This is a genomic window from Deinococcus sp. YIM 134068 (assembly GCF_036543075.1).
GTDB lineage: Bacteria > Deinococcota > Deinococci > Deinococcales > Deinococcaceae > Deinococcus > Deinococcus lichenicola.
In genome coordinates, this window is record NZ_JAZHPF010000007.1 from 115,344 (window position 1) to 173,014 (window position 57,671).

Annotated in this window: 35 protein-coding genes (2 of these 35 cut by a window edge); 17 read left to right on the forward strand and 18 right to left on the reverse strand. The window is 71.9% G+C overall.

What is annotated here, in order from left to right; genetic code table 11:
- From V3W47_RS09370 to V3W47_RS09395, 6 genes are all read right to left on the reverse strand, one after another.
- On the reverse strand, positions 1-101 hold the start of the coding sequence (locus V3W47_RS09370) for a glycosyltransferase (RefSeq protein WP_331824945.1). Its footprint begins 1,108 nt before the window's first position; only the first 101 of its 1,209 coding nucleotides appear in the window; its start codon is at positions 99-101; its stop codon lies beyond the left edge, outside the window.
- Between the two features lie 48 nt (positions 102-149).
- Positions 150-1,127, reverse strand: coding sequence for a UDP-glucuronic acid decarboxylase family protein (locus V3W47_RS09375; RefSeq protein WP_331824946.1), 978 nt, complete (start codon positions 1,125-1,127; stop codon positions 150-152).
- Positions 1,124-2,551, reverse strand: a complete 1,428-nt coding sequence (locus V3W47_RS09380; RefSeq protein ID WP_331824947.1) for a UDP-glucose dehydrogenase family protein — start codon at positions 2,549-2,551, stop codon at positions 1,124-1,126. The genes V3W47_RS09375 and V3W47_RS09380 overlap by 4 nt, the downstream gene beginning before the upstream one ends.
- Positions 2,552-2,706: 155 nt before the next feature.
- A complete protein-coding gene (locus tag V3W47_RS09385) occupies positions 2,707-3,657 on the reverse strand; it encodes an NAD-dependent epimerase/dehydratase family protein (RefSeq protein ID WP_331824948.1) in 951 nt (316 codons plus the stop codon).
- Between the two features lie 87 nt (positions 3,658-3,744).
- Positions 3,745-4,551, reverse strand: a complete 807-nt coding sequence (locus V3W47_RS09390; protein WP_331824949.1) for a WecB/TagA/CpsF family glycosyltransferase — start codon at positions 4,549-4,551, stop codon at positions 3,745-3,747.
- Complete coding sequence (locus tag V3W47_RS09395; protein ID WP_331824950.1) at positions 4,548-5,615, reverse strand: NAD-dependent epimerase/dehydratase family protein; 1,068 nt, start codon at positions 5,613-5,615, stop codon at positions 4,548-4,550. Before V3W47_RS09395 ends, V3W47_RS09390 begins: the two co-directional genes overlap by 4 nt.
- Positions 5,616-5,906: 291 nt before the next feature.
- Between V3W47_RS09395 and V3W47_RS09400 the strand changes: the two genes are divergently transcribed.
- On the forward strand, positions 5,907-7,166 hold the full coding sequence (locus V3W47_RS09400) for a hypothetical protein (protein ID WP_331824951.1): 1,260 nt from the start codon (positions 5,907-5,909) through the stop codon (positions 7,164-7,166).
- Positions 7,167-7,508: 342 nt separating this feature from the next.
- Positions 7,509-7,670, forward strand: coding sequence for an NPCBM/NEW2 domain-containing protein (locus V3W47_RS09405; RefSeq protein WP_331824952.1), 162 nt, complete (start codon positions 7,509-7,511; stop codon positions 7,668-7,670).
- Positions 7,671-7,709: 39 nt separating this feature from the next.
- On the opposite strand, the gene V3W47_RS09410 is transcribed toward V3W47_RS09405, so the two are convergent.
- The 3 genes from V3W47_RS09410 to V3W47_RS09420 all read right to left on the reverse strand — a co-directional run bounded on the left by V3W47_RS09410 (position 7,710) and on the right by V3W47_RS09420 (position 14,092).
- Positions 7,710-8,798, reverse strand: a complete 1,089-nt coding sequence (locus V3W47_RS09410; RefSeq protein WP_331824953.1) for a glycosyltransferase family 2 protein — start codon at positions 8,796-8,798, stop codon at positions 7,710-7,712.
- On the reverse strand, positions 8,785-11,118 hold the full coding sequence (locus tag V3W47_RS09415; protein WP_331824954.1) for an NPCBM/NEW2 domain-containing protein: 2,334 nt from the start codon (positions 11,116-11,118) through the stop codon (positions 8,785-8,787). Before V3W47_RS09415 ends, V3W47_RS09410 begins: the two co-directional genes overlap by 14 nt.
- A 109-nt stretch (positions 11,119-11,227) precedes the next feature.
- Positions 11,228-14,092: an NPCBM/NEW2 domain-containing protein gene (locus tag V3W47_RS09420; RefSeq protein ID WP_331824955.1), complete on the reverse strand. Its 2,865-nt coding sequence runs from the start codon at positions 14,090-14,092 to the stop codon at positions 11,228-11,230.
- 310 nt (positions 14,093-14,402) lie between these two features.
- Here V3W47_RS09420 and V3W47_RS09425 point away from each other — a divergent pair, with 310 nt between their 5' ends.
- The 11 genes from V3W47_RS09425 to V3W47_RS09475 all read left to right on the forward strand — a co-directional run bounded on the left by V3W47_RS09425 (position 14,403) and on the right by V3W47_RS09475 (position 35,986).
- Positions 14,403-15,968: an O-antigen ligase family protein gene (locus tag V3W47_RS09425; protein ID WP_331824956.1), complete on the forward strand. Its 1,566-nt coding sequence runs from the start codon at positions 14,403-14,405 to the stop codon at positions 15,966-15,968.
- Positions 15,965-17,158, forward strand: a complete 1,194-nt coding sequence (locus tag V3W47_RS09430) for a glycosyltransferase family 4 protein (protein ID WP_331824957.1) — start codon at positions 15,965-15,967, stop codon at positions 17,156-17,158. The genes V3W47_RS09425 and V3W47_RS09430 overlap by 4 nt, the downstream gene beginning before the upstream one ends.
- Positions 17,155-18,375 carry a glycosyltransferase family 4 protein gene (locus V3W47_RS09435; protein ID WP_331824958.1) on the forward strand — a complete coding sequence of 407 codons (1,221 nt, stop codon included), beginning with the start codon at positions 17,155-17,157 and terminating at the stop codon, positions 18,373-18,375. Before V3W47_RS09430 ends, V3W47_RS09435 begins: the two co-directional genes overlap by 4 nt.
- A 2-nt stretch (positions 18,376-18,377) precedes the next feature.
- Positions 18,378-21,335 carry an NPCBM/NEW2 domain-containing protein gene (locus V3W47_RS09440; protein WP_331824959.1) on the forward strand — a complete coding sequence of 986 codons (2,958 nt, stop codon included), beginning with the start codon at positions 18,378-18,380 and terminating at the stop codon, positions 21,333-21,335.
- A complete protein-coding gene (locus V3W47_RS09445; RefSeq protein WP_331824960.1) occupies positions 21,332-22,501 on the forward strand; it encodes a glycosyltransferase in 1,170 nt (389 codons plus the stop codon). The genes V3W47_RS09440 and V3W47_RS09445 overlap by 4 nt, the downstream gene beginning before the upstream one ends.
- 109 nt (positions 22,502-22,610) lie before the next feature.
- Positions 22,611-24,032 carry an exopolysaccharide biosynthesis polyprenyl glycosylphosphotransferase gene (locus V3W47_RS09450; protein ID WP_331824961.1) on the forward strand — a complete coding sequence of 474 codons (1,422 nt, stop codon included), beginning with the start codon at positions 22,611-22,613 and terminating at the stop codon, positions 24,030-24,032.
- A gap of 395 nt (positions 24,033-24,427) precedes the next feature.
- Positions 24,428-27,961: an NPCBM/NEW2 domain-containing protein gene (locus V3W47_RS09455; RefSeq protein WP_331824962.1), complete on the forward strand. Its 3,534-nt coding sequence runs from the start codon at positions 24,428-24,430 to the stop codon at positions 27,959-27,961.
- A gap of 103 nt (positions 27,962-28,064) precedes the next feature.
- Positions 28,065-29,066: a WD40 repeat domain-containing protein gene (locus V3W47_RS09460; protein ID WP_331824963.1), complete on the forward strand. Its 1,002-nt coding sequence runs from the start codon at positions 28,065-28,067 to the stop codon at positions 29,064-29,066.
- A 900-nt stretch (positions 29,067-29,966) separates the two neighbouring features.
- Entirely contained in the window at positions 29,967-32,483 is a 2,517-nt protein-coding gene (locus tag V3W47_RS09465; protein WP_331824964.1) for an AAA family ATPase, read from the forward strand.
- A 629-nt stretch (positions 32,484-33,112) separates the two neighbouring features.
- On the forward strand, positions 33,113-34,177 hold the full coding sequence (locus tag V3W47_RS09470; RefSeq protein WP_331824965.1) for a glucose-1-phosphate thymidylyltransferase: 1,065 nt from the start codon (positions 33,113-33,115) through the stop codon (positions 34,175-34,177).
- 144 nt (positions 34,178-34,321) lie between these two features.
- Positions 34,322-35,986 (forward strand): P-loop NTPase, encoded by a 1,665-nt coding sequence (locus tag V3W47_RS09475; RefSeq protein WP_331824966.1) that lies wholly within the window; start codon positions 34,322-34,324, stop codon positions 35,984-35,986.
- A 153-nt stretch (positions 35,987-36,139) separates the two neighbouring features.
- On the opposite strand, the gene V3W47_RS09480 is transcribed toward V3W47_RS09475, so the two are convergent.
- Positions 36,140-38,092, reverse strand: a complete 1,953-nt coding sequence (locus tag V3W47_RS09480) for a pectate lyase-like domain-containing protein (RefSeq protein ID WP_331824967.1) — start codon at positions 38,090-38,092, stop codon at positions 36,140-36,142.
- Between the two features lie 513 nt (positions 38,093-38,605).
- Between V3W47_RS09480 and V3W47_RS09485 the strand changes: the two genes are divergently transcribed.
- The 3 genes from V3W47_RS09485 (at position 38,606) to V3W47_RS09495 (ending at position 42,820) form a co-directional block, all read left to right on the forward strand.
- Complete coding sequence (locus V3W47_RS09485; protein ID WP_331824968.1) at positions 38,606-39,913, forward strand: deoxyguanosinetriphosphate triphosphohydrolase family protein; 1,308 nt, start codon at positions 38,606-38,608, stop codon at positions 39,911-39,913.
- A gap of 517 nt (positions 39,914-40,430) precedes the next feature.
- The gene (locus V3W47_RS09490; protein WP_331824969.1) at positions 40,431-41,627 is read left to right on the forward strand and encodes a DNA cytosine methyltransferase; all 1,197 of its coding nucleotides are present in this window, start codon (positions 40,431-40,433) and stop codon (positions 41,625-41,627) included.
- A 422-nt stretch (positions 41,628-42,049) separates the two neighbouring features.
- Complete coding sequence (locus V3W47_RS09495; protein WP_331824970.1) at positions 42,050-42,820, forward strand: hypothetical protein; 771 nt, start codon at positions 42,050-42,052, stop codon at positions 42,818-42,820.
- An 843-nt stretch (positions 42,821-43,663) separates the two neighbouring features.
- Here V3W47_RS09495 and V3W47_RS09500 read toward each other — a convergent pair.
- The 8 genes from V3W47_RS09500 to V3W47_RS09535 form a co-directional block, all read right to left on the reverse strand.
- On the reverse strand, positions 43,664-44,164 hold the full coding sequence (locus V3W47_RS09500) for a hypothetical protein (protein WP_331824971.1): 501 nt from the start codon (positions 44,162-44,164) through the stop codon (positions 43,664-43,666).
- Between the two features lie 466 nt (positions 44,165-44,630).
- The gene (locus tag V3W47_RS09505; protein ID WP_331824972.1) at positions 44,631-45,695 is read right to left on the reverse strand and encodes a helix-turn-helix transcriptional regulator; all 1,065 of its coding nucleotides are present in this window, start codon (positions 45,693-45,695) and stop codon (positions 44,631-44,633) included.
- A 45-nt stretch (positions 45,696-45,740) separates the two neighbouring features.
- Complete coding sequence (locus V3W47_RS09510; protein ID WP_331824973.1) at positions 45,741-47,474, reverse strand: tetratricopeptide repeat protein; 1,734 nt, start codon at positions 47,472-47,474, stop codon at positions 45,741-45,743.
- 190 nt (positions 47,475-47,664) lie between these two features.
- The gene (locus V3W47_RS09515; protein ID WP_331824974.1) at positions 47,665-47,826 is read right to left on the reverse strand and encodes a hypothetical protein; all 162 of its coding nucleotides are present in this window, start codon (positions 47,824-47,826) and stop codon (positions 47,665-47,667) included.
- Positions 47,827-48,452: 626 nt separating this feature from the next.
- On the reverse strand, positions 48,453-49,796 hold the full coding sequence (locus V3W47_RS09520; protein WP_331824975.1) for a S8 family peptidase: 1,344 nt from the start codon (positions 49,794-49,796) through the stop codon (positions 48,453-48,455).
- Positions 49,797-50,373: 577 nt separating this feature from the next.
- Complete coding sequence (locus tag V3W47_RS09525) at positions 50,374-53,946, reverse strand: diguanylate cyclase (protein WP_331824976.1); 3,573 nt, start codon at positions 53,944-53,946, stop codon at positions 50,374-50,376.
- Positions 53,927-55,624 carry a winged helix-turn-helix domain-containing protein gene (locus V3W47_RS09530; RefSeq protein WP_331824977.1) on the reverse strand — a complete coding sequence of 566 codons (1,698 nt, stop codon included), beginning with the start codon at positions 55,622-55,624 and terminating at the stop codon, positions 53,927-53,929. Before V3W47_RS09530 ends, V3W47_RS09525 begins: the two co-directional genes overlap by 20 nt.
- A gap of 444 nt (positions 55,625-56,068) precedes the next feature.
- On the reverse strand, positions 56,069-57,238 hold the full coding sequence (locus tag V3W47_RS09535; protein ID WP_331824978.1) for a M28 family peptidase: 1,170 nt from the start codon (positions 57,236-57,238) through the stop codon (positions 56,069-56,071).
- Positions 57,239-57,351: 113 nt separating this feature from the next.
- Between V3W47_RS09535 and V3W47_RS09540 the strand changes: the two genes are divergently transcribed.
- Positions 57,352-57,671: the 5' end (the start) of a putative bifunctional diguanylate cyclase/phosphodiesterase gene (locus tag V3W47_RS09540; protein ID WP_331824979.1), read on the forward strand. Its footprint extends 1,666 nt past the window's final position; 320 of the gene's 1,986 nt are visible here — the first part of the coding sequence; it begins with the start codon at positions 57,352-57,354; its stop codon lies off the right edge, out of view.

The window sequence follows — 57,671 nt, forward strand, 5'->3', positions numbered from 1 at the left end:
TAGTAGGGCCTGAACTGCCGCAATGCCTCGCCCTGGTTGAGGATGAAGGTCTCGGAGTAGGCGAGGAGGTCCTCGTGGTAGATCACGATGTTGCGCGTCATGTCTTGGTCCTTATCCGCCGTCCCGCCGTCTCACAGGCACCCTTCCTCTCAGGTCGCGGCCCAGACGCCGTCCGCCCGGGGGCCACGCGGCGGCCCCGCCTCCCGGAAGGCGGCGACCGTCGCCTCCAGTCCCTCCCGGAGCGGCACGCGCGGTGCCCAGCCCAGCAGCTCGCGCGCCAGCGTGATGTCGGGCCGCCGCTGCTGCGGGTCGTCCTGCGCCGCCTCCAGGTGGACGATCTCCAGCCCCGGACCAACGCGGTCGCGGACCAGCCGGGCGAACTCCAGCACCGTGAACTCGTCGGGGTTGCCCAGGTTCACCGGCCCGTGGTACGTCACCCCCATCAGCCGCACGATGCCCTCCACGAGGTCGTCCACGTACTGGAAGGAGCGCGTCTGCGAGCCGTCCCCGTACACCGTCAGCGCCTCGCCCCGCAGCGCCTGATGCACGAAGTTCGTCACCACCCGTCCGTCGTCGGCGCGCATCCGGGGGCCGTAGGTGTTGAAGATGCGGATGATCCGCGTGTCCAGCCCGTGGTGGCGGTGGTACGCCATCGTCACGGCCTCGGCGTAGCGCTTGGCCTCGTCGTAGCAGCTCCGCACCCCGTTAGGGTTAACGTGGCCCCAGTAGTCCTCGGGCTGGGGGTGGACCTGGGGGTCGCCGTACACCTCCGAGGTGGAGGCGACCATGAAGCGCGCGCCGTGCCCCAGGGCGAGGTCCAGCGCGTTCTGCGTCCCCTGCGCGCCGACCATCAGCGTCTCGACCGGGAACTGCTGGTAGTGCGGCGGGCTGGCGGGCGAGGCGAAGTGCAGCACCCAGTCCAGGCGCTCGCCCGCGTAGGGGAGTCCCAGGCTGACGTCGGCCTCGATGAACGTGAAGCGGGGATGCCCGAGAAACAGCTCCGTGTTGCCCCGCTGGCCGCTGAGGTAGTTGTCCACGCCGACGACGTGGTGCCCGTCCCCGAGGAGGCGCTCGACGAGGTGTGAGCCGACGAAGCCCGCGCTGCCCGTGACGAGCACGCGCGTCATGCGGGCACTCCACCCGCGAGGCGCACGCGGCGCCCGATCTGCTCGACGGTGCTGTGCTCGGGCCAGCGCCGCAGGACGTTGCGGGTGTCGATCACCAGCCGATTGCGCATCCCGCGCAGGGCCGTCTCCCAGTCGAGGTCCCGGTACTCGTCCCACTCGGTCATCACGAGTACGGCGTCCGCGCCGCGCAGGGCCGCCTCCACACTGTCCGCCTCCTCGTACTGGAGGTGGGTCCACTCGCGCCGGGCGGCGGGCAGCGCCACCGGATCGTGGGCGACCACCTTCGCGCCCAGGGCCGTCAGACGCTCGATGCAGTCGTGGGCGGGCGCGTCGCGCAGGTCGTCGGTGTTGGGCTTGAAGGCCAGCCCCAGCACGGCGACCCGTTTGCCCTGAAGGCGGTGCAGGTGGCGCTGGAGCTTCGTGATGACGAGGTGGCGCTGGCGGCGGTTGACCCGCACGGCGGCGTCCAGGATGGGCATGTCGTAGCCGTACTCGCTTCCGGTGCTGATCAGGGCCGAGGTGTCCTTGCCGAAGCAGCTTCCGCCCCACCCGGCCCCGGCGGCGAGGAAGCGGTGGCCGATCCGGCGGTCGAAGCCGATGCCGTGCGTGACCTCCGCGATGTCGGCGTCCACGTGCTCGCACAGGCCCGCGATCTCGTTGGCGAAGCTGATCTTGAGGGCGAGGAAGGCGTTCGCCGCGTACTTGATCATCTCGGCGCTGCTCAGGCTGGTCGTCACGAGTTCGGGCCGGGTGTAGCCCGCCGGGCGCGGCGCGCACAGGGGCGGCGCGAAGCTCTGCTCCAGCAGCGGCGCGTAGAGCTGCGCGAGGCGGGCGATGCCCTCCGCGTGCCCGCTTCCCAGCACGATGCGGTCGGGGTAGAGGCTGTCGTGCAGGGCCGTGCCCTCGCGCAGGAACTCGGGATTGCTGACCACCGCGTAGCGGTTGGTGTGGTAGCCGACGGCGTGTTCCTCCAGCAGGCGCGAGACCCAATCGCCGGTGCCCACGGGCACGGTGCTCTTGTTCACCACGACCTGCAACTTGCCGTTGAGGTGCCGCGCCACGCTCTGCGCCGCGTCCGCCACGTAGCGCAGGTTGGGCTGCCCGCCGGGCAGGGGGGGCGTCCCCACGCAGATGAAGATCACGTCCGCGTCGGGGATCGCCGAGGCGTAGTCGCTCGTCCAGCGCAAGCGGGGCTGGCTGGCGACGAGCAGCGCGTCGAGGCCCGGCTCGTAGATGGGCAGTTCGCCCCGGCCCAGCATCTCGACCTTGCGCTCGTCGATGTCCACGCCCACCACGTCGTGGCCGAGGTACGCCAGCATGACGGCGGTGCCCATCCCCACGTACCCGGTGCCCACCACCGCCACCCGCAATCCGTCCTGCAACCTCTCCGGCAACGCTTCCGGCATCGTCTGTGTGCTTCGCATAGTCTGTCCCCCTCCGAATCTCTTCGGGAGCCTGGTGCCCTGTCTCGGTGCCCTGTCTCCCGTCCCCCGGTGACGGCGTGAGGTGCCGCGTAGGTCCGACGTGGGCAGGCTAGGCAGTCGGGCGCTAACGAAAAATAAACGGCCCCCACACGCCCTCAGGGCGCGGCGGTCTGCCCCGCGTACCAGCGCCAGGTCTCGCGCAGCCCGTCCGGGAGCGGCACGGTGGCCCGCCAGCCCGCCCGGTGCAGCGGCCCCTCGCCGAGGGGGGGACGCCCCGCCCCCGGCAGGGTCTGGCCGCCGGACGTCACGCCCCCGAACGTCACCGCGCCCCCGTACCCGGCGTCGGCCCGCACGAGGTCGGCCACCTCGGCGAGGGTGGGGGGGAGACCCGGACCCGCCCCCACGGCGACCGGCCCCGACTCCGAGACCTGCTCCATCAGGAACAGGCAGGCGTCGGTGAGGTCGTGCAGGTGCAGCAGGTCGGCTCTGGCCCCGGCGTGGCCGAGCAGCCGCAGCTCCGGTGCCCCGCCGTCCCGCGCCCGGCGCACCTCCCGCAGCAGGGTGGGCACGAGGGGGTGGCCCGGCCCGTCGAAGTTCACCCCCGGCCCGTAGACGTGCCCGGCCACGGCGCTGACGAAGTTGCAGCCGTACTGGAGGCGGTAGCTGTCACACAGCTCGGTGACGGCACCACGCGTCACCGCGTCCGCCCGCCACACCTCCCCCAGGAACTCGGCGGCCCACTGCCCGGCGGCGGGCGGCAGCGCCACGGGGTCCATGAAGGTGGCCCCCCCGTCGACGCACAGCAGCTTCTCCACGTCGTACAGGTACGCCGCGTGGATCACGTTCGCCGCGCTCGTCAGGTTGTCGTGGAGCCACTGGGCGGGTTGCAGGTCGAAGGGACCGCACACCTTCGCCGGCATGAGAAACACGAGGTCGGGCAACTCGGCCTCGAACAGGGCGAGGACCGCCTCCTTCTCCCGCAGGTCCAGCCCCCGCGCCACGGTGAGCTGGGCGTGCCCCGCCCATGTCAGCCGGTCCACGAGCGCCCTTCCCAGCGCCCCCGGCGGGTACAGGACGAGAATCCTGGCGTCCGGGCGCAGGCTCACGCGGCCCGCCCCTTCCGGCCCGCACGCCGGGACCACGGGCGGCGGGCCGGGGAGAGAGCCGGGCGCGGGCGGGGCACGGGCCGGGTCCTAGCCGTACCGCAGGGGCCGCTCGCTGCCGTCGGGCAGGGCGACCGGAAAGGAGCGCACCCGCGCCGCCTGAAGCAGCAGGTTCAGGGTGAAGAGGGGGTTGAGCAGCACGTAGCGCCGCCACAGCCGTTTCGGCTCCTGCACGAGCCGGAAGAGCCACTCCAGCCCGAGGTTCTGCATCCGCCTGGGGGCCTGCGCGAGCGTGCCCGCGTGGAAGTCGAAGGCCGCCCCCACCGCGAGGATCGGCAGCCCCACGAGGTCCCGGTACTCGAAGGCCCAGGCCTCCTGCCGGGGACAGCCCAGCCCCACGAAGACGGCGCTCGCCCCCGACTCGCGGATGCGGCGGGCGATCTCCCCCTGCTCCTCCGGGGAGGTGGACCGGAAGCGCGAGGCCTCCATCCCCGCCACCCGCAGCCCCGGAAACTGCGCCCGCAGGTTGTCCGCGAACCTCTCCAGCACCGCCGGGGTGCTGCCGTACAGATACACGGAGAGGCCCTCCCCCGCGAGCGCCCGCGCCGTCCGCAGGGTGAGTTCGGGGCCGTACACCCGGTCGGGCAGGGCACGTCCGTGGAGGAGCCGCAGCGCCCAGCGCACGGGCTGGCCGTCGGGCACCACGAGGTCCAGCCCGTTGAGCCGCCGGGCGTGTTCGGGGTCGGTGAAGCCCGTCATCACCCCGTGGACGGCCAGGGCACTCACCGCGAGGGGCCGCCGTTCCCGCGCGGCGGCGAGGATCGTGGCGACGGCGTGGTCGTAGTCCACGGCATGAACCCTGACGCCGAGGACGGAATGCGCGCCGAGGTTGATCATGCGGGTGCCCACCTCTCCTCGTTGACCTCGTACATCTCGCGCAGGATGCGCGGCACGTCGTAGGAGATGCCCCACGCCGGGTAGTGCGCCTTGAACTTCGCCAGGTCGCTGACGTACCAGATGTGGTCGCCGCTGCGGTTGTCGTCCAGATAGGTGAAGTCGAGCTTGCGGCCCGTGATGCGCTCGCCCTCGGCGATGGCCTCCAGCATCGAGCAGTTGCTCTCGCGCCCGCCGCCGATGTTGTAGACCTCCGCTGAGCGCGGGCGCTGGTAGAACTCGTAAAACGCCGCGATCAGGTCCGCCGAGTGGATGTTGTCGCGCACCTGCTTGCCCCCGTACCCGAAGATCGTGTAGGGCGTGCCGGTCATCACGCATTTCATCAGGTAGGCGAGGAAGCCGTGAAGCTGGGTGCCCGAATGGTTGGGACCCGTGAGGCACCCGCCCCGGAAGCAGGAGGTCATCATCCCGAAGTAGCGCCCGTATTCCTGCACCAGCACGTCGGCGGCCACCTTCGACGCCCCGAACAGCGAGTGCTTGCTCTGGTCGATGCTCATGTCCTCGGCGATGCCCGGCGAGTAGCGGTGCGCCGGGTCGATCTCCCAGCGCGTCTCCAGCTCCTCCAGCGGCAGGGCGTTCGGCGTGTCGCCGTACACCTTGTTCGTGGAGGTGAAGATGAAGGGCGCTTCCGGGCAGTGCTGGCGGGTGGCCTCCAGCAGGTTGAGGGTGCCGTTCGCGTTCACCGAGAAGTCCACGAACGGCTCGCGCGCCGCCCAGTCGTGCGAGGGCTGCGCCGCCGTGTGGATCACGAGCGAGATGTCGCGGCCATAGCGCCTGAAGATCGCCTCCAGCGCCGGATAGTCGCGGATGTCAACGTCGTGGTGGGAGTAGTTGCCCACCTGACGCTCCAGACGGCTGCGGTTCCAGCGGGTCGAGGCTTCCTCCCCGAAGAAGTACCGCCGCATGTCGTTGTCGAGGCCCACCACGTCCATCCCGAGGCCCGCGAAGAAGCGCGCCGCCTCCGAGCCGATGAGTCCCGCCGAGCCTGTGATCAGGGCTACGCTCATACCTTCCTCCCTGTGCGGCACGGGGCGCGTGCCGGATGTGCTGTGGGGCCGCCTCTGATGCCCGGCCCATCCTGACTGCCGTGGCAGGACGCCCCCAGCGTGCGTGGCGCGGCGTTACGCCAGGGCTAACGCTGGCCCGCCCCCCCGCTCCCCGCCCCAGGCGGACGTGACCGGGGGCGGCCCAGTCCCCGGCACCGGGGTCCGGCCACAGCTCAGCCGTGACCTGGGGTGGGAGGGGGTCGGGGCCGCCATTAGCGAATCGGAAGCGGGTGGGCGGGCACAGTCTGAATCATGAACAAGCCTCGCCATCAGGCCCCGGCCCGCCCACGCCTCGCCCTGCTGTCGGCCCTGCTGCTGGGGGTGGGGGCGGCAGTGGGCACCGCCGGGACCTCCCAGGCCCAGGGCACCCAGGCCCAGACTGCCGAGATCAAGTACAGCGGCCCCCTCGTGATCACCAAGGGCGGCACGTACCGGGGCAACTGGGAGAGCCTCGATCCGGGAACGCCCGCCGTCGGCATCATGACGAACGAACCCGTGGTGATCGAGTATTCCAACATCCGCAGCCGGGGGCCACTCATCCGCAGCCGTTACCGTCGGGCGAACGTGACGGTGCGCCACACGCGCGGGGTCGGCCTCAACCCCGGTCTGCCCGCCAGCGCCCGCCAGACGCCCGGCTACTTCCTGCACCTCGAGGATTTCGAGAGCGCCACCGTCGAGAACAACGAGATGGTGGGCACGTCGGGCATGTACTTCCACAAGTACCTGGGAAGTCGGGCGAAGGGCCAGACCGTTCGCATCGTGCGGAACCGGGCGCGCAATATCGACGGGCGCTACAGCGACGGCCCGAACAGCTTCTCGGACACCGGCTTCTACCGGGTGCAGTTCGCGCAGTTCAACGACGTGAAGAACATCTCGCGGGCCGAGATCGCCTGGAACGAGATCATCAACGAGCCGGGCAAGAGCCGGGTCGAGGAAGTCATCAACATGTACGTCTCCAGCGGCACGCCCGCCAGCCCCATCGCCATCCACGACAACTACATCCAGGGGGCGTACCCGACCCGCGCGGCCACGGCCAAGTTCGGCGGCGGCGGCATCATGCTGGGCGACGGGTCCGCGAGCACCCGCGAGGGCGCGTCGGCGTACCTGCGCGCCTACCGCAACCAGATCGTCGGCACCTCCAACCAGGGCATCGCCATCGCCGCCGGGCACAACATCGAGGCCTACGACAACCGCGTGATCTCCAGCGGCCTGCTTCCCGACGGCACGCCCATCGCCTCGCAGAACGTCGGCATCTACGTCTGGGACCTGCACGGCGACCAGCGGCGGCAGACCTTTTTCAACAACTCCATGCGGAACAATGTGGTCGGCTGGGCGAGGCCCCTCCAGTCCCCCACGGCCCAGAATCCCTTCTGGTTCCCCCACTGCGCGCGGTGCGCGGGCAACACCCGGCTCCCCGGCCCCATCACGCTGGAGACCGAGGCCCAGGAGTACACGCGCTGGCAGCAGAAGGTGCGGGCGGCGAACGTCACGCTGGGGCCGGGCCAGGAGTAGGGGAGTCCACAGGAGGAGGGGAGGAGGGCAGAACGCCGGACGGCCCGGAAGGGCAGACCACCGGACATGCAGATCGGAGGCCCTGGCACGCGCGGTCAGGGCCTCTCTCATCCCTTCAGACTTCGGGTTCGCGGCTCGGGGCCTCCCGGTGAGGCTGACGCCCCATTCAGGACACGCCCACTCCGGCGCTCCCCACTTCCCCTGGAGGAGACCCGTGACCCACTGCGCCGCTCGCCCTGCCCACGCTGCCCCTGCTGCCCTTCGCGTGCGGCCAGACGCCCCATGTGGAGCTGGGTCCCGCCGCCGGGCTGAAATACCCTCCTGTACGAGACGCCCACGTTCATGTCGAGCGGCTGGGGTCTGGTGGAGAACAACCGCAGCGACGCTGGGCGGGCCGCCCGTCCCCGGCGACCCCTGACCCGGAACGGCGTGATCTCCGCGCGGGGCTTCGGCGTCCACACGCCGAGTCAACGGACCTCTGATCTGGAGGGCACCTTTCCCTGAAGTTTCCGGCAGAGACCCCGGCGGTCGCTCAGCGGTCGCTCAAACGGCCCCGGTGCGTGCCGGACGTTTGGTCCGAACCTCGGCCCCGGACAGGGGCGGCTCCTTCGGCGGCCAGAAGAAGGCCCCCGCCGCGAGCGCGAGCAGGGTCAGGGCCGCCCGCCGTGGTCCGTGGGGCAGGGTGAGCAGCCGGGGCAGACGCCGCAGGCCGTCCAGATAGAGCGCCAGCACCCGGCGGCGTCCGTAGTACCGCCGGGCGATGTACACGTCGTTTCGCAGCTTGTGGAAGTGGGCCGGGAGCCGCGCGGGGTCCGTCTCCAGGGCGATGTCGAGGGGAGCCTGCCGTGCCCGGTGGTGGGTCACGACGCTCCCGCCGACCAGATACGCGGGACGGACATTCGTGATGCGGAGCGTGTACTCGGTGTCCTCGCCGAAGGTATGCAGGTCGCGCAGGGGCAGGCCCACCTCGCGGATCGTGTCGCGCGGCAGGAGGATCGAGACGAAGGTGGACTGCCGCAGCCGGACCACGCCCAGCGCGAGGTGGGTCTCCCACTCGGGGTACAGGTTGGGGCCGGGCCGCCCGTCCACGCCGGGGACGTTCATGGACGCACCGTTCGTGCCCACCACGCGGCTGCACACGAAGCCCACCTCCTCCCCGGCCCCGCCGAGCCGCCCGGCCCCGCCGATCAGGGCACCCAGCGCCCCCGGCTCCGGCGTCACGTCGTCGTCCATCAGCCAGACCCACCCGAAGCCGCGCCGGTATGCCGCCTCCAGCCCGGTGTGGAAGCCGCTCGCGGACCCCGCGTTGTGCTCCAGCCGCACGACCTCCACCCCCGGAAAGGCGGCCCGCAGCAGCTCTCCCGTGCCGTCGGTCGAGGCATTGTCCACCACGAGCACGTGGTCGGGGGGGCAGGTCTGCCCGGTAACGGCCCCCAGGCACTCCCGCAGGAGGTCCCGGCGGTTGTAGGTGAGCACGACCGCGCAGACCTGCCCCGCCGCGCCCGGCTCCCCCCGAACCGGGGCGGCCCCTCGCCAGATCAGGTCCCGCCCGCCTCCGACCGTGCCTTCCTCGCCCCGCCGTCTCGTCTCCCGGCGGTCGTCGGGGCGGTGGGCGGTCTCAGGGTGTGGCACGCCAGCCCGTCTTCGTCCAACTCCCGCCCGAGTACACGTAGCCCGCGCCGGTCGCCGCCGCCACCCCCGACGAGCGGGCCGAGGGCAGCGGGGTCAGCGCCGTCCAGGTGTCCATTTGCGGGTCGTAGGCGCTCACGTCGGCCACCGAGCGCCCGTGCGAGACCTCGCCGCCCGCCACGATGAGCCGCCCGCCGAGCACGAAGGTCGAGTTCGAGATGTGCCCGCGTGCACGGGGAAGCGGCGCGCGGGTGGCCCAGGTGTTCGTCTGCGGGTCGTAGACGTTCAGGGTGGGCTGGGTGGTGGAGTGCTCGTCGTGGGCGTACTGCCCCCCGACCGCGTAGATCAGGCCGCCAAGCACCGCCGACCCCAGGTGGTGCCGGGGGTTGGGCAGCGGCGCGGCGGTGGTCCAGCTCGTCGCCCCCGCCGCGAGGTCCAGCACGTAGTGGTCCCCCACATTCTGGGTGCGCGCGAGGTTGGTGCCGCCGAAGTAGTGCAGCCGCCCCCCGAGGTGTTCGAGCTGCCCCGCCGAGCGCTCCACGGGCAGGTCGGGCAGCCGGGTGTAGGTGTTGTCCGCGATGGAGTAGCGCCACACCGCCCGCGCCCCGAAGACCTGCCCGTTCCAGGCCGAGTTGGCGAGGTAGCCGCCCGCGATATAGATGAACGCCCCGTCGCTGGCGATGCCCATGTGGGTGCCGCCCCGGTCGGGCAGCGGCGCGAGGGCCGTCCAGGTGTTCGCCGCCGGGTCGTACACGAGGGCGCGGTTGGTCGGTGTGCAGCAGCTCTTGAGGCTGTCGAAGCCCCCGAAGGTGTAGATGCGCCCGTTCACCATCCGGCCCTGCGCCTCGGAGACGTTGTGGGGTTGAGGAGCGACCGCCGTGAAGGTGAAGGTGTTTGCCGCCGGGGTCCGGGGCCGCGTGGTGCTTGCCGTGGCCGGGGCCGACACGTTCCCCTCCGCGTCCACCGCCCGCACCCGGTAGAAGGAGGGGGAATCCTCCGGCGCGTGCGGGTCGCTGAGGTTCGAGGCCGTCAGCGTGCCCGGCGTGGCGGGGGCGAAAGGACCGCCCTCCCGCGCCGCGCGCTCCACCCGGTAGCCCGCGAGGTCGGCGTCCGCGACATCGCCCCAGGCGAGGGCGATGCCACCCTGGGTGGGGGTCGCCGTGAGGCCGGTCGGCGCGGCGGGCGGGCGGCTGTCCGGCGCGCACGTCACCCGCGCCCCCGCCCAGTCGGCGTGATCGTAGCTGATGCCGTTGCCGCCGTCGGTCACGACGAGCCGGAGGTTCCCCACGCCCGTCACGTCCACGTTGACGGCCCGCGCCGCCTCGGTCCCCGTGACCACGCCGCTGTCGTAGAGCCTGGTCGCCGTGCCGTTCCACACCTGGAAGACGACCGCCCCCCGATCGCCCACCTCGTCGTCCACCCCGACCTGCGCGGTGAAGACGCTGCACGCGCCGTCCAGCGCGTAGCTCACCTCGCTGCGGGCGTGGACGCCCAGCCCCTTGCTGAAGACCTGCCCGCCGACCGTCAGCGCCCGCCCGTCGCCCGACCCCTGCTCGCCGTTGCTGCGGTCGCGCTCCAGCGGCCCCCAGGCATTCTGGGCCGAGGTCCACGTCAGGTCTGAAAGGAAGCTCTCGCGGCCCGGCGTGCGGGGCGGACAGCTCACCTTCGCCGCCGCCCAGTCGGCGTGGTCGGAGCTGATCCCGTTGCCGCCGTCTGTGACGACCAGGCGCAGGTCCTGAACACCCGTGATGTCCAGGTTGATCGCCCGCGCCGCGTCGGTGCCCCGCAGGAGGCCGCTGTCGTAGAGCTTGGTCGCCGTGCCGCTCCACACCTGGAAGACGACGCTGCCCCCGCTCCCCACCTCGTCATCTACCCCAACCTGAGCGGTGAAGACGTTACACATGCCGCCCAGCGCGTAGCTCACCTCGGAGTTGGCATGGACGCCCAGCCCCTTGCTGAAGGTCTGCCCGCCGACCGTCAGCGAGCGGCCATCGGTGGCGAACTTGTCGCCGTTGCTCTGGTCCTTCTCCACGGGTCCCCAGGCGTTCTGCGCCGAGGTCCACGTCAGGTCCGACAGGAAGTTCTCGCCGCTTACCTCCGCCGCCGCCAGCCCGGTCGCCCCGGTGCGGACGCCCTCCCAGGGGTAGCTGCGCCCGCCCGCGTAGGGGTCGCCCGCCGGGGTCTCCAGGCGGTCGCTCCAGGGAAAGCCCGCCACCTCCGCCTCCGTCCCCGCCGTGTCCGAGCGGGCGCACGCGGCCAGCCCGAGCATCATCCCCACCCACAGGGCCGACCGCCGCACCTGCCTTACCGAGAGCTTGTGCATCTTGTTCCTTTCCCCTGCCTCTTGTTCTGTCCCTTGTCAGGAGTCAACCGTTAGAGGGGCACCACGGGGAGGGGGAGAAGGCCGATCCGCCTTCCCCCTCCCCGTCCCCTCAGCGCACGATCTCGACGCCCGACAGCGCCGGGTAGTCCACGGAGGCGGCGAGGTCCAGCGTGAGTTTGCCGTCGCTGACGGTCACGCCGGGGAGGTCCACCGCCAGGGCCGTGCGCCCGCCGCCGCTGCGGGCCACGATGTCGAGGTCGTCCAACCGCAGGGTGCCCTCCGCCGTCACGTCGAAGACCCGCCGCCCCGCCGTGGTGTGCGCGAGGTCGGCGAAGTGCAGCCGCACGAGGTAGGTGCCGTTGTCGATGGGCACGTTGTACACGATCTGGCGCGGGGTGACGGTGCCCACGTTGCCCCGGTAGGTGCGGTAGAGCAGGTCGTTGTCGGTGCCCGCGATCTCGATGCCGGAGGCGTGGTTGCCCTCGTTCACGGCGGACGCGGGGAGGTAGGGCGCGTCGCCGTTCTGGTCCCGGTCGGAGAGCCACACGTTCCCAGCAGGGTCGGTGAAGGTCGGGCCGCCCACGTTGAGGAGCACGGGCGCGGGCTTGATGTTGCCGATCACGTAGATGTTGTCGTTGTAATCGTAGTTGATGCCCGCATAGTCCATGATCATGAAGTAGGTGTTCGGCATCACGGCCCCGGCGCGGTCTTTGGCCCGGTAGAAGCGTAGGTGCTGGCCGCAGGGCCGCGCGCACCCCGCCGAGCGGTCGGCGGTCTGGCTGTTGCGCCGGGGGTCGCTCCACTCGCCGTCCACCTTGAGGCCGAAGGTGGGCACCGTGGGCGTGAAGCCCGCCACCGCGAGCGCCTGGGAGCCGTTCAGGCGGGGCAGCACGCTCTGGCCGTCCACGCCCGCGTGGGTCAGGACCGGGAGGGCGGTCGCGTTGCGCTTGTCATGCCACGAGAGGGTGGCCGTCTGCCCCTGGGTGTGGTACGCCGCGAGCTGCCGAACGGTGACGGGCTGGGTCTCGTCGGCGCGCTGCCAGTAGGGCGCGAGCACCTCGTCGCCCTGTGCCCGCACCAGCCCGAGCTGGTCGAAGGTGGTCTCGCCCCCCAGGAAGCCGAAGGTGTACCCGAAGGCGTCCCTGATCTGGAAGATGTTGGGTTCCTGATTCTGCTCGGACAGGCTCTGCCACAGCCCGGCGAGCTGCACCACCCGGTTGGGCGTGGCCGCGTCGTTCGTGCCCACCGTCAGGGTGCCGAAGTGCCCCTTCGTCGCCTCGGCGGTGAAACGCAGCCGCACGTCCGCGTGCCCCCCGGTGGGGATGTCGAGCGGCAGGGTCACGGCGGGGTCCACCGCCCACGGGCCGCCCACTGTCAGGGCACTCACCCGCAGCATCGAGGTCCCGGTGCTTTTCAGGCGCACGGTGACGAGATTGTGAACGCCATTGCTCGGCGGGGCCGTCAGGCTGCCGATGCGGCTGAAGACGAGCCGGTCGGGCCAGGGGCCGCCGTCGAGGTTCTCGACCTCCAGGGTGGCCGTGCCCGTGCCCGTGCGGATGGCGCTCGCGGTGGCGGGGAGCGAACGGTTGCCGCTCGTGTCCACCGCGACGACCTGGTAGTACGACCGCACGCCCTCGGGTGCCGGGTCGCTGTACGCCGAGGCCGCCACCGGCTGCGGGGTGAGGGCAGTGAAGGGACCGTCGGGCAGTGCCGCTCGGAAGACCAGATAGCCGCCCAGGTCGGCCTCCGTATTGTCGCCCCAGTCCAGCGCGATGCCGTCCGCACCGGGGACGGCGGTGAGACCTCCCGGCGCGGCGGGCGGGGTGGTGTCCGTCGCGCAGCTCACCCGCGCCTCGGCCCAGTCGGCGTGGTCGTAGCTCGCCCCGTCGCCCGCGCTGTCCGTCACCAGCCGCAACTCCTGCACCCCGCTTACATTCACGCTCACGGGCAGGGCCGGGTCCACGCCGCGCCGCACCGGACTCTCGTAGAGCTTGACCCCATCGCCGAACACCTGGAAGACGACGCTGCCCCGGTCGCCCACCTCGTCGTCGAGGCCGACCTGCGCGGTGAAGGTCGTGCAGCGTGCCCCCAGCGCGTAGGCCACGGTGGCGACCGCGTGGACGCCCAGCCCCTTGGTGAAGGTCTGCCCGCCGACCGTCAGCGCCCGCCCGTCGCCCAGCGCCTTCTCGCCGTTGCTGAGGTCCCTCTCGATGGGTCCCCAGTTGTTCTGCGCCAGGGTCCACGGCAGGTCGGAGAGGAAGTTGTCCCCGCTGGGCTGCCGCGCCGGACAGCTCACCTTCGCCTCGGCCCAGTCGGCGTGGTCGGAGCTGATCCCGTTGCCGCCGTCTGTGATGACCAGCCGCAGGTTCTGCACCCCCGTCACGTCCACACTGACGGCCCGCGCCGCGTCGGTGCCGCGCAGGAGGCCGCTGTCGTAGAGCTTGGTCGCCGTGCCGCTCCACACCTGGAAGACGACGCTGCCCGCGCTGCCCACCTCGTCGTCCACCCCGACCTGCGCGGTGAAGACGTTACACATGCCCCCCAGGGCGTAGCTCACCTCGGAGTTGGCATGAACGCCCAGTCCCTTGGCGAAGGTCTGCCCGCCGACCGTCAGCGTGCGCCCGTCCCCGCCGAGTTTATCGCCGTTGCTGCGGTCCTTCTCGATGGGTCCCCAGGCGTTCTGCGCCGAGGTCCACGTGAGGTCCGACAGATAATTTTCGTTGCTCACGTCCGCCGCTTGAAGACCGGGGGCCGGGGCGTGGGCACCGACCCACGGGTAGCTGCGCCCGCCCGCGTAGGGGTCGCCCGCCGGGGTGTCCAGGCGGTCGCTCCAGGGATAACTCTGCCCGCCCGCGTAGGGGTCGTTCGCGTCCGGCGAATCGGACCGCGAACACGCCCCCAGCACCAGCCCCAGGCCCACCAGCCCCACCGCCCACACGGGGCGGCCCGCCCGCCTCACCTGCCTGTTCGCCATAGCTTCCTCCCGAAGTGGATGCCTCTGAAAATCTGAACTGCCCCAGCATGGGGAGCCGGGCGTCAACGTTTCGTTGCAAGGGGGGCGGGAGGTGGCCGTGGGGTGTGGGTGGGGGTGCCGTCGCGGTTCCCTTTTATTTTTCGTTAGCGCGCGGTGCCTACGCTCGGGGAAGAGGGCGGGGGCCGTGCTCGTGTGGGCGGTGGGGCAGGCCGCCTCCCCCCATCCCCAACGTCAGCGTACCGTTGTCTCATGAAGTTCATCCCCGAGCCTCACCCCTGAACCGCAGAAACCGCAGAGAGGAGCGAGACCTGTGCAAAGACCCCTGGCGGCCCGACTGCCTGCGGCCTCACCGGAGCGGCCCCCGTGGACGTGGACGCCCGCCCCCTGGGTGTTCGCCCTGGGCGCGGCGGGCCTGGCCCTGTTCGCGGGCGTGACGACGGTGGAGCGGCCCCTCCTCGCCGTCGGCGCGGCGCTCGGCGTGTTCGCGCTGGGTGTGGCGCTGGCGCTGCGGGCCGAGCTGCCCCGGCTGGCGCTGGGCGTACTGGGCGGCGTGCTGCTGGGCTACGCGCTGCTGGGGCGCGGCTTCGCCTACGTGGGGGCGGCCCCGCTGTACGTGGGCGAACTCACCCTGGTCCTCGTGCTCGGCGCGGCGCTGCTGATGACCCGCCCGCGCACCCTGGCGCGGCTGCCCCTGGCGTGGCTCCTGGGGGGCCTGTTGCTCGTCGGCCTCGTGACGACGCTGCCCCACGTGGGCACCTACGGCCTCGACGCCCTGCGCGACGCCGTGCTGTGGGGCTACGGCCTCTTCGCGTTGGCGGTGGCGGCCCTGCTGCTGCGCGCCGGGGGAGTGCTGGATGCGGCGCGGGCCTACGCGCGGTGCGTGCCGGTCTTCCTGTGGTGCGCGCCCGTGGTGATCGTGGCGGGCGAGGTGGCGGCGGCGGCCCTCCCCCGCTTCCCCGGTGCGGCGGCCCCACTGGGCGAACTCAAGGGCGGGGACGTGGCCGTTCACCTCGCGGGCATCGCCGCGCTGCTGCTGCTGGGGCTGCCCCGGTTGCTCGCGTCGGGCCGGGCGGCGCTCCTCCCGCACGCGGCCTGGGCGCGGCGCGAGTGGGTGTGGTGGGCGCTGTGGCTCGCGGCGGCAGCGATTCCGGTCTTCCGGGTGCGGGCGGGGCTGCTGTCCATCGTGGTCGCGGTCCTCGTCGTCGTGCTGCTGCGGCCCGGCAGCCGCTGGGGCAAGCCCGCCGCGCTGACCACGCTGGCGCTCGCCGGGCTGCTCACGCTGGGGGGCGGCATCACCCTGGGCGAGCGGCGCAACACCATCTCCGCCGAGGCCCTGGTGCAGAACCTCCAGAGCATCTCGGGCCAGAGTGACGACAGCTACCGCAACGGGACCCGCAGTTGGCGGCTGAACTGGTGGGGCGACATCGCGCGCTACACCTTCACCGGGCCGTACTTCTGGACGGGCAAGGGCTACGGCATCAACCTCGCCGACGCCGACGGCTACCAGCTCGGCTACGCGGCGGGCGAGGCCCGCCTACGCAGCCCGCACAACGGCCACCTCACCCTCCTGGCGCGTTCCGGGGTGCCGGGGCTGGTCGCCTGGACGCTGCTGAACCTTACCTTCGCGCTCGGGCTGCTGCGGGCCTACTTCCGCGCGCGGGCCGCCCGGCGGGAGCTGTGGGCGCGGCTTAACCTGTGGACGCTGGCGTACTGGGCCGCCTTCATGACGAACGCCTCCTTCGACGTGTACCTCGAAGGCCCGACGGGCGGCATCCCGTTCTGGTGTCTGTTCGGCTTCGGGATCGCCCTGCTCGCGGTGCAGCGGCGTTCTCCTCCCATCGTCTCACCCCCCCTTCCCCCCCGAGGTGCCGCATGACGTTCATCCCTACCCGCCGTCCTCCCCGGCCCCACGTGATGCACATGGTCGCTAACCTCGACCTCGGCGGCTCGGAGGAGGTCGCGCTGGCCCTGACCGAGTGGCTCGCCGGGGAGTGCGAGTTTTCCTTTTTCGCCACGCTGGGGATCGCCGACACCACCGTGGGCCGGGACATGCAGGAGCGGCTGCGGCGGCTGAACGTCCCGGTGTACTGCGGCACGCCGCTCGACATGAAGCGCGGCGGGATGATTCACGGGGGACTGCGGCTGCGGCAGGTTCTGCGCCGCGTGCGGCCCGACGTCCTGCACCTGCACACCGACATCCCCGACGGGGCCTACGCGGCGAGCACCCTCTTCGGGCGTGACGGGCCGGGGCTGCGGGTGGTGCGGACCATCCACAACACGGTGATCTGGCCGAAGTGGCACCGGGTCGGGCGCTGGGTCGAGCGCCGACTGGAGGACACCGACATCGTGGCGGTGTCACACGCCAGCCTGGAGGGCCTGCACCGCTTCCGGGACAGTCAGGGCCTGCGTCGCCTGCCTGGCGAGCAGGGCGTGGTCGTGTACAACGGCGTGGCCGCCCGCCCGCTCCCGCCCGCCCGCCGCGAGCCGGGACCCGCGCGGGTCCTCTTCGCCGCCCGGATGGAAGCCCAGAAGGGCGTGGACCTGCTCCCCGCTATCCTGGAGCGGGCCGCCGCCCTCACGTCCGCCCCGGCGAGCGTCACGCTGCTCGGTCACGGGACGCTGGAGGCTTCCCTGCGACGCCGGATGGGGACCTCCTCCCTGCGCTGGCCGGTCACGTTCGGGCCGCCCGTGCCGGGGCTGGGCGCGCGGCTGGCCGACTACGACGTGGTGCTGATGCCCTCGCGCTTCGAGGGGCTGGGGCTGCTCGGCGTCGAGGCGCTCATCGCGGGCACCCCGCTGATCGCCTCCGACATCGATGGGCTGCGGGAGGTCGTGCCCCCCGGCCATGAGCTGCTGGCCCCGCCGGAGGACGTGGAGGCCTTCGCGCGACTGCTTGCGCGGGTGGTGGAGGACCCGCAGGCTCACCGCGAGCGCGCCCGCCCCCTGAGCGCCCCCACGGCGGAGAGGTTCAGCCCCGCGCGCATGGCGGACGCCTACCTCCGTATCTACCGGGCGCACGCGGAACGGCAGGTCCCCGCGTCGCCGGGCCGGGCGGTGGCCGTGTGAACGTCCTCGTGGTCCACAACTTCTACCGCCAGCCGGGCGGCGAGGACGAGGTGTTCCGCGCCGAGACGCGCGAGCTGGCGCGTCAGGGGGTGAACGTCCACACGTTCACGGTCCACAACGACGACCTGCGGGGGCACTCGGCGGCAGGGACGGCACGGGCGACGATCTGGAACCCGGCCCCGGCGCGGGCGTTGTCGGCGCTCGTGCGCGAACATGGGATAGACGTGGTGCATTTCCACAACACCTTCCAGGTCGTCTCGCCTGCCGCCTACCGGGCGGTGCGGGGGGCCGGGGCCGCCGTGGTGCAGACGCTTCACAACTACCGCCTGCTGTGCGCGGCGGCCACACTCTACCGGGACGGCCACCCCTGCGGGGACTGCCTGGGCAAGACGCCCCCCTGGCCCGCCGTGCGCCACGCCTGCTACCGAGGCAGCCGCGCCGCCTCGGGGGTGGTGGCCGCCATGCAGACCACCCACCGCCTGCTGGGCACCTACGACCGCGCGGTGGACCTGTACATCACCCTGACCGACCAGATGCGTGACGTGTACGTGCGCGGCGGCCTGCCGGGGAACAAACTCGTCGTGAAATCCAATTTCCTCGCCGAGGACCCCGGCGTGGGGGGCGGGGACGGCAGCTACGCCCTGTTCGCCGGGCGGCTCACCCCGGAGAAGGGGGTGCGGACGCTGCTCACCGCGTGGCGTGAGTCGGGCCTGGGCGAGCGGCTGCCCCTGCGGGTGGTCGGGGACGGCCCGCTCGCCGGGGAGGTCGAGGCGGCGGCACGTTCGGGGTCCGGCGTGGAGTTCCTCGGCCAGCGGCCCCATGCGGACGTTCTGGAGTTGATGCGCGGCGCGCGGCTGCTCGTCTTCCCCTCCGAGTGGCCCGAACCCTTCGGGCTGACCCTGATCGAGGCCCTCGCCACCGGGCTGCCCGTAGTGGCGGGTCACATCGGCTCGGCGGCCACGCTCGTGGAGCACGGCCACACCGGGCGTCACTTCCGCCCCGGCGACCCGGCGGACCTCGCCGCGCAGGTGCGCTGGCTGCTCGACCACCCGGAGGACTTCGCCCCCATGCGCGGTCACGCCCGCCGGGCCTACGAGGCGAACTACACCGCCCCCGCCAATGTCCGCGCCCTGCTCGACCTGTACCGCCGGGCGATCCGGCAGCGCGCGGGCCAGCCCCACCCCGGCCACCCCTCACCCCTGCGCGGAGGTTCCTGACCATGAGACGCCCCCAACCCCGGCCCACCGCCCACCGCCTCGCCCTGCTCCTGGCCCTGGGGGCCGGGCTGCTGGGCTGTGGCCGCCAGTCCTCCACCGAAACTGAAGCGAATGCCGGAACGGAGTTCGTGTACGACGGGGGAGACTACAGTTGGAGCAGCGGGGCGGACGCGGGCGTCACGGCCCTGACCCTCGCGGCAGGCGACAATCCCCTGAGTGCCCAGCCCTGGGCCGCCGCCACGAACGGCTGGGGTCCGGTCGAGGTCGATGCGAGCGTCGGCGAGAAGGGCGCGGGCGACGGGCGCACCCTCACGCTCGCGGGCAGGACCTACGCGCGGGGCCTCGGCACCCATGCCAACTCCAGCCTAACGTTCGACCTGAACGGGCAGTGCCGGACGTTCACGGCGGACGTGGGCGTAGACGACGAGGTGGGACCTCGCGGCTCGGTCGTCTTTCAGGTGTACGGGGACGACGAGAAGCTCTACGACAGCGGCGTGATGACGGGCGCGAGTGCGACGAGGAGCGTTCAGGTGGACGTGTCGGACAGGGCCGAACTCCGGCTCGTCGCCACGAACGGGGGCGACGGCCTGAGCCACGACCACGCCGACTGGGCGCTTCCCCTCCTGGGGGGGTGTACGGCGACGCCGGGGGCCATCCGCATCAACGCGGGCGGCCCGGCGCAGACCGTGGGCGGGACCGAGTGGCGGGGCTGCACGTCCGTGGGGGCGTGCGGGGGGTACGTCACGGGCGGCTTCGCCTACGGGGAGGGGGACGCGGTGACGGGGACGCTGCCGCCCGCGAACGCGGCGCTCTACCAGACCGAGTGGACGGGCGGCGTGACCAACGGCGTGGAGGCCGGGGAGGTCGCCTTCGCCTTCGACGTGCCCGTTCCGAACGGCGCGTACCAGGTCCGGCTGCACTTCGCGGAGCTGAACAAGACGGCGGCGGGCGCACGCGTCTTCGACGTGAACCTGGAGGGCGGCGGGGCCGAGCTGGAGGGCCTCGACATCTTCGAGGAGGCGGGTGGGGCGGGCCGCGCGCTCGTCCGCAGCGTGCCCGTCACGGTCGCGGACGGGGCGCTGAACATCGCCTTCGTGCGGCGGGTGGAGAACGCGAAGGTCAGCGCCATCGAGATTCTGCCGCTCGCCCCACAGGGCGGCGCGGGCGACGTGGGCCTAGCGCCCGCCGAACTCGTCTACAGCGGCGTGCGCGGCACCGTGAGCGCGCCCCGGACCCTCACCGTCCGCAACGGCGGCACCGGGCCGCTGCGGGTGACGGGCCTGACCCTCGCGGGCGAGGACGCGGCCAGCTTCCGGCTGGAGGCCCCGGCCCTGCCCCTGACGCTCGGGGCCGGGGGGAGCGTGGCCGTGCCGTTGCGCTTCGCCCCCGTGAACGACCTGGGATCACTCCGGGCGGAGGTGCGGGTCGAGACCGACGACGCCGACGAGCCGACCCTCACCGCCGGCCTCTCCGGCCTGAGCGCGCGGGGGCTTCAGGGCGACCAGGAACCGCCCCTCCAGGCCATCACCCAGACGCTCGGGTACACGGTGAACGTGGGCGGCAGCGCCCTGATCCTGGGCACGGGCACCGAACCCCTGGGCGACGAGGTGGCGGCCCCGCTGTTCCGCAAGCTCGGCAGCGGCCCCGTCACCCTGCGCCCGGTGGCCCGCTACTCGCCCGACGACCTGCTCCCCTTCGGGTATTTCACGGAGACGGGCGGCACACCCACCCTCAACGAGGTCGCCGTAATCGCGCGCGGCCAGGAACAGACGCTCAATCCGTCGGTCGTCTCGGGCGGGGCGGGCGGCTTCGACCCCGGCACGGCGACCTTCGGCCTGTACGTGGGCCGCACGAGCTACGCGCCGCAGCCCAACTTCACGCGCGACAGCCTGAACACCGGCCCGGTCCGGCACGCCACGCGCATCTACCCCCTGAGGGACCGCGCCGGGCAGCCGCTCACCGGGCAGTACCTGGTGGCCTTCGAGCCGGCGGTGAACGGCGACTATCAGGACTACGTGTTCGTGGTGGGCAACGTGGTCCCGGTCGTGCCCCCGGTGAGCTGGCAGGAGCGCGCGGGGGCGCGGGTGGCCGTCTCCGAGGCGCAGGGGGCGGCGGTGAACGGGCGGCTCTACATCTTCGGGGGCTTCGACAAGGACCTCCAGACCACCGCCCGCGCGCAGGCGTACACCCTCGCCACGAACTCCTGGGCGGCGGTTCAGGACATGCCCCAGCAGATCACCCACGGGGCCGTGGCGGCGGACGGGGGGACCATCTACATGGCGGGCGGCTTCGTGGGCCGCCATCCGGGGCCACAGACCGCGAACGTGTGGAAGTACAGCGTGGCGCAGGGCACCTGGAGCGCCGGGCCGCCGCTGCCGCGCGCGGTGGGGGCGGGTGCTCTCGTGCGCCTGGGGCGGCGGCTGCACTTCTTCGGCGGAACCGAACGCGACCCGTCGGACACGAACATCTACCGCCGCGACTCGCCCGACCACTGGGTCCTGAACCTGGACGGCGGGGACACGACCTGGGAGAGCCTGGCCCCGCTGCCCAACCCGCGCAACCACCTCGCCGGGGCGGTGCTGAACGGCAGGATTTACGCCCTGGGCGGTCAGCACCTCGGGGACGAGGACCACGGCAATCAGGCGGCGGTCCACGCCTACGACCCCGCCACGAACACCTGGACCGAGCGGGCGAGCCTGCCGCGCGAGGTGGGCCACATCAACGCCTCGACGGTCGCGTGGGGCGGCCAGCTCGTCGTCGTGACGGGGGTGGCGGGCCACTCCGCCGAGATCGCGGACGTGAACGCCTACGACCCCGCCGCGAACCGCTGGACGGCCCTCACGCCGCTGCCCGCCGCCCGGCAGTCGCCCGTCGCGGGGGTGATCGACGGACAGCTCGTCGTCTCCACCGGCTCGCTGCCGTCGGGCGTCTTCGCGACGACCTGGGTGGGCGACCGATGACCCGGCGGCTGAGGGTCCTCTTCCTGTTCGAGGGGCTGTACGGGCGCGGGGCCGAGCGCGTCTCGCTGGGCCTGATCTCCCGCCTCGACCGGGAGGCGTTCGAGCCGTCCATCTGGATTCTGCGCGGCGGCGAGGACGCCCTGCGCGCGGAGGTGCCGGAGGGCGTCCCCGTGACGGTCGTGCTGGGGGAGGGCCAGCGCATCCGCCACGCGCTGACACGGGTGCCCGCCACCCTGCTGCGGCAGGCGCGCGGGGCCGACGTGATCGTGGGCACGGTGGAGCTGATGCCCACGTACTTCGCGGGGCTGGCGGGCCTGCTCACGGGCAGGCCCGCCGTCGGCTGGGTCCGCAACTCGCTCGACCACACCTACGCCGAGCAGCCCGCGTGGCACCGCCTCCTCTCGCGCGTGGTCTACGCCCGGCTGCCCCGGCTGGTGTGCGTGTCGCGGGGAACGCGTGACACCCTCGCCCGCCTCCAGCGCCTGCGCGACGAGCAGTTCCGGGTGGTCTACAACCCGGTGGACCTCGCCCGCATCGGCGAGTGGCAGGCCGGGCCGCTTCCCGAGTGGGCACAGGGCATGACCCGGCGGCCCACCGTCCTCGGGGCGGGGCGGCTGACCGCGCAGAAGGGCTTCGACACGCTCATTCGCGCCCACGCCCTCCTGCGGGAGCGTGGGGTGGACCACGACCTCCTGATTGTCGGCGAGGGCGAGTTGCGCGGCGAATTGGAGTCCCTCATCCGCGAGCTGGGTGTCTCGGGGAGCGTCCACCTGCCCGGCCACGTCCCCAATCCCTACCCGCTGATGCGCCACGCGGCGGCCTTCGCCCTGTCCTCACGCTGGGAGGGCTTCGGGAACGTCGTCGTGGAGGCGCTCGCGTGCGGGGTGCCCGTCGTCTCCACCGACTGTCCCTCCGGCCCCGCCGAGATTCTGGAGGGGGGCCGCCACGGTCTGCTCGTTCCGACCGACGACGCCGGGGCGCTGGCCTCCGCCCTCGGCACGGTGCTGGGGGACTCCGCGCTGGCCGCCCGCCTGCGCGAGAACGGCCCCCGCCGGGCGCGTGACTTCGCCCCCGAGGTCACGGTGCCGCAGTGGGAGGGGGTGTTGCGCGAGGTGGCGGCGGGGCGGGCGGCGGCGGACCGGACAACGGCGGGGGCGGGGACCTGAACCCCCCGCCGGGCACCGCTTTTGCGTTCGGGTAACGAGGGCGCACGCAGCATGGCGGGCAGGCCGAAGTCCGAGAAGTGCCGCCGCCGCCCAACAGAGGAGTCCACGCATGCAGGTGTACCGCGACAGCGTTTCTTCCCCCCCGTCCACGTCCGCCGCCGCGCCCCTCGTGCGCGGGCGGGGGCTGGTCAACGCGCTCGCGCTGTCGCTCGGCGACGTACTCGGCCTCGGACTGGCCCTCGCGCTCGTGGCAAGTGTGGGTGGGGAAGCCCTCCCGCGCTGGGCTGGGGGCGCGGCGGTGGTCTGGGTCCTCGGTGCCCACGTCCTGGGCCTGGCACCCGGCTGGGGCCTGAGCGCCGCCGCCGAACTCAAGCGCCTCGCGGCCCTGTCCCTGATCGTCTTCACCAGCACGGCGGCGGGTCTGTGGCTCGCGGGGGGCGGAATAGGGGCGCGCGACCTCGCCGTCCTCGCGCTGGCCTTCGTGGCCGCGTGGGTGTTCACAGCGGGGCTGCGGCCCTTCGTGCGGCGAATCCTGATCCGGGCGGGGCTGTGGGGCGTGCCCGCCGTGGTGTACGGCGGTGGGGCCACGGGCGCGCAACTCGTCGCCACCCTGCTCGATCACCCCGGCTACGGCTACCGCCCCGTCGGGGTCGTGGACGACGGCGCGGCCCCCGGCGAGCGGGTGCGCGGCGTCCCGGTGCTGGGGTCGGCGGCGGCCCCGTCCGCGCCCGTGGCCGTCCTCGCGCTGCCCGACGTGGGCCGCGAGCGGCTGTCCGAGATGCTCGACGGCCCGCTGCGGGCCTACCGCCGGGTGCTCATCGTTCCCGACCTGCCCGGCGCGGAGACGCTGTGGATGACCGCCTGCGACCTCGGCGGGGCGCTGGGGCTGGAGGTCACGCGCGACCTGCTCTCGCCCGTCTCGCGCGCGGGCAAGCGGGCCTTCGACCTCGCCGGGGTGCTGCTCAGCGCCCCGCTGTGGCTGCCCGCCTGCGCCGTGATCGCGCTGGCGATCTGGCTGGAGGGCCGCGCCCACCCGCTGTTCCTCCAGCGCCGGGTCGGCCTGGACGGCCAGCCCTTCACCACCTGGAAGTTCCGCACCATGCGCCCCGACGCGGAGGCGGTCTTGCAGGACGCCCTGACCCGCGACCCCGCCCTGCGTCAGGAGTGGGAGACGACCTTCAAGCTGCGCCGGGACCCCCGCGTCACCCGCCTGGGTGCCCTGCTCCGCAAGACCAGCCTCGACGAACTGCCCCAGCTCGTGAACGTCCTGCTCGGCCAGATGTCGCTCGTGGGGCCGCGCCCGCTGCCGCCCTACCACCACCACGAGCTGCCCCGCCACGTCCAGCTCCTGCGCGAGCGGGTGTGCCCCGGCATGACCGGGCTGTGGCAGGTCTCGGGCCGCTCGGCCTCCGGCAACGCCGGGATGGAACGCTGGGACCCCTACTACGTTCGCAACTGGTCCCCGTGGCTCGACCTCGTGATCCTGCTGCGGACCGTGCAGGTCGTGTTGCGCGGCTCGGGCGCGTACTAGCTCCCGGTCCGCCGGTCGTTCACAGTGCGGTGCGACGGGTTCCCGGAGTGGGGGCCGCCGGGGCAGGGGAGGGCTGCCACGTTCGCCTCCCCCTCGTCCGGCTGCCGGACGGGCGGCGCTCGGCACCACACCTCCCCCCAACCCGCCGCAGCCAGCTCTCCACTCTCCATCAGAAGGAAGAAAGGAGGCATGCCCGGCCCTCCGGTCTTTCCCCGACCCCTCCCCCTGCCCCACTGGGTTAGACTGGGTTCCTCCCCGCCGTGTCTATCGAAAATTGTACATCTCCTCACCGAGCAACGAACCGTTAACGCACCGGGCGTCACACTCTCGCAGATCATCCGGGAGGCCGGGCCGAACGTCGGCTCTCCTGCACCTGCCGGACGAAAGGAGACCCCATGCCTCAACGCCCGCCCAGCCGCCCGCCGCCCCGCGCCGGAGTGGCGCTCGCGCTGGCCGCCCTGCTCGCGGCCTGTTCCTCACCGTCCACCGCGCCGGGGACCGGACCCTACGAGTACGAGGCCGGGGTAGACTACTCGTGGTCGGATGTCCCTCCGGGCACGCCAGCGCAGGTCGAGGCCGGGTATCCCTGGCGGGGCGTGCGGGCGCTGAATACCCCGACCGACAACAGCCTGAGCGCCCTGACGTGGACCTCCGCCGTGAACGGGTACGGCCCGGTGGAACTCGACCGCAGCAACAATACCCGTGTGGGCGGCGACGGCCAGCCGCTGCGTATCGGCGGCGCAACTTACGCGACGGGGCTGGGAGTTCACGCCAATTCGGACATCAGCTACGCGCTGGGCGGGGCGTGCAGCCTGCTGACCGCGCAGGTCGGCGTGGACGACGAGGTGGGCGACCGGGGCAGCGCCGTCTTTCAGGTGTGGAACGGCACGGCGGCCAAACTCTACGACAGCGGCGTGATGCGCGGCACGGACGCGGCCAAACCCGTGAGCGTGGACGTGACCGGCGTGCAGAACCTGCGGCTCGTCGTCACCGACGCGGGTGACGGTATTCAGTTCGACCACGCCGACTGGGCCGAGGCGCGGGTGCGCTGCTCGGCCACCCAGCCCTCGGGCGAGAAGTTCCTGAGCGACCTCACGCCGGTCTCGGCGACGAACGGCTACGGCCCCTACGAGGTCAACCGCAGCAACGGCGAGCGCACCGCCGGGGATGGCCGCACGCTCACCGTCGGCGGCACGACCTACCCGCGCGGGCTGGGCGTCCACGCCGCGTCGCAGCTCGACTACGATCTGGGCGGCACCTGCTCGACCTTCAGCGCCTCGGTGGGTGTGGACGACGAGGTGGGGGATGCGGGCAGCGTCGTCTTCCGGGTGCTCGCCGACGGGGAGGTGCTGTTCGACAGCGGCACCCTGACCGGGCGTGACCCGGCCCGCTCGGTGAACGTGAGCGTGGCGGGCCGGGCGCGGCTGAGCCTTCAGGTGGGTGACGCGGGCGACCGGGTGAGCCACGACCACGCCGACTGGCTGAACGCCAAGGTGGTCTGCTCGGTGGTGCAGCCCACCGTGAGCGGGGTGGAGGTCAGCCCGCCCGCCGTGACGCTGACCGTGAACGGCACCCAGCAGCTCACCGCCGACGTGAAGGGCACCGGGGCCTACGACGCGGGCGTGACCTGGAGGACCGGGAACGCGGGCGTCGTCACCGTCAGCTCCACGGGCCTGATCACGGGGGTGGCGGCGGGCACGGCCACCCTGACGGCGACCTCGACCTTCGACCCCGGCAAGTCGGGCACGGCGCAGGTCACGGTGAACGCGCCCTCGACCCTCCCGCCGGGCGGCCTGCTGATCAACTTCCAGCCCGCCGCCTCGCGGCCCCCCACAGGCTACACGGCGGACACGGGCGCGGCCTACACGGACGCGCGCGGCTTCGGCTGGATCACCGAGGCGAGCGCGGGCAGTGGCGCTCCCGTGCCGCTCGACATCACGCCGAACTCACGGGACCGGGCGCTCGTCGGGCTGGACACGCGGCTCAACACCCTCCAGCACATGCAGTTCCCCGCCTCGGTCGCCAGCACGACGGCGGTCCGCACCCCCGCCGCTTGGGAGTACGCGCTGCCGAGCGGCGTCTACACCGTCACCGTCAGCGTGGGGGACGCGGGCAACTCCTACGACAGCACCCACCAGCTCAACCTTGAGGGCCAGCTCGCGGTGGGGGCCTTCACACCCACCCCGGCGCGCAAGTTCCGGTCCACCACCCTGCGCGTGCCCGTGACCGACGGACGCCTTACCGTGGACGCGCGCGGCGGCACGAACACGAAGATCAACTCCGTGGTCATCCGGCCCGGCGACCGCCCCAGCGTGCGCGGCACCACCCCGCAGGACGCGCAGACGATGGTGGCGACCACCGCGTCCCTCACGGCGGACGTGAACCTCCCCGCGAGCGCCATCGACCTCGCCACCCTCACCCCGGCGGCGGTGCGCCTCGTGGACGCGGGCACGGGCCAGGCGGTTCCCGCCTCCCTGAACACCTCGGGCGGGGGCGACGCGGTGGTCTTGCAGCCGTCGGGGCAGCTTCAGGCCCACACCCGCTACGTCTTCGAGATCACCGAGGCCCTGAGGGACACGCGCGGCGCGGCCTTCCTGCCCATGAGCCTGAGCTTCACGACGGGCGCGAGCACCACGGGGGGCGGCGTGGCCTTCGAGAAGATCGAGCTGCCGACCGCCCCCGTCATGCCCTACACGACCGTGGAGATGGGGCCGGACGGGCGGCTGTACGCGGCGACGCTGACGGGCGAAATCCTGCGCTTCGGCGTGTTGCCCGACGGCACGCTGGGCGAGCCGCAGGTCATCACGTCGGTGCAGGCGGCGGCGGGCGGGCCGCGCACCATCGTCGGGATGAAGTTCGACCCCGCCGCCACCGCCGACAACCTCGTGCTGTGGATGAGCAACAACCACTTCTGGGACGGCACGGCGAACTCCCCCGACTGGAGCGGCAAGATCACGCGTCTGAGCGGCCCGAACCTGGAAACCGTGCAGGACTACGTGGTGGGCCTGCCGCGCTCCATCCGCGACCATCAGACGAACAGCGTGGCCTTCCGCCCCGGCGAGCCGAACGCGCTGTACGTCTCGCAGGGCAGCAACGCGGCGATGGGCGCGCCCGACACCGCCTGGGGCAACCGCCCCGAGCGGCTGCTGAGCGGGGCGCTGCTGCGGGTGGACCTCTCGAAGATCACCTCGCCCCCCCTGAACGTGAAGACCGGCGAGGGCGGCCTGTATAACCCCTCCGCAGCGGGGGCCGCCGTCACGATCTTCGCCAGTGGCATCCGCAACGCCTACGACCTCGTGTGGCACACCAACGGCCAGCTCTACGTCCCCACGAACGGCTCGGCGGCGGGCGGCAACACGCCGGGCACCCCCGCCTCCCTTCCCGCCGCGTGCGCGAACCGCCCGGACGGCCCGTACACGGCCCCCCCCGTGCCCGCCCTGAGCAACGTGAGCGTGCAGCACGACTTCCTCTTCCGCATCACCCAGGGCGGCTACTACGGCCACCCCAACCCCCTGCGCTGCGAGTGGGTCATGAACGGCGGCAACCCCACGGCGGGGGGCGACCCCGCGCAGGTCGCCGAGTACCCGGTGGGCACCGCGCCCGACCGCAACTGGCGCGGCTTCTCCTACGACTTCGGCGAGCACGTCTCCGCCAACGGCGTGATCGAGGAGTACACGAGCGCCCCCACCTCGGCCCTGCGGAACAAGCTGCTCGTCGTGCGCTACAGCGCGGGCAAGGACATCATCGTCCTCACGCCGGGGGGGGCCAGCGGCGACATCGTGGCGGCCCAGACCTACGTCACCGGCCTGACCAACTTCAACCCCAGCCCCCTCGACCTCACGGAAAACCGCGCGACCGGCCACCTCTACGTCGCCCAGCTCGACGAGCAGACGGGCAGCGGCAAGCTCACGCTGGTGCGGCTGAAGTAGGCGGCCCGGCCCACATTCCCCCTACACTCCGCGCCGCCCGGCCCTCCCCGGCTGGCGCGGCGTCCTCTCTTCCCCTCCTCTTCCTTCCCGGAGGTTCGCCCCCATGACCCTGAGAGGCGTCCTGCTTACGCTGGCCTGCGCCCTGACCGTGCCGAGGGGGGAGGCGGGCGTGTCCCTCCCCCCGACCGCCCCGCCCCACACCCTGACGGTCAGCCGCGTCTACGCGGGCGCGGTGGCCTATCACCCGAGTGGGTCCCTCCTCGCTACCGGCAACGGCGAGGGTGAGGTCCGGCTGTGGCCGCTGACGGGGGGCCTGCCCGCCGGGGAGGGGGGAGCGCGCACCCTCCGGCAGCCCGGCGCGGTGCGGGCGCTCGCCTTCGGCCCGGACGGACGGGAGATCGCGGTCGTCGGTGGGGACGGGCGCGTGCGGCTGTGGGAGGTGGGGACGGGGCGGCTGCGGCGGGTGCTCGTGCCGGGCACCTACCACGTTACCTCCGTCGCCTTTTCCCCGGACGGGCGGACCCTCGCCACGGGCGGCGGCGACAACTCGGCGCTCTCCGGCCCCGGCAACGGCGTGCGGCTGTGGGACGCGGCGAGCGGGGGGGCCGTCGCCACGCTGCCCGGCCACACGGACGTGGTGACGGCGGTCGCCTTCTCCCCGGACGGGCGCACGCTCGCCAGCGCCAGCCGCGACGGCACCGCCCGGCTGTGGGACGCCGCCGCCCGGCGCGAGACGGCGACCCTGCGCGGTCACGAGGACCATGTGAACGCGCTCGCCTTCCACCCGGACGGCCAGGTCCTCGCCACCGGGGGCGCAGATGCCCGCGTGCGGCTGTGGGAGGTGCCGGGGGGCCGCCTCCTGCGGACGCTGAGCGGCCATGCCGGACCCGTGAGGGCGCTCGCCTACGCTCCGGGCGGCGCGGCCCTCGCCTCGGGTGGGGAGGATCGCCGCGTGCTCGTCCGGGACCCGGCGACGGGGCGGGTGCGGCGCGACCTCGGCGGCCACACGGCCACGGTGGAGGCCCTCGCCTTCAGCCCGCGCGGCGACACCCTGGCCTCGGTCGGGGGCCGGGACCGGACGGTGCGTCTGTGGGCGTGGCGATGAAACGGTCGTGGAAATCCTGACCTCCACCGCCGCCCGCCGCCGCTGGGGTCGAGGACGCCGACGAACGCCCGGTCATCTTCCAGACAGCGCATTCATGCCGCATGCCGCTGTTCGGCAGCACCACGCTTGATACTCCCCGGCCCGAGTCCCTTCGCCCTGACCCACCCCCGGCCAGCCGCCAAACGTTTGACGTTCAATTTTTGACCTTCACTTTCTCATTGATAAGTTCCCGACTCAATTTCTTGCTCATACCGTAGGTTTATTTATGGTAATCCGCAGTATGAGAAGGTTCCAGCCCATCTTATGTGGATTGCGGTCAGACTCATCAGGTTGGATACTTTTATCCTGAATCGCGCTCCCCGATTCCATGATTGGGGCGGAGTGACCGAGCATTGAGAGCGGGATTCGTCATTCAGTCTCGCAAGACGTGTCTCATCCCTCTTAAAGACCTAGACCTGTCAGTGGCGTTAAAGTTAAGTTGTCTACATCTCAGGCGAATTGAACAAGCCGTGAGAACTTATTTGATGAGTTCTTAGATTTGCCGTCCTGGTGAGCGTCCTCACTCTTCACACCCACCATTGTTTAGGTTTTAAATGAAGGTGTGTTCACCTGAAAGAAGGTCCAAATGAGAATGCGATTTGAAACGCGTAAAACGTGGACTTTTACACAGGGCGGCACTGGTGCATGCTCAGGGGCATGAGCGCCCCCTTCCTGCCACTTCCAAACCGGGCGACCCTGATGGGCACCCCACCGTCTTCCTCGTACCGGGGTTCACTTCAACTCGGGCACATTGCGCGCCATTGACCTCCGCGCAGTGAGGAGCGGGCGACTTTCCCCGCCTCCCCGTCCCCCCGGCTCATTCCACCCTGCCCCCGGCGGGGACCGGGGATGGAGGTTCATGTGCTGACCCTTCACCTGCTGGGACACGTTCACGTCACGCACGGGCAGCGGGCCGTGCCCATCTCGGCGAAGGCGGGCGCGCTGATCACGTACCTCGCCATCGAGAAGCTGCCGCAGCACCGCGAGCGGCTGGCCGACCTGCTGTGGGACACGCTGGAGTCTCGCAAGAACCTGCGGGTCGAACTCGCCCGCATCCGCTCGGCGGGGCTGGACGTGTTTCCGTCCAGCAGCCAGCTCCTGCACCTCGACCACGTGACAAGCGACTTCGACGCCTGGTGCTCGGACGCCCACCGCGACATGAACGAGCGCCAGCTCACGGGCTGGCTGGCGACCCTGCGCGGCCTGCCCTTCACCGGATTGGAGGACCTGGGCAGCTCGACCTTCCAGACGTGGGTGGACCAGCAGCGGTGGCTGATGATCGGGCAGATCGAGGGCCACCTGCGCCGGGCGTACTGGCGGCACGCCCGCGAGGGCCACGCCTGGGCGACCCGCCTCATCGCCGAGCGGGCGGAGGCGCTGGGCCTCGACGATCCGGCGCAGGAGGCGCAGGCGCAGACACAGGCCGAGGCCGCCGCACCGTTCCCCGTCCCCGGCGTGTTCCCGGCCCCTTCCCCTGTCCCCGCGCTCCCTTCTTCCCCCGCCCCCACCGTCGAGGCGGCCCTGTCCCCGGCTCCCGCGCCGCGCCGCGCCCTGACCGTCCACTTCGAGCGTCCCGCCGAGGAACGCGAGCTGCGCCGCGCGTTGGGGCAGGCCGAGGAGCAGGCGCGGCTGATCTACCTGCACGGTCCGGCGGGCAGCGGCAAGAGCTACCTGCTGCGACGCTTGGCCGCGCAGCTCGACTGGGCCACGGTGCCCGTCGCGTGCGGTCGCCCCGCCCGGCTGGTGGTGGCGGGCCTCGCCCAGGCCCTGCTGCGGCTGTGTGACCCCGCCGACGCCCCGACCCTGAACCACCTGCTGCTTCACCCGGCGGGGCTGGAGGAGGACGTGGTGAAGGTGGCCCACCTCCTCTCCGGGGTGCGCCGCCGGGTGCTGCTGGTCTTCGATCAGGCGCAGGACATGGCCCCCGACCTCCACCCGCTGCTGGAATTTCTCGTGGAGTCCTGCGACGAGGGGGGGCGGGCCTTCGTGGTGCTGGGCCGGGAGCCGTCGGCGCGGGTGCCGCTCGTGCGGGCGCTGCTGCGGCGGGTCGAGCGGCCCCGCCGTCTGGAGCTGTCGCTGGCGCTCCTGCCCGTGGCGAGCGTGCAGCAGCTTCTGGAGGCGCAGTTTCCCTTCGAGCCGTCGGGACGGGTGCGGGCCGCCGCCGCCCGGCTGCTCCAGCGCAGCGAGGGCAACCCCCTGCACCTGCTCAGCCTGCTCGCGGACGCCCCCAACCTGGAAAGCGCCCACGACGCCCCCATGCCCCAGGCCGTGCTCGACGCGTGCGGGGCCGAGCTGGGGCGCTGGCCCGCCCGGCTCGTCGAGGCCGCCGCCCGCCTGAGCGTGATCTGCGGCGGGTTCGACCTCGCCCTGGCGAGCGCGGCGCTCGGCGAGGAGACCGGGGTCACGGCGGCGCTGTTGCACGAGGCCCTCGAACTTCGCCTTCTGGAGGAGGTGGGGGCGCAGACGCCGCTCCCCCTGCCCCTCGGGTCGGTGCCGGGGCGGTCCCCCGAGGGCCAGGAGGCGGACCCCGACCGCGCGCCCGCCGGGGGCCGCTACCTCTTCCGCAGCGAGGGCCTGCGCCTCGCGCTCGCCCTGCGGCTCCCCCGGTTCGTGCGGCAGGAGGTGCGGTGCCGTCTCGCGGCGGCCCTGGCGGGCAGCGCCCCCGGCCTCGCCGCGTACTACGCCGGGCGCGCGGGCCTGCCGGAGGAGGCCGCGCGCCTGCGGGGCGAGTACCGCCGCCTCCTGCCGCACGACAGCCCCCTGCACCACGCCCCCACCGACCCGCCGGGCACGCCCCCCGCCCCGGTCCCGTTTCCCGTGTCGCCCGCGCCGGGGGCGGACGGCCCCCTCCCCGGTCCGTCCGACGCGCCGGTGGTTCACCAGGGCTACCGCCTCTTCCACGACCGGGGGGGCCTGAACATCCTCAGCTCGGCCCGCTACGGCCCGGCCCCCACGCTGACGCTGCGCCTGCCCGTGCCCCTCGCCGCGCCCGGTCAGCCCGCCGAGCTGCGGCTGCTGTGGCGGCTCGACCTCTACCGGGGCGGCGAGGAACTGGGGCCGACCGTGCCCCCCTTCGCCCTGCGCGTGACCGTGCCCGGCTCCGGGGTCGCGCACGTGCTCAGGCCGGGCGGGCCGTGCCTCTACCGCGAGGAGGACGCCGCCCAGGTCGCCCACGCGGGCGTCGGGCTGGGGGCCTGGATGGAACACCACCTGCACCTCGGCCCGGAGGAGGTGGGCGCGGGCACGGGCGTCCTCGAACTCAGCGTCCGCGCCGTGGACCTCGCCCTCACCCTCGCCGCCGTGCGCTGGAACGGGCGGGACCTGCCGCTCGCCGCCCCGGTCACGCGGCCCCACTCCCGGACGCTGGCGGGCCTGTAGAGCGGGCTTGCAGGGCAGTCGTCGGGAGGAGGCCCTCTGGAGACCGCCAGTCACCAGCAGGAGCACCGCCCGTCCCCCCCGCGCCCCCGGTCCCTCGTCGGACGGGGGCGTGTCCTGTCGTGGTCGGTCCCGTCGCTCCTCTTTTCCGGGGAGAGGAGGAGCGGCCAGGAGGCGGCGTGTGTGGGCGGGTGTTGTTCGCTCCTCTGCCCGGTAGACGGCTGGCCCCAGTCGTCCGGCGGAGAACCAGTCGTCCGGCGGAGAAGCGGGACATCCCGCCCCGACGCCTCGCGGACGGCCTACGGTCCGCCCCCCAACCCAGGCGCTGTGGCACGCCAGTTTTCGGCTGGATCGAGGCCTTCCCGAATCCCGCCCCCCATTGGCGATGCCGTAACGCCCCCCCTCCCATACTGGCCGCAGGGTGCGGAGAGGGCCGCGAGGGAGGCTGCAAGGTCCCCGCCCACCGCCACCCCCACCGCGTTTCCACGTCCCGCTCAAGACCCGCCGCTCACGCGCCGCCGTGGAGGTTCTATGTCTTTCCCAGTGTCGTTTCCGTCGCTTCGGCAGACTCACCGCCCGCCCGCACAGGCCGTCCTCTTCCACACCGCCCCGCGCACCCCCTGGGAACGCGCGTGAAGGCGATCATTCCCGCCGCCGGACTGGGCACCCGCCTGCGGCCCCTGACCTTCGCGCGGCCCAAGCCCGTGCTGCGGGTGGCGGGCCAGCCCATCATCTGCCACGCCCTGCGGACCCTGAGCGACGCGGGCATCGTGGACGTGGGCATCGTGGTCTCGGGCCTCACTCACCGCGCCATCGAGAGTGTCGTGCAGGGCGTGGAGGGCGTGAACATCACCTTCATCCATCAGGACGAGATGCTGGGGCTGGGCCACGCGGTCAAGATGGCGCGGAGTTGGGTGGGTCAGGACGATTTCTGCGTCTACCTCGGCGACAACCTCTTCGAGCACGGGGTCGGGAGCTTTATCGAGGCCTTCCACGCGCGCCGGGCCGAGGCCGTGGTCGCGCTCGTGGAGGTCGAGGACCCCAGCGCCTTCGGGGTCGCCGTGCTGGGCGACGGGGGGCGCATCACGCGGCTGGTCGAAAAGCCCCGCGTGCCGCCCTCGAACCTTGCCGTGGCCGGGATGTACTGCTTCTCGCCCGCCATCTTTGACGTTCTGGAGACGCTGGCCCCCAGCCCGCGCGGCGAGTACGAGATCACCGACGCCATCGCCGGACTGATCGAGGGGCGGGGGGGCGTGTACGGCGAGCGCGTGACGGGCTGGTGGAAGGACACGGGCCGCCCGCAGGACCTCATCGACGCCAACCGCCTGCTGCTGGAGCCGCTGCGGACCTGCGTGCTGGGCGACGTGACCGGCTCGACCCTGACGGGCCGGGTGGTCGTGGAACTGGGGGCCGAGGTCCGGGGCAGCACGATCATGGGACCCGTCCTCATCGCGGCGGGGGCACGGGTGGAAAACGCCTACCTCGGCCCCTTCACGAGCGTGGGGCGCGGCAGCGTCATCCGCAACACCGAGATCGAGTGCAGCGTCATCGACGAGAACGCCGAGGTCCGCGACGTGAACGCCCGCCTCCAGGGCTGCCTGATCGGCGTGGGTGCCCGCGTCATCGGGCACGGGTCGATTCCCCGCGTCCACCGCTTCACCCTCTCCGACGCCAGCGTCCTCGAACTCGGCTGCTGAGCGTCCGCCCGACCCCCACCCCCACGGGGAAGAGGGAAACGCCCGGCCCGGCCAGACACGCGCCGTTGGAACGTGGCGACCCTTCCCCACTGCCCTTCCCTTCCCCCAACGCCCCGCCCTTCCCCCAGTTCAGAGAGGAGCCTGATGTCCCCCATCCCCCTTCCCACCGACCCCGGCCCGGCGGAGGACGCCGACTTCCGGCGTTTCCTCGCCACCCTGCGCCGGGGGGCGCTCGTCATCGCGGGGGGCACTGTGCTCGCGGGGGGGGCGGCGTTCCTCCTCGCCTCGCGGCAGGCACCCGTGTACGAGGCCCGCACCAGCCTGATCACCGTGCCGGGCGACGGCGGCGGGGGCACCGCGCTGCGTGAGAGCGTCTTCGCCGCGCCGCCCCTGCCACGCGGTGCCCTGGAGGACGCGCTGCAAAGCCGTGAGGTCCTGGGGGGCGTCCTCGCCGCCGTGGGGACCAGTGGGCTGCCCCCCGCCACCGTCCAGAGCCTCACGCGGGAGGTGGACAGGCAGCTCGCGGGCACCTCCTCGTCCTCGGCCCTGAGCGTGACGGCGCGGGGCAACTCCCCGCAGGACGGCGTGTACGAGGTCCGGGGCCGCGCCGCCACCCCGCAGGGGGCCTCGGCCCTCGCCGACGCGGGGGCCTCGGCGCTGCTGGGCTGGGACGCCGAGCGGGCGCGGCGTCGCCTCTCCGCGCTGCGCGACCCGCTGGAGCGGCAGTTCACCGCGCTCGACGAGCGGCTGGGCACCCTCCCGGCCCCGGCCACCCGCCGCGCCCGGCTGGAGCGGCAGACGCTGGAGGCCGCCCGCGCCCAGGTGCTCCGCAACCTCGCGCAGGTCACGGCGCTGGGGCAGTCCACGGTCGGCACCCTCGACCGGGTGGCCGTGGACGGCGCGGCGGGGGCGGGCAGCGTGCGGCAGATTTCGCCGCGCCCCCTGCGCTCGGCGCTGATCGCCGCCGCCGTGGCCCTGCTCCTGCTGGCGGGGGCCGCGCTGCTGCTCGACCGCACCCGCCGCCGCATCTACGACGCGGGCGACCTGCGCGGCTGGGGAGTGCCGCTGCTGGGCCGCCTTCCCACCCTGCGCGGCGCGGCGCGGACTCCGCAGACCGCCGCCGCCGGGCCGTGGCGCGACCCGGTGGGCTTCCTGCGGGTGAACCTGACCTCCCAGTTGGGCAGCCTCCCAGGGGCGGGGGCGGCACCGGGCACGGGGGGGCCGCGCCGCGTGGTCGTCGCCAGTCCGGGCGGCGGCGAGGGCCGCAGCCTCGTGACGGCGGCCCTCGCGTCGAGCCTCGCGGCGGGCGGGGAGCGGGTGCTCGTGGTGGACGCCGACACGCGGGGCACGGGTCAGGCGGGGCTGTGGTCCATCTCCCCGGCGAGCGGCGAGGCCCGGCCCTCCGCGCCCATCTCCCCGGTGGCCGTCACCGTCGCCGGGGGCGTGGACCTGCTGCCCGCCGCCAGCCTGCGGGGCGCGGACGGCGGCCTCGACCACGCCCGGCTGGCCGCGTGGCTGGGGGAGCGGGCCGGGGCCTACGACACCATCCTCCTCGACACGCCGCCGCTGCTGACCTCGCCCGACGCGGTGACGCTGGCCGCCCGCGCCGGGGGACTGGTCCTCGTCGTGGTGCCCGGCGCGACCGGGAGCCGCGAGGTCGAGGCGGCCCTCGGTGCCGCGCGCACGGCGGGGGCGCGGGTGCTGGGCTTCGTCCTCAACGCGAGGCCGGGCACCGTGGGCACCTCGGGCCGCGTCGCCCAGAGGGCGCAGACCCGCGACCTCGTGCCGGGGGAGGCCGCCGTGCGCTGAGCATGGCAAAGGGGGGGAAGGGGGCCGGGCTGAACGTCCGGTCCCCTTCGTCGTCCTCCGGTGGTCAGGGCAGGTCAAGTGGTGGCGCGGCGGCCAGCCACAAGAGAAGGGGAGAGGGCGGCGATGCCCTCCCCCTGCCCCACTCCTCTCCTCCTACGGAGCCGGGTAGTCGGTGACGTAGACCGGCACACCGACCTTCGTCATGTCCGCCGCCTCGCCCACGCCGTTCACCACGTGGTCGATCACGCCCGCGCTGAGGTTCACGGTCATGATGTGGTGCAGCCGCACGCCGGGCGTCTGCGGGACCTCGAAGCCGTTCTCGGTGCGGATGGAGGGATTGTTCTGGTTGAAGACGTACACGCCGCCGCCGTACAGGGTATGGGTCTTCACGCCGGGGGAGACCTTGTACCCCGCCCAGCCGTTCACGCCGTCGTGCGACCAGTCCGCCTGGGTGGGCGGGTCGTAGGGCAGCTCGTTCTGGTACAGGACCGTGGTGCCGTTCTCGCCGTTCCAGATCGTGTTGTATTCCTGGAAGTGTTCGACGAACAGGCCGGTGGCGGTCACGTTGTCGCCGTTGATGACGGCCCCGTTGCGTCCGATGTTGGTCCTCCACCGCTCGGTGTCGCCGTTCACGCCCCCCGTGAAGCCCTCGGTGCCGTGGTCGGCCCGCCAGACCCAGGTGTGGTCGATGAGCACGTGGTCGCTGTTGACCTCCAACGCCACGTCCGTCTTGCCGATGTGCGGCCCGCCGACGCGGAAGTACACGTCGCTCAGGGTGGTGGGGTTGGAGGGGTCGTTCTTCCAGCGCGCGTTGTTCCCGTTCTTCGTGCCCACTTGCAGCAGCACGGGCGACTCCACGGTGCCCGCGTCCACCGTGACCCCCGCGATGACGACGCCCGGCACGTCGGCGACCCGCAGCGGCGTCGCGCCCCGCACGGCGGTGAGCGTGGCGTGGCCCAGGCCCAGCACGACCGTCTCGGGCCGCCGGATCACGATGCTCTGCGCGACGTCGTACACGCCCGGCGTGAGGAGCAGGTGCATTCCACGGGCTAGCTGGTTGTTGATGGTCTGGACCGAATCCGAGGGCCGCGCGACGAAAAAGCGGCTCAGCGGCAGGGTGCGGCCCGGCGTGACGGTGCCCGCGCCGTTCCACGAGGGGCCGCGCGTGTTCGTCCGCGCGGCGGGTACGCGCACCTGATACTCGCCGCGCCCGTCCACGAACAGGTACGGCTTCTCGCGGCTCAGGGGCGTGGTGTCCAGCGTCGTGTAGGGCGGATTGGGGAAGGTCGCCTCGCTCGGTGCCCCCTCCACGCCAGCGAACACCTGATTCCACACGCCGTTCGACCACTCGCCGACCGTGCTGTTGCGCGTCAGCCACTGCTGCTGCGAGCCGTTGATGACGACCCCGGCCCGGCTGTCGGCGATGAAGCCGCCGCTCGCGTACTGCGGCCCCGCCGTGCAGTAGTCCATCAGCGACAGGTTGCCGCCCTCGACCTGAACCCGGCGCAGCGACACGGCCTGCGATACCGCCCAGAAGTTCGCCGATGCCCGGCAGCCGTCCTGCCCCGCGCCGTTGACATCCACCGTCAGGTTCGAGACCGTGCGCCAGAAGTTGACGAGCGCGATGCAGTTGCTCGTGCCGTCGTCCCCCAGGCAGCGGTTGTACGCCTCCACCTTGCCGTTGATCACAACGTCGGTGGGCGACGCCCCCAGCCCGGTGATCTCGGTGTAGTACCCCACCTTGATCTGGAGCGGCTGCGCGTCCGTGCCGTAGGTGCCCGGTTTGAAGAGGAAGGCGTAGCGCTCGCTGCCCATCTCGTTATTCACCTGCCGCGCGTACGTCGCGTCGAGGACCGCCTGAATCTCGTTCACGGGCATGGCCGGGTCGAAGACGACGATGTTCGTTCCCCGCCCCCGGTGGTGCAGGGCCGAGAGGGTCGTCTCTGCCCCCAGCGGATTGTCCGCCGTCAGGCCGTCGCTCGCGGCGGAGGGTGTCTGTCCGCACGCACTCAGCAGGGCCGTCAGCCCGGCGAGCAGGAGAAGGGGGCGACCGGCACGGGGTCCGGCGGGCGCGGGGCTTGGGCGGTGCGTGGACTCCTGCTTCATGAACGTCCTCCCTGGGGATTGGCGGTGGGCGACGAGGGGTGCCGACGTTCCCCGTGGGGCGACTTCTCCGCGCCTCCTCACTCCTCTCAGGACGGGCCTGCTCTGAAAGCGCTTTCAAAAGGAGAGTAAGAAAGACGGGGGAACGTCCAACTTCTATTGCGGAGATGCCTTCCTATTTAAGGAGGGGAACATGAGGACGGTGTGAGCCGCGCGTGGGTCCGTCGCCGTGGTCTCACCAAGAAGCCCCCGATCTCAGGCGGAGGGCGGGCGTGCCGGACGCCCTGTTTCTCCTCCTTCCCCTACAGGTGACGTGGAGAGTGGCGGGGCGGCTTGTGGGGCTTGGGCAGGAGAGGGCCGGGGCAGGGGGGGACGCGCGTCGCTCGCCCTGCCGGAAGACGGGAAAAACGTTCCTCTCGCCCGGTTCGCAATCCACACCACGCGTTGGAAGGGGCGTTCCCGCCCTGACGTGGAGAACGGCTCCTCCCTGTTTCTCCCCGGCGGTATCCTCGCCACGTGGCCGCCGCCTACGACTGGTTCAACACGCACGACACGGAGCGCCGCTACCTCAGCGAGGCCACGGGTGCGGAGGGGGACCGCCGCGACCCCTACGAGCGTGACCGGGCGCGCATCATCCACTCCAGCGCCTTTCGCCGCCTTCAGGGCAAGAGCCAGATTTTCGCGGCGGGGTGGTCGGGCTTTCTCCGCACGCGGGTCACGCACGCGATGGAGGTCGCGCAGATCGCCCGCGCCATCGCCACGAACCACGGGTTGCCCGGCAGCCTCGCGGAGGCGGCGGCCCTCGCGCACGACCTCGGGCACCCGCCCTTCGGGCACAACGGCGAGGACGCCCTGCACGCCTGCATGCGGCCCTACGGCGGCTTCGAGGGCAACGCGCAGACCTACCGCATCCTCACACGCCTGGAGCCGCTCACCACCCGGCATCCCGGCGTGAACGTCACGCGGGCGACCCTGCTCGGCATCCTGAAGTATCCCGGCGGACGCGGCGGCGTGCCCGCCATGTACGAGGACGACGCGGGCCACGACGCGGGCTGGCTGTACGCGGGCGTGCCGGACGGGGTGGGGGAGGGGAGCGACCCGCTGCCCCGCAGCGTCATCTGTCAGATCATGGACTGGGCCGACGACATCGCCTACAGCCTGCACGATCTGGAGGACGGCATCCGCAGCGGCCTGCTCTCTCCCCACGCGCTCGTGACGGGCGAGGCGGTCGCGCGGGTCACGGACCGCGCCCAGCGTGCCCACCCGGAGGTGGACGAGAGCTTCGTGGGGTCGGTCCTGCGTGTCCTGCACGCCCGGCTCGACGACGGCGTGAGCATCGCCCCCGCCACGGCGCGCGTGCGGGAGGTGGAGGCGTCCTACGTCAACCGCTTCGTCACCGCGACCCAGATCGGGTGCTGCGGGGAGAAATCGGGGGACGGGGAGACGCCCGCCCCGCCCCGCAGCGCCTTCGACTTCACCCTCGTCGTTCCGCCCGAGGTGCGGCTGGAGTGTGCGGTCCTCAAGGCGATCACCCAGGAACTCGTGTTGCGCGACCAGCGCACCGGGGTCTACGCGCGGCAGGCCATCGGCACCGTCACCGACCTGTTCGGCCTGCTGCTGGAGACGGCGGTGGGCGACCTCGACGACGTGCGCGCGGCGGTGCTGCCCCGCGAGGTGAGGGCCGACCTCGCCGCCAGCCCCTCCGAGCGGGCGCGGGCGCGGATCGTCTGCGACTTCATCGCCGGGATGACGGACGCGCAGGCGACCCAGTACCACCAGCGGCTCTTCGGGGCACCGCAGAGTTCGCCGTTCGCGCCGCTGTGAGGGGCGGCGTCCCACGAGGCAGGCATGAGGTCTGGGTGGTGGCCCCGAGGCACGAAAGCCCAGGCCTGTCGTGCCGGTCGAACCGTCTCCGGGAGGATGAGGAGAGAACGTGGGTCGTGCTCGTCCGCACGGAGGACCGGACCATAGGGCGGGGCACGCGACTTACGGCCTGGGCGGGCCGTGGCACATCCCGATGCGAGGAAGACGGGCGTTGTTGCCCCCCCCGCTTCTCCTCGTTCGACCCCACCGGGCTTGATCTTGGCTCCCCACAGGCGCGAGGATCGGGCTATGCCCAGGCAGGCCAGGCCCAGGAAGGAGCGGGCCGAGAGAACGACGGCCCTCGTGGAGCCTCACCGGGGCAACCTCCGGCTCCCGAGGGAGACCTGCGGGGCGACCTGCCGGCTGCGGAAGTCACGTCCCGGAACCATAACCCGGAATACCTGGATCGCCGGGGCTGTTCAGGAGAGGATCGAGCGTGACAGTCGGGGAGGCGGGGCACCACCACAGGGGAAGCAGCGTGGCTGAGTTCTACGAGTTCTTCGCCGGGGGAGGCATGGCCCGCGCGGGGCTGGGCGCGGACTGGACGTGCGTGTTCGCCAACGACTTCGACCCCAGGAAGGCTGACGTGTACCGTGCCAACTGGGGCGAGGAACACCTGCGGGTCGCGGACGTTGCCACGCTGACCACCGCCGACCTGCCCGGCCACGCCGACCTGGCCTGGGCGTCCTTCCCCTGCCAGGACCTCTCCCTCGCCGGGTCCGGCCACGGGCTGCGCGGGTCACGCTCGGGCACCTACTGGTCCTTCCACACCCTGATTCGTGGGCTGGTGGAGGAGGCGCGTGCCCCCACCCTGATCACCGTGGAGAACGTCTGCGGTGCCATCACCTCCCACAGGGGCGAGGATTTGCGCGCCATCCTCAGGGCGTTGATCGATCTCGGGTACAGGGTCGGGCCGCTCGTGCTCGACGCTGCGGCCTTCGTGCCACAGTCCCGCGCACGGCTGTTCATCCTGGCCGTCCGGGCGAACGTGCCGCTGCCTCCCCGGCTGCACCGCCCGTCCCCCGACCCGCGAGTTCACCCCCCGGCCCTGGTGAAGGCCATGAGGGCGCTGCCCGAGGAGGACCGCCCGAACCTGGTGTGGTGGGACCTCACGCCGCCCGCCCCACGTCCCCGGAGTCTCGCGGACCTCGTGGAGGACGAGCCGCAGGGCGTGGCCTGGCATACCCCCGAGGAGACGCACGCCCTGCTGGGGATGATGACGCCCGTGAACCGCGCCAGGGTGGAGGCGGCGGCGCACCTCGGAATTCGGCAGGTCGGGACGATCTACCGGCGCACCCGGCAGGGGGTGCAGCGGGCCGAGGTGCGCTTCGACGGTATCGCCGGCTGTCTGCGGACGCCGACCGGCGGGTCGAGCCGCCAGACGATCCTCCTGGTGGAGGGCGAGCGGGTGCGCTCCCGGCTCCTGTCACCGCGCGAGGCGGCGCGGCTGATGGGATTGCCCGACAGCTATCAGTTGCCGCCGCGTTACAACGATGCCTACAGGTTGGCCGGGGACGGGGTGGCCGCTCCAGTCGTGACCTACCTGCGGGATCAACTCCTCGGTCCGCTGTTGGCTGCGGCACATGCGGCTCAGCCTGGAGATGACGCGCCTCACCATGCCCCGCAGCATGACGCACCCGATCACCTGGCTCACCTGGCGCTCGGCGCTGACTGAGGTCGCACAGGACAGCGCTCTCAAGGGCAAAGGGCCACCCTGCGTGCCCTGTCCATTCCCGACATGGCGAAATCGCGCGGCCTGCCGCCTCAACCGGAGAGCCTGACGACGGCAGGGGAGCGGGGTGGGGAAAGAACCTGTCCAAGGAGTTCCGGCCCGTCATGGCGTCACCCGCGTGTTTGCCGCCCAGGGTGGACGTACCCGTCGGGGGAGCGTTCGGAACATGCGCGCCCACGTCACCTTTCCCAATCCCCTCGCCGCCAGCCGCCAGCGGCGTGACCTCGAGCCTGGATGAGGTGGACGCCTGTTGGGTGGAGCGGGTGCGGGCGTTTCTCGCGGGCGGGCCGTTCAGGCTTTGGAGACCGCGCCTGACCCCGGCACCCGCGCCAAAAACAGCCACCTCTTGCGACAGAATGAGGGGCATGTCCGTCGACATGAACGTCTTTCGATTTCGGCAGGAGTTGCAAAGGCTCCCCACCTTCGTGCCGCTGGGTCGGTACGATCAGATGGTCCAGCGAGCGAGCATTCCCGCCTGGCGGGCCGTCTTCACGAGTGTGGTCCTCATGCGGCATGTGGCGGGATACTCCTTGCCCGGCCTGGATTTGTTCGTGCGGTGTTATGCGAAGAATTTTCAACACCACGAAGCGTTCAGAAGGAAGAAGCCCGACCTGTACGCCAGGTTGATGACGGACGAGGGCTGGCCCACCCCCGGTCTTCTCCGTCGGCTGAGCAGCCTGTATGAGACGGGAATGACGGAGATATACGTCTACGCGGTTCTCGCCCAGGCCGTCGAGGACAAGTTGCAACGTGGACTCGTTCTCTATGACGCCCGGGTGGATTGGAAGGGCAAGTGCGACGTTGTGGTCCTGAGTGGGGGCCGCGCCCTGAGGATCGATACCCACTACGATCCGGGAAAGCCTCGTGGTCAGATTGAACGTATGCGCGACGAGACGGAGCAGGAGACGAAAGTCAACACGCACGTGAGTTCTCACTGGAATAACACAGAGTTAAAGGCCATGCGACAACTGTGTGTCGTTCGTAGCGCGGCGGATCATGAGAAGTTATGTGGGTTCACCCTATTCTCCCGCACCGCACTCGACGGACTGCTCACCCAGGTATACGACGAGTTGCGGGTTCCCCTGGGAGAACGCGTATGGATGGAGGAACTGTTGACGACACCTCCAGGCCAATAGTTTGGGACACGGGCCACTCAGGTGAGCACTCGCCGTCCCTCCCGTGGGGGGCCGTCCACCCCTGCCGCTCTATCCACAACGTTGATCTGTTCGGTCGTTTCTCATCGCGGTACTCCGCTTGGCCCCGCCCCCACCGTGGCATCTCTCAACGCTTTCTGCCCCCCTACATCGCTTTCTTTCAGGCCACGCACAACCTCCACCAGCGAGGTCATTCCCTGCTCGGTCCACTGCTCTTCCTCCTCCTCTGTTCAGCTCCCTGCACCACAGGAAGAGCCGTCATCGTTTCCCGCAGGTTGTGAATTTTGGGTGTCCTTACAACTCCATTCCCCTGTAAGGAGATCGCCAAGCGAGTGCTTGCCAAGCTGACAAGCAAGGGAGAGGTCACAGTGCCGCGCGAGCTGCGCGGGCGGTGGGGACTCAAACAGGGGGGACAGCCTGGTGTCCGAGATCGAGGGCAACATCCTTCCCCTGGTCCCACCCGAGGAGGACACCCCCCTTCGACGCTCTCATCGGCGTCCTGCCCCCGCTGCCCCAGGACGCCAGGACCTCCCGGCGGCAGATGCGCGACGGCGAAGGCGACGGGGGACCCACTGCATCGATACCAATGTCCTCAGTGCCGTGCTCGCCGCCGAACCCACCGCGCCCGCGATCCCCGCGACGCTGAACACCCTGCGGCGGGCGGGGCCGCTGTTGATTCACGGCAGCGTCACCCAGAGTCACCTCGACGCCCTAGGCTGAGGGCGGCGGGGGCAGCGTCGGTAAACCCCACCCAGCGAAGGGGATGAACACTCCTTCCCCGGCTCCCCCGGATAGGGTTGGCCCCCTGGGGAGAGGGTCAGCGCCCTAGCGTATGCGGCGCGAGAGATTGGGCTGTTGGCCCCGGACGCCGGAACGGGCGGAGGCGCGCCCGGTCGGGTCAATTCCGTCGAGGTAGCCCGCCCGGCCCACGAGCACGGCGGCCCCGAGGGCGGCCAGCGGCAGCAGCAGCGCCAGCACGCCCTCCGCCGTGCTTCCGACGGGCTGCGCCGTCTCCACGAGGTGCCAGCCGTGCCCGGCGAGGGCCGCCGCCGCCACCAGCGCCCCGAGTGCCCCGCCGAGCATGGCCCACACCCCCTGCCGCGAGAGGTGCCCGTGCCCCTCCTCCAGCCCGTCGAGGCCCAGCCGGTAGAGCAGCCCCGCGAGCGCGGCGGGCAGCATCGCCAGCAGAACGGGTGCCGACATCTCCAGCCCCGTGCGCGCCACCGGGCAGATCAGATACAGGGCAGTCACCGTTCCGAGCACGGAGGCGACGACACGACCGCTCAGCGTTCGGTGGGCGGGCAGCAGGGGCTGAACATTGAGCATGCGTTATGTTTACATGAAGAACGCCTAAATACTCTGAAATTTCTCACGAAGGGGATGCACAAATTTTCACACCACGTTCCCAGCCCTGAACTCCCCGAGCCAGACTGTGTTTTTGGATCAAATGATGCTGAGAGGGGGCCTCATCTTCCCTCTTGATGCCGGGGGAGTGGAGTTCTTACATGAGAAAATCTTCATTTGGAAGGGGTGCGGAGGACCGGAGAATGGCTCCGCCGCATGCAGCAAAGGAGCGGCCCTACGCCTGAGAAGAGCCAAGTCTCCCTGCCCCCTTCCGCACCGAGAACGGGCGACGGTTCATCCCTGACTTCAGGCCGGAAGTCGGGATCGGGAGAGGCATGCGGTCGTTCTGCCGCCTGTGAGGGCTTCCGGGTCGTCTCCCTGGGGACATCCCGTGACCCGTCGCCTCTCCCTCCCCGACCCCTCTTCCCGGCAGGCTTGCCCAGGTCGATCAGGACGAGCTGTGACCGTCGCCGCTCCCACCCACGCGGAAGTCGGGGTCGTGGCGGGCGAGGGCGGCGCGCAGCTCGCCGAGCCAGTGGGCGCGGACGTGGGGGGGCGAGAGGACCTCCACGCGGGGTCCCCAGCCCAGCAGGAAGGGGATCAGCTCACGCGGGAGGCCGCTCCGGTCGGGGCACGCGCGGATGTCGAGTTCGACGCTGCCATCCTCGCGGGGGAGGAGGGTGGTGTTGGGGTAGCCGCCCTCGCGGACGCGGTAGGCCGCCTCCGGGGCGAAGCGCACGCGCACCGTGATGGGCTGCCCGCCGCCGATCACGCCCCAGGCGTCGGTGAGATAGTCGCGGGGGTTGAAGCTGTCGGGAATCTCGTAGCCCCCTGGCAATCGGGCGAGGTGGTCCATGCGGCTGACCTTGAAGGTGCGGACGGCCCCCCGGTGCCGGGTCTCCAGCCCGATAGCGTAGGGGGCGAGGTTGTCGCGGCTGATCTCCACGAAGTAGACGTGCAGCTCGTTGCCGCGCTCGACCTCACCGTTGGGGCGGCGGTAGTCGAAACGCAGGGCTTCGCGGTTCATCCACGCGGCGGCGATGAGGTCGAGCGCCCGGTCGGAGGCGTGGGCGGCCCCGGTGTCGAGCAGCGAGGCGTGCAGCAGGTGGCGCAGGTGCTGGGGCAGGCCCTGTGAGATCGTCTCCAGGGCACTGAGGTAGTGTCCGCTCGTGCCCGGCGCGTGGTGGTGCAGCAGCCGCACGGCGGAGTAGATGGCGAGCGCCTCGACCGGCCTCAGCGCCCGGCCCCGCGTGGGGATGTGGTACGCGCCCCGCCCGTCGCGGATCACGTCGCGGTTCATCTCCCGCAGGGCGTCCAGGTCGCGTTGAATGCTGCGCCGGGTGACACCGAAGGCCCCGGCGAGCTGGGCCGTGGTGTGCGGTGCCAGGCGGAGTTTGGCCTCCAGCTCGGTGAGGCGTTTGGCACGGTCCCACACCACGGACTGCCGGGGCCGGGGACGCCGGGGTGGGGGGGTCGGGGAAAGGTCGGGGGGGGTCTGCTGCGGTTCGCCCACGGGGGTCCTCCGCGCGCAGGGTGGGATACGGCTGTCGCGCTCAGGTCACTCCTCCCACGACCCCAGGTCATCACTCAGGGGATTTGCGTCCCGTTGCCTCAACTCCTGCTCACGGGCCGTCACCCAGGGAAGGGGGAGGCCGGAGAGGAAGGCCTCCACGGGCCACCCCGCCCGCAGCGCCCCGCGCACGTCGTAGCGCCACTCGGTGCCGGGATCGAGGCGGTAGCCGCCGGGCGCGTTCTCCACGCTGCCCGGCCAGCCGAGGGCGTCCCGGAGCGAGCGGACGGCGGCGGAGACCCGTTGCCGGGCCAGCCGGGGCGGGCGCGGGGTGTGGTCCTCCAGCGCCTCCGCGAGCAGGTCGGTGAGGAGTTCGCCGTCCGCATCGAGCAGCGCGCACAGCACGACCAGTGCGAGGGTGCCGGGGTCCACACGCCGCCCGTTCACCTCCACCCTCGGCTGACCGACCGCCCGCACCGTGACGACCGTGCCCGTGGGACGAGGAAGCGGGGCGGGAACGGGCCGCCCGGCCCCCGAGAGCAGCCCGAACAGCGCCGGGAAGGCGTGGGCCTCCTCGCGCGCCCAGAGGGTGCCGGGGTCGAGGCCCTCCAGCCCCGCGAGCGCGGTCCCCCGGTCGCCCCCCTGCCGGGCGAGTTCGGCGCGCACGAGGCGGGCGCGGTCCGCGTCCTCGCCGTCCAGCGGGCCGGTGCGGGCGAGGGCGGCGCGGGCCTGTTCCGCCTGCCCCAGCGCGGCATAGGTGGCGGCGAGGTCGGCGTACACCCAGGAGGTGCCCGTCTCCCGGTCGCCGGGCGTGGTGCGGGCGGCCCCCACGAGCGGTTCGAGGGCGGCGTGGGGACGGCCCGCGAGCCGCAGGGTGTGGCCCAGCCCACGCCGGGCCTGCCGCAGGTCGTCGGAGTCCGCGCGACGTTCGGCCTCGTCCGCCGCGCGGCGGTAGAGGGCCTCGGCGCGGGACCACTCGCCGAGCGCCCGCCGGGCCGCCGCCTGCCCGCACCACGCCCGCGCCCGCGTCGCGTCGGCCCCGTGCCGGATGGCCGCCAGCCGGGTGAAGTAGTCCTCCGCGTCCGCGAAGGCCCCCGCCGCCAGGCAGGCCAGCCCCATGTTGTGCAGGGTCCAGCCCCGGTGGTGCGGGTCGTGGCGAAAGAGGGGCAGGGCCTCGGCGTAGGCCCCCAGGGCACCCCCCTGATCGCCCTGCCGACCGAGGAGCGCCCCCTCCTCCAGCCGCAGCAGGCCGAGGGCGCGGCCCTCCACGAATCTCCCCGCCCGCGCGAAGGCCGCCCGCCAGCCCTCCCGACCCAGGTGCGCCTGGGCGCGGCCCCGCGTGCGCCACGCCAGCCCCGCCTCGTGCCCGGTGAGGTCGGCCTCGCCCGCCAGCGCCCGGTCGGCGGCGGTCAGCGCCCCCGCGAAGTCCCCCTCCTGCGCCCGCGCCCAGGCGTGCGAGACGTGCAGGAAGGGCGCGTCCAGCTCGCCCTCCAGCGCCGCCCGCACGAGCGCCTCCACCTCCGGGGCACCACGCGCGTTCCCCAGCAACCGCAGGTGCAGCCGCACCCCCTCCGGCCCATCCCGCACGTCCGGCGGCAGCGTCAGGAAGAGGTCCAGCAGGGCACCGAAGCGCCCCGCGTCCTGCGCCTCCCCGGTGGCCCGCCCCAGCGTCCGCAGCGCCTCGTCCATCCGGCCCGCCGCCCGCAACGCCGCGAAGGAGGCGTCCCACTCCCCGGCGGTCACGAGGACGGCGGGGCGTGGTCGGGCAGAGGCGGGCGACACCCCCGAAGTGTACGGTCACGTGGGAACGAGGACGCTCCCCACCCGGCACGGGGCACGGGCGGGGGAAGAGAAGGGCTATGGGCCAGACCTGAAGATTTGGGTGTCTAACCTCCCCCCTGTCTTCAAGGCTCACGGCCAAGAGGCTCACGGCTGAGAGCTGACGGCTGACCGCTCAAAGCTGACCCCTCCCTCACCCCATCCCGTGCCCCCCCTTCTGGTCGTCGCCCTGGGTTTGCACGGGCGGCGTGGTCGGTGAGGTCGTCTCCAGCCGGGGGGCGGGGGACGCGTGGGCGGGCGCGGACAGCGGCGCGAGGACGAGCAGGGCGGTGAGCAGGGCGAGCGGGTGGCGCATGGGCGGGCCTCCTGTGGGCGGACAAGGGACCTCTCCCCAGGAGCCGCCGTGGGTTCCTGAGCCGTTGGGTGCGCCGGGGGTGAGGTCGGGGCGGGGGCACGCACGCGCCGGAAGGCGGGCCTGCCGTGGGGCCGAAGATCACCGCCGATGCCTCTGGGAGCGCATGTACCGGGGTGACGCCGCGCACTGTGCGGCAGCCCCGCGACGAAACCGGTCGCTGGAGTCACCCCCGCGCTGCCGTCCCCCACCCCGAGAGGGAACAGCTCGGTCCATGTCAAAAGGCGTCATCCCCACCGTCCTGCCGGGAGGGACGCCAAACTTCCTGCTCGGGCTGAACCCTCGACGAGTTCGGGCGAAGCAACCCAGGCAAAGGAAGCGGCGTGGGTGGAGTTGACGGAAGAGATACGTCCCTCTGAGAGTGGACTCGCCCATTCGGAAAGCTCAACGAAAACCGCCCCACCGGGTTCGGTGAGGCGGCTGGGTGGCCGGGTTCAGGCGGCCAGCGGTTTGGTGCGGGTGTCCTTCCAGATGCCACGGCTCGCGGCCTGGAGCGGCGTGGGTCCGGGAACGGGGGGAAGGACCGGGCGGGGGGAAGGGGAGGGGAGGGAGGTCAGCATGAGAGTCCCTTAGCGGTAGCGGTCCATGAAGGCACCGATGTTGAGCGATCCGGTGCCGAGCTTGGAGCGGAAGATGGGGTCCGCGTTCGGCGTGGTGGTGGCGCGCAGGTCCGCGACGAGCGTGGAGACGTTCGTGGTTCCGGCGGAGACGGCGAGCGCCAGCGCCCCCGAGACCGCCGGGGCGGCGAAGGAGGTGCCCGTCGCCTTGATCAACCGGCTGCCGGGGTAGCTGGTGACGACGTTCTCGCCGTGGGCCGTCAGGCTCATGCCCGTGCCGTAGCTCGTGAAGCTGGACTTCATGTAACCGAGAGCCACGCTGCCCACGGCGATCAGGCCGCTGTTCGCCGTGAAGGAGCCGGTGCCCAGCTTCCGGGCGGGGTAGACCATGTTCTCGATGCCGTCGTTACCGCTGGAGTTGACGACCAGAATACCTTTGGCGAGCGCCCCGGCGACGACCGTGTTCAGCGCGGTGGAGTCCTCCATGCTGCCCAGCGACAGGTTGATGATCTTCGCGCCGCTGCTGACGGCCTTGTCCACCGCCAGCACCACGCGCGACACCGGGCTACTGCCGTCGGGAGCCAGCACGCGGTAGGCCAGAATCTCGGCCCTGGGGGCCACCTGCGCGATGACGCCCGCCACCGCCGTGCCGTGGCCGTACTTCCCGAGTCCGGCGGCGGGCAGCTCTTCCTGCGGCGTCGCGTCCCCGCCCACAAAGTCCCAGTCGGCGGCGGTGTTGATCTGCTCACGCAGCAGGGGGTGCGCCAGGTCCACACCCGTGTCGATGACGGCGACCTTCACGCCCGCGCCCAGCTCGGGGGCGAGCTGCTGCCCGGTGGGCAGATTGATAACGTTTCTGAAGACGTGCAGGTTGTACAGGTCGGTGGCGTTGAACCCAAATCCACTGGCCCAGGCGGAGACGCCGCCAGCCCAGGCCGTAACTCCGCCAGCCCAAGCAGTAACTCCACCAGCCCAAGCAGTAACACCCAGTCCCTCCGCCACGGGGTCAGACGGTGCGGCGAGTTCCACGTCGGCCTCCACCGTCGTCACCGAAGCGTCCAGTGCCCGGAGGGCCTGACTGTTCAGGCTGGCGGGCCGGAGCTTGCCGCTCTCGCCGGGCACCGAGAGGATGGCGTACCCGGCGGCGGTGTCGAAGCTCAGAATCTGCGCGGCGGGCAGCGCGGCCAGGAGGGCGTCGCGTGTCACCGAGGCACCGATGCTGACGGTGGCGAGCTGGCGCTCCTGGCTGACCGTCACCCCGGGCACCTGCGCCGTGGGCGTGTTGCCGCAGGCCGTGATCGCCAGGGTCGCCAGAGCGAGCGTCATGTAGGAGAGAGGGCGGGTTTTGAGCTTCATAGGTGAGCCTCCGTGGATGCGTGAGATGCCTGAACCGGATGAGAAACAGGCCTTGATGAAATAGATTCTGATGCAGAGGTGTGACCACCCAATGACAGGTCAGGCCGTGCGGCTCTCCCGACGGGGGCGTGTGGGTGGGTGTTTTTCTCTGACACGATTCTTCGCGCGCGAAATATGAAGTCACATTTCATTCACATTGACTGACGAGAGGGGTGGTGGCCCTGGGAAGCGGCCTGTCTCTGCTGCTCCGGCGGCTCGCTCCTGAAAATCTCCGACACGTTCACGCCGACACATTCACGGGAAGGTGAACAACGTCATGGAGTCCCATGTGACACGGCACCGTCTCCCGTACCTCGCGGTTCTATCCTCCCAGTGGACCGCCTACGGACGTGGGCGCTAGCAAGTGTGGAGGGGCAAGGGCAGCAGATCAAAGGCAGAGGGCGGGGCCACGCGCGTGATCGGCCTTCTGCCTTCCGCTTTCTGCGACGTTCACAGGACACCCAACGTCGCGGGAGAGAACCTCTCGGCGCTCTCCCGGACGGGGTGAAGTTGGAACCGACGTGGCGATTCGGTGGGGTCAGTCGGGACGGGCACAGACCCGATTGCGCCCGGAATGCTTGGCGCGGTACAGCTCCTCGTCGGCGAGGCTCACCAGCTTCTCGTGGTTGAGGGCGTGCGGATCGGCACAGACGCCGATGGACAGCGTGACCTGAAGGCGGGGGTGAATCTGCGACCAGTCGAAGGACGTGACCAGCTCGCGGACGCGCTCGCAGATCGCCTGGCCCTGGCGCGCGTCGCTGTTCGGGAACACGAACAGAAACTCCTCACCCCCGAATCGCCCCACGCTGTCGGTGGGCCGCACCGCCTCCCGGAACAGTTGCGCGACCTTGCGGAGCACCTGATCGCCCACCATGTGCGAGAACTGGTCGTTGATCCCCTTGAAGTGGTCCACGTCCGCCATCGCCACACACAGCCGCTGGTGCCCCATCCGGCTCCGCAGGAACTCCTGTTGCAGCAGGCCCTCGATGTGACGGCGGTTGAACAGTCCGGTCAGGCCGTCTTCGGACAGTTGCTTCTCCAGCAGCCTGGACTGCTCCTCCAGCATGTTCACGAGGCCGCTCTTCTCGGTGTTGACCCGCTCCAGCGCCTCGTTGGCGCTCGCCAGCTCGATGGTCCGCAGGCGGTAGATCTGCGCCTCGGACTTCGCCCGCTCCACGTCCAGTTGCGTGGTGAGGGCGCGGGCCTTGAGGGCTGCCTTCTCATCGAAGATTTCGCGCTCGACATCGTGGTGTTTGCGGTACAGGTCAAAGGCCTCCTGATGACGGCCTTCCAGCGCGCACAGTTCGGAGAGACCCAGGTAGGTCTTCAGTTGCAGGTCACGCAGGGAGAGTTCTTGGGCCTGCGCCAGAGCTGATTCGTAGGCCTGACGCGCCGATGCAGGGTCATTTGATTTATAGTGAATATTACCTAGTTCGTAATGGTGCCAAGCCTCATAGATAGAAAGTTTGATTTCCCGCGCATGTTCAATGGCTTGTAAGAGTAAGGTTTTACCCACTTCCAAGTTGCCCAGACGAGCCGCTGCCTTACCCATCATGGCTTGCGCAATATTTTTAACCCCTGTATTTCCTACCTGATCTGCACACTTGACCGCAGCTTCTGATGATGTAGACACAAGGTGAATGTCGTTCAGATCAAAGGCAATATTCGCTTGCGTATAGAGTGCCGTTGCTCGCGCGCCCACGTTTCCCACCACCTCATACAGTGCTAGGCTCTCCTCCACGAGTTGCCTGGCCTTCGTCAGGTCGCGGTTCTGGTAGTTCAGGGTGGCGAGGTTGTGCAGGCAGTGGGCCTCACGGAGCTGGTCCCTGTTCGCCCGCGCGATCCTGAGCACCACGGCGATGTGGTCGGTGGCCTTTTCGTAGTCGTGCAGGCTGCTGTAGACGGCGGCGATGAAGTTCGCGCAGTCGGCCTGCAGGGTCTGGTCGTCGGTGAGGATGCCGAGGTCCAGCCCCTGCGAGAGGTGGGTCAGGGCCTCCTCGTAGGCACCCTCGTGGAAGCGGTAGTAGCCCGCCGTGCGGTGGGCCAGGCCCAGCGTCCGGTCGTCCGCCGCCGCGCGGGTCAGGGTCAAGCCACGGGCGGCCAGCTCGGCCCCGGCGCGCGGGTCGCTCTGGCGCAGCGCCCAGGCCTGTTCGAGCAGGGCCACACCCTCCTCCAGGTCCCCTGGGGATTGCTCCGGGCCGGGCTGGAACGCGCCCAGGGTGGACGGGGCCTGATGCATCGCCGGGGCCGGGTCGCGGGGCAGGGTGCGCGGCGCGAGCAGGGGGGCCAGCGACGCCGGGTTGCCCGTGACGAGCGTGAGCAGGCGGTCCACGACCTCCGCGTCGAACTGGACGCCGGCCTGACGCCCGATCTCGGCGAGGGCGTCCTCGGTGGACCACGCCTCCTTGTAGGGCCGCTCGCTCGTGAGGGCGTCGAACACGTCCGCCACGGCCACGATGCGCCCGCTGATGGGGATGTCGGTGCCGCGCAGGCCGCGCGGGTAGCCGCCGCCGTCCCAGCGTTCGTGGTGCGTCCGGGCGATTTCCTCGGCCATCCGCAGCAGGCGCGACGTGCTGCCCTCCAGCACCTTTGCCCCGAGGACGGTGTGCAGCTTCATGCGCTCGAACTCCTCGGGGGTGTATCTCCCCGTCTTGAGCAGCACGTCGTCGCCCACGCCGATCTTGCCGATGTCGTGCAGCCGCGCCGCCCAGCGGATCAGGTCCACCTCCTCGGGGGGGAGGCCCAGGGCCTGCGCGAGGTGGGCGCTGAGTTCCCCGACCCGGCGGGTGTGCTGCCCGGTCCGGTCGTCGCGGTACTCGGCGGCCATGCCCAGCCGGGTCACGATCTCGATCTGCACGGCTTCCAGCTCGGCGGTCCGCAGGCGCACGGTCTCCTCGGCCTGGAGGCGGGCGTGCTGGGACACGTCGCCCAGCCGCCGGTACATCTCGGCCTCGCGCCGCGCCTGCTCCGCCTCGAAGCGGGCGGTCAGCAGCCTCGTCTGGCGCTCGCTCTCCTCGCTCCTCAGCCCGCGTTCGAGGTCGCGGAAGGCGCGCAGGTACCCGTAGGCCTCGGCCTCGCGCCCCAGCCCCTCCAGCCCCAGGAACAGCGCCTCCAGAATGCTCAGCCGCGCGGCGCTCAGGCTGTGCGACGTGGCGAGGTCCAGCGCCCGGCGCAGGTGGGCCAGGGCACCGTCTTCCCCCTCCACCCGGCCCTGCCGGAAGGCCAGCCGCCCCAGACTGAGCAGCGCCCCCTGCTCGCCCTGCACGTCCCCGGCCTCGGCGGCCCAGAACAGCGACTGCCGGAACATCGTCTCCGATTGCCCCGTCTCCCCGCGCTCCAGGTGGACCTGCCCGAGGTTGTCGTGCAGGTCGGTGAGGTGCCGGGTGAGGTTGTGCCGCCCGGCGAGGGCGATGGCGTGCAGCAGCGTCTCCGTGGCCCGGTCGTGGTCGCCGAGGTCCTTGTGCACGAGGCCGAGCATCCCCAGCGCCCCGAGTTCGGTCTCCAGGTCCCCGCAGCGCCGGGCGGTCTCCAGGCCGGGTTCGAGGAAGGTCCGGGCCTGCGCCGCCTGCCCCATCGTGAGGAAGGTATGCCCGATGTTCACCCCACAGGTGCCGCGCAGCTCGCCCGGAATCTCCAGGTACTGCTCGCACAGTTGCTGGCACTGGTACAGCGCCGCCAGCGCCTCGGCGTGGGCACCCAGGGTGGCCCACAGCATCCCGAGGTTGTTCAGGCACTCCGCCTGCCCGGCCCGGTCGCCCGCGCGGGCGCGCAACTCGACCTCGCGCTGCTGGGCCTCCACCGCCACCCCGAACTGGCCGCAGCGTTGCGCGGCCCCCGCGAGCAGCGACAGCGCCCCGGCCTCGCGGGCGTCCTCGCCCGCCTGCCGGGCGGCGGCGGCATAGGCGCGGGCGGCCTCCACGAGGTCGGCGTCCCGGCCCTCGGCGGCCAGCGCCGCGCAGCGCCCCGCGTGCCCGGCGAGTTCCACGCCCCGCTCGGCCCCACCCTCCGTCTCCGGGACGGGTGGAGTCGGGGCGAGCGCCGCGTCCACGCGTTCCCCGCCCACGTCCACGCCGGGGACGCCCCCCGTGGCGCTACCCGTGGGCGTCGACATGTCGTCTCCGGTCGGGGGTGGGGGCGGGCAGGCCGGGCCGCAGCCCGTCGAGCGCCCGCCTCAGCAGGTCCGAGGGGGTCTGGCCGTCCTCCGGGCAGCTCACCTCCGAGGTCCACAGCTCCAGGGGCGGTCCGTGGCCGCTCAGCTCCTCCAGGGCCGCCCGCAGCCGCTCACGCCAGCCCGCCAGCGCCGCCGCCGGACGCTCGCGGGGCGGGAAGCGCAGCAGCACCGCGAAGGTCGCCCCGCCCAGGCGGTACACCCGGTCCTCGGTGCGCCGGGTGCCCCGCAGCCTGCCGGCGAGCCGCGCGATGCTGTCGTTGCCGCCCGCGTAGCCGACCGTGGCGTTCAGGAAGCGGATGTTGGCGATCTCCACCACGCTCAGGCCGAAGCCCGCCCCGTGCCGGGCACTGTAGGCCACCTCGCCCGTCAGGTCGGCGAGAAACGCCTGGCGGTTCCCCAGCCCGGTCGTCTCGTCCGTCAGGGCCGTGGACTCCAGCGCCGCGAGGTACAGCAGCCGCGAGAAGGTCAGCGCGACCGACTGCGCGGCGGTGTGCAGCAGCGGGCTGACCCGCCCCGGTCCCGGTACCTGCCCCGCCCCGTCGTGGGCGTGCAGGAGCAGCTCGTCCCCGTTCACGTCGAACCGCAGCCGCACGCCCCCCCCGGCCTCCGCCGGGGCCGCCGGGGTCACCGGGCCGTCCACCCGGTGGCAGGCGAGCGCCGCCCCGCCCGCCGCCCCAGGAAACCACGCCGAGCAGGCGTTCGTGCCCGCCAGCCGCGCCAGCACGGGCAGGCTCGCCGCGAGCACCTCCGGCACGCGGTGGGCGCGTTCCAGGCGGCGCGACAGCTCGCCCAGCACCTCCTGCTCGGCGTGCGCGCGGGTCAGCGCCTCGGTGCGCTCGTGGACGCGCCGCTCCAGCTCAGCGTTCAGCGCCTGCAACTCGCGCTGGGCCTGCTGGCGCAGCTCCGTCTCCAGGCACAGCCGCAGCGCCGGGTTGACGAGGGCGGCCACGGCCTCCAGTTGGGCGTAGGCCCCGGCGTCCCAGTCGGTGCCGGGCTGGGCGGCCACGGCCAATGTTCCCCAATGCCCCAGGCCCGAGCCGAGCAGCGGCAGCAGGGCCACGGGCCGCCCGCCCCCCACCAGCGGGTAGGCGGGCCGCGCCCGGTCAGGCACGGGCAGGCTGGCCCACGCCACGCCCCCCTCCCCGCAGGCGTCCTGCACGGCCCATCCCTTCCCCGGTGCCCGCGAGGCCGCGAGCAGGGCCACCGAGGCGACCCCCAGCCCCGGCGCGAGCACCGCGCGGACCTCACCCAGCACCCCCCGCGCCGTGGTCGCCCCCAGCATCCGCCGCCCGAGTTCCAGCACGGTGCGCGCGTCCGCCGAGAGCTGCCCGAAGTGGGGCAGGGCGTGGCTCTGCTCCGGCTCCTGCGGGCAGCGGTAGCCCGCGCCGCGCACCGTCTCGATCACGTCCTCGTGGAGCTTGTGGCGAATCCGCTTCACGTACACGTCCACGATCCGGTCGTCCCCGTCGAAGCTCAGGCCCCACACCCGCTCCACGATCTCCGCGCGGGAGAACAGCCGCCCCCGGTGCCCCGCCAGCAGGTCGTACAGCGCCCCCTCGCGGGCCGTCAGCCGCCCGTTGGCCTCCAGAATGCCCCGCTCCCGCCGCGTCACGGTCACGCCCGTCCCCGGAACTGGTGGCTGACCCAGGACGCCGCCGGGCACCGGGAAGGGAGAGAGGGGAGGGGAGGGAGCAGGGTCATGGAGGGAGTGGTGAGCGGGGGAGGGGAGGTCGCGGAAGGCTTGTCTATGAACTTCACCGCACATGGGCATCCTGTCAGGCGGGGCCTTACAGTCCTGTCTCCCGGATGTCATGAAGATGACACCCCGAACAGGGGAAGAGCATGGGAGTTGGCCGGGAGCCGGGGCGAGGACAGAGAAACGGCCCACTCCCTTCACCGAAAGCTCATGGAGAGTCTGACAGGGAAGTGACCGTCTTTCCACCGAAAGTGAGCGTCCCCCTGTGCCCGGCGGGAGGAACAGGTGAGACGGGTGGACAGAGCGGCGGCGGGGGACCGCCGGTCGTGTTCCTGCTGATCCCCTGCCGCCTGTTCAGCCGGGGTGTTACCGGGCCGCCGCCGGGGCTGCGCTCAGCACCGCGTCCGCCGTCCTCAGCGCGGCGTCCACCGTCGCCCCGATGAGGGCGGGGTCGGCCACGCGGTCGCCGGGCTGGTGGTAGTTGGGGTCGATGCCCCGGTGGAAGAACAGCGTGGGCGTGCCCGCCTGTGTGAAAGGCACGTGGTCGCTGCCGCCCCCGGCGGGAAAGGACTCCAGCCCCGCGTTCGCCCGCCGCGCGAGGGCCACGAGGTCGCCGTCGCCCCCCACCGCGAGGGGATCGGCGTTCACACCCACCATGTCGAAGTTGAACATGGCCCGCAGGTTCCCCACCAGCGCCGCGTTGTCCTTCACGAACGAGCGCGAGCCGTGCAGACCGTCCTCCTCCCCGTCGAACAGGACGAAGAAGCTGCGCGCCGCGAGCGGGGTGTTCGCCGCCCGCCGCGCGAGGTCGAGGACCGCCAGCGTCCCGGAGAGGTTGTCGTTCGCGCCCGGTGCCCCCGCCACGGAGTCCATGTGCCCGCCGAAGAGCAGCTCGGGGCGGGTCACGCCCGTCTTGAAGGCGACCACGTTCACCCCGCGCACCTCGCCCTGCCGCACGCGGACGCTCAGGGTGACGCGCTCGCCCTCCCGCAGGGCCGTCCCCGCCTCCTGCGTCACCCCGAGGACGGGCAGCTCCACGCGCTCGCCCAGGGTGCCGCCGCGCAGTTCCCCGGCGACGTTGTTCACCACGATCAGCCCGGCGGCCCCGGCCCCCAGCGCGTTCCTCGCCTTCTGCGCGAAGGGAATCTGCCCGCGCCGCACGACGGCGACCCGGCCCCGCACGTCCACCCGCCCGAAGTCCTCGGGGGTGCCCACGCCCGGCACGAGCACAGCCGCCGCGCTCACGCTGCCGCCCGCGCTGCCCTGGAGCGCCTGTCCCGCCAGCGTCCGCTCGCCCACCCGCACGTCCGAGCCGAGGTCGTCGAAGCGGGGGTAGGAAAAGGTCTCGCGCCGGGTCGTGTACCCCAGCGCGCGGAAGCGGCCCTCCAGGTACACGCGGGCGCTCTCGTTGGCCGCGCTCCCGGCCACACGCGGGCCGAGCTTCAGCACGTTGCTCAGGTCGGTCTCGATATTCGCCCCGGCCCAGGACCCCAGCACGAGCGCGCCCAGCACGGCGCGCAGTTTCATTTGACGCATGGGCACAGAAGAGCATGGGCGGCGGCGGGCGACCGTGCCGAATGTGAGGTTTTAAGGTTGCCCCGCGCGGGGGCTGTAAGAGTTTTGGGGGCGCGGCCTGCCTACGGTGAGGCGTGCCCAATCCCGCCCTGCCCCACGTGCCCACCGACGAGGAACGCGCCTGGAGACAGAACCTCCTCCTCGCGCTGCCCGTCGCGTTCATGGCCGTGGGCCTGGGGGTGGGGCTGGAGTATCAGGCCCCGCGCTCGACGGCCTTCGACCGGGTGGGCTACCCGGCCCTCGCCGCGCTGCTGCTCGCGCTGGAAGTCGCGCTGCTGCGCCGGCACACGGCGCTGCGCGCGGTCGCGACGACGCTCGTGGGGGTAACGGGAGCGTTCCTCGTGCTGCGCCTCGCGTCCCTGCTGCACTTCACCGGGGGCACGGAGACCCTGCG

Excerpts from the sequence above, each read along its gene's own strand:
- V3W47_RS09375 (WP_331824946.1), bottom strand. The coding sequence starts at position 1,127 with ATGACGCGCGTGCTCGTCACGGGCAGCGCGGGCTTCGTCGGCTCACAC.
- V3W47_RS09380 (WP_331824947.1), bottom strand. The coding sequence starts at position 2,551 with ATGCGAAGCACACAGACGATGCCGGAAGCGTTGCCGGAGAGGTTGCAG.
- V3W47_RS09390 (WP_331824949.1), bottom strand. The coding sequence starts at position 4,551 with ATGATCAACCTCGGCGCGCATTCCGTCCTCGGCGTCAGGGTTCATGCC.
- V3W47_RS09395 (WP_331824950.1), bottom strand. The coding sequence starts at position 5,615 with ATGAGCGTAGCCCTGATCACAGGCTCGGCGGGACTCATCGGCTCGGAG.
- V3W47_RS09400 (WP_331824951.1), top strand. The coding sequence starts at position 5,907 with ATGAACAAGCCTCGCCATCAGGCCCCGGCCCGCCCACGCCTCGCCCTG.
- V3W47_RS09405 (WP_331824952.1), top strand. The coding sequence starts at position 7,509 with ATGTCGAGCGGCTGGGGTCTGGTGGAGAACAACCGCAGCGACGCTGGG.
- V3W47_RS09415 (WP_331824954.1), bottom strand. The coding sequence starts at position 11,118 with ATGCACAAGCTCTCGGTAAGGCAGGTGCGGCGGTCGGCCCTGTGGGTG.
- V3W47_RS09420 (WP_331824955.1), bottom strand. The coding sequence starts at position 14,092 with ATGGCGAACAGGCAGGTGAGGCGGGCGGGCCGCCCCGTGTGGGCGGTG.
- V3W47_RS09430 (WP_331824957.1), top strand. The coding sequence starts at position 15,965 with ATGACGTTCATCCCTACCCGCCGTCCTCCCCGGCCCCACGTGATGCAC.
- V3W47_RS09440 (WP_331824959.1), top strand. The coding sequence starts at position 18,378 with ATGAGACGCCCCCAACCCCGGCCCACCGCCCACCGCCTCGCCCTGCTC.
- V3W47_RS09445 (WP_331824960.1), top strand. The coding sequence starts at position 21,332 with ATGACCCGGCGGCTGAGGGTCCTCTTCCTGTTCGAGGGGCTGTACGGG.
- V3W47_RS09450 (WP_331824961.1), top strand. The coding sequence starts at position 22,611 with ATGCAGGTGTACCGCGACAGCGTTTCTTCCCCCCCGTCCACGTCCGCC.
- V3W47_RS09455 (WP_331824962.1), top strand. The coding sequence starts at position 24,428 with ATGCCTCAACGCCCGCCCAGCCGCCCGCCGCCCCGCGCCGGAGTGGCG.
- V3W47_RS09460 (WP_331824963.1), top strand. The coding sequence starts at position 28,065 with ATGACCCTGAGAGGCGTCCTGCTTACGCTGGCCTGCGCCCTGACCGTG.
- V3W47_RS09475 (WP_331824966.1), top strand. The coding sequence starts at position 34,322 with ATGTCCCCCATCCCCCTTCCCACCGACCCCGGCCCGGCGGAGGACGCC.
- V3W47_RS09480 (WP_331824967.1), bottom strand. The coding sequence starts at position 38,092 with ATGAAGCAGGAGTCCACGCACCGCCCAAGCCCCGCGCCCGCCGGACCC.
- V3W47_RS09495 (WP_331824970.1), top strand. The coding sequence starts at position 42,050 with ATGTCCGTCGACATGAACGTCTTTCGATTTCGGCAGGAGTTGCAAAGG.
- V3W47_RS09500 (WP_331824971.1), bottom strand. The coding sequence starts at position 44,164 with ATGCTCAATGTTCAGCCCCTGCTGCCCGCCCACCGAACGCTGAGCGGT.
- V3W47_RS09515 (WP_331824974.1), bottom strand. The coding sequence starts at position 47,826 with ATGCGCCACCCGCTCGCCCTGCTCACCGCCCTGCTCGTCCTCGCGCCG.
- V3W47_RS09520 (WP_331824975.1), bottom strand. The coding sequence starts at position 49,796 with ATGAAGCTCAAAACCCGCCCTCTCTCCTACATGACGCTCGCTCTGGCG.
- V3W47_RS09525 (WP_331824976.1), bottom strand. The coding sequence starts at position 53,946 with ATGTCGACGCCCACGGGTAGCGCCACGGGGGGCGTCCCCGGCGTGGAC.
- V3W47_RS09535 (WP_331824978.1), bottom strand. The coding sequence starts at position 57,238 with ATGCGTCAAATGAAACTGCGCGCCGTGCTGGGCGCGCTCGTGCTGGGG.